Annotated in this window: 33 protein-coding genes and 1 pseudogene (1 of these 34 cut by a window edge); 17 read left to right on the top strand and 17 right to left on the bottom strand. The window is 67.7% G+C overall.

The genetic code is table 11. The annotated features are described in order from the left end of the window. Positions 1–5,777: PE family protein (locus tag AWC08_RS36900; RefSeq protein WP_159460041.1), on the top strand; the 5,777-nt coding region annotated here is incomplete at its 5' end. 21 nt (positions 5,778–5,798) lie between these two features. Further along, positions 5,799–7,082 (top strand): competence/damage-inducible protein A, encoded by a 1,284-nt coding sequence (locus AWC08_RS31335; RefSeq protein ID WP_065132548.1) that lies wholly within the window; start codon positions 5,799–5,801, stop codon positions 7,080–7,082. Here the strand turns inward: AWC08_RS31335 and AWC08_RS31330 are convergent. After that, positions 7,072–8,331 (bottom strand): sialate:H+ symport family MFS transporter, encoded by a 1,260-nt coding sequence (locus AWC08_RS31330; RefSeq protein WP_167545008.1) that lies wholly within the window; start codon positions 8,329–8,331, stop codon positions 7,072–7,074. The genes AWC08_RS31335 and AWC08_RS31330 overlap by 11 nt on opposite strands. Before the next feature lie 67 nt (positions 8,332–8,398). On the opposite strand from AWC08_RS31330, the gene AWC08_RS31325 reads away from it, so the two are divergent. From AWC08_RS31325 to AWC08_RS31315, 3 genes are all read left to right on the top strand, one after another. Continuing rightward, a complete protein-coding gene (locus AWC08_RS31325) occupies positions 8,399–9,466 on the top strand; it encodes an amidohydrolase family protein (protein WP_065132549.1) in 1,068 nt (355 codons plus the stop codon). 36 nt (positions 9,467–9,502) lie between these two features. After that, positions 9,503–9,901: a phage holin family protein gene (locus AWC08_RS31320; RefSeq protein WP_065132550.1), complete on the top strand. Its 399-nt coding sequence runs from the start codon at positions 9,503–9,505 to the stop codon at positions 9,899–9,901. A gap of 181 nt (positions 9,902–10,082) precedes the next feature. Beyond that, on the top strand, positions 10,083–10,505 hold the full coding sequence (locus AWC08_RS31315; protein ID WP_065132551.1) for an anti-sigma factor antagonist: 423 nt from the start codon (positions 10,083–10,085) through the stop codon (positions 10,503–10,505). Position 10,506: 1 nt separating this feature from the next. On the opposite strand, the gene AWC08_RS31310 is transcribed toward AWC08_RS31315, so the two are convergent. The 3 genes and pseudogenes from AWC08_RS31310 to AWC08_RS31300 all read right to left on the bottom strand — a co-directional run bounded on the left by AWC08_RS31310 (position 10,507) and on the right by AWC08_RS31300 (position 11,811). Then, a complete protein-coding gene (locus AWC08_RS31310) occupies positions 10,507–10,989 on the bottom strand; it encodes a hypothetical protein (protein ID WP_065132552.1) in 483 nt (160 codons plus the stop codon). Between the two features lie 46 nt (positions 10,990–11,035). Next, a pseudogene (locus AWC08_RS31305) lies at positions 11,036–11,182 on the bottom strand (SRPBCC family protein); the annotation flags it as partial. After that, on the bottom strand, positions 11,182–11,811 hold the full coding sequence (locus AWC08_RS31300) for a nitroreductase family protein (protein ID WP_065132553.1): 630 nt from the start codon (positions 11,809–11,811) through the stop codon (positions 11,182–11,184). The pseudogene AWC08_RS31305 and the gene AWC08_RS31300, both read right to left, overlap by 1 nt. A gap of 207 nt (positions 11,812–12,018) precedes the next feature. Between AWC08_RS31300 and AWC08_RS31295 the strand changes: the two genes are divergently transcribed. Together AWC08_RS31295 and AWC08_RS31290 are read left to right on the top strand one after the other, a co-directional pair. Continuing rightward, on the top strand, positions 12,019–12,708 hold the full coding sequence (locus AWC08_RS31295) for a hypothetical protein (protein WP_232007978.1): 690 nt from the start codon (positions 12,019–12,021) through the stop codon (positions 12,706–12,708). 6 nt (positions 12,709–12,714) lie between these two features. Continuing rightward, positions 12,715–14,154: a class I adenylate-forming enzyme family protein gene (locus AWC08_RS31290; protein WP_065132554.1), complete on the top strand. Its 1,440-nt coding sequence runs from the start codon at positions 12,715–12,717 to the stop codon at positions 14,152–14,154. Here the strand turns inward: AWC08_RS31290 and AWC08_RS31285 are convergent. Next, positions 14,151–15,119 (bottom strand): NAD(P)H-dependent flavin oxidoreductase, encoded by a 969-nt coding sequence (locus tag AWC08_RS31285; protein WP_065132555.1) that lies wholly within the window; start codon positions 15,117–15,119, stop codon positions 14,151–14,153. The two genes, AWC08_RS31290 and AWC08_RS31285, sit on opposite strands and share 4 nt — an antisense overlap. Positions 15,120–15,290: 171 nt before the next feature. Continuing rightward, positions 15,291–15,890, bottom strand: coding sequence for a TetR/AcrR family transcriptional regulator (locus AWC08_RS31280; protein ID WP_069434353.1), 600 nt, complete (start codon positions 15,888–15,890; stop codon positions 15,291–15,293). Positions 15,891–15,994: 104 nt separating this feature from the next. Here AWC08_RS31280 and AWC08_RS31275 point away from each other — a divergent pair, with 104 nt between their 5' ends. Then, a complete protein-coding gene (locus AWC08_RS31275) occupies positions 15,995–17,557 on the top strand; it encodes a phytoene desaturase family protein (RefSeq protein WP_069434352.1) in 1,563 nt (520 codons plus the stop codon). On the opposite strand, the gene AWC08_RS31270 is transcribed toward AWC08_RS31275, so the two are convergent. The 3 genes from AWC08_RS31270 to AWC08_RS31260 are packed head-to-tail and all read right to left on the bottom strand — an operon-like array spanning position 17,554 to position 19,404. Beyond that, positions 17,554–17,997, bottom strand: a complete 444-nt coding sequence (locus AWC08_RS31270; RefSeq protein WP_069434351.1) for an SRPBCC family protein — start codon at positions 17,995–17,997, stop codon at positions 17,554–17,556. The genes AWC08_RS31275 and AWC08_RS31270 overlap by 4 nt on opposite strands. Before the next feature lie 42 nt (positions 17,998–18,039). Next, positions 18,040–19,044, bottom strand: coding sequence for a zinc-binding dehydrogenase (locus AWC08_RS31265; RefSeq protein WP_069434350.1), 1,005 nt, complete (start codon positions 19,042–19,044; stop codon positions 18,040–18,042). A gap of 36 nt (positions 19,045–19,080) precedes the next feature. After that, a complete protein-coding gene (locus tag AWC08_RS31260; protein WP_232007976.1) occupies positions 19,081–19,404 on the bottom strand; it encodes an ArsR/SmtB family transcription factor in 324 nt (107 codons plus the stop codon). Between the two features lie 89 nt (positions 19,405–19,493). On the opposite strand from AWC08_RS31260, the gene AWC08_RS31255 reads away from it, so the two are divergent. Next, a complete protein-coding gene (locus AWC08_RS31255) occupies positions 19,494–20,765 on the top strand; it encodes an RsbRD N-terminal domain-containing protein (protein WP_069434349.1) in 1,272 nt (423 codons plus the stop codon). Next, the gene (locus AWC08_RS31250) at positions 20,765–21,469 is read left to right on the top strand and encodes an MBL fold metallo-hydrolase (RefSeq protein WP_069434354.1); all 705 of its coding nucleotides are present in this window, start codon (positions 20,765–20,767) and stop codon (positions 21,467–21,469) included. The genes AWC08_RS31255 and AWC08_RS31250 overlap by 1 nt, the downstream gene beginning before the upstream one ends. A 10-nt stretch (positions 21,470–21,479) precedes the next feature. Here AWC08_RS31250 and AWC08_RS31245 read toward each other — a convergent pair whose 3' ends face one another. After that, complete coding sequence (locus tag AWC08_RS31245; protein WP_065132566.1) at positions 21,480–21,854, bottom strand: hypothetical protein; 375 nt, start codon at positions 21,852–21,854, stop codon at positions 21,480–21,482. Between the two features lie 191 nt (positions 21,855–22,045). Here AWC08_RS31245 and aceA point away from each other — a divergent pair, with 191 nt between their 5' ends. After that, positions 22,046–24,334 carry an isocitrate lyase ICL2 gene (aceA, locus tag AWC08_RS31240; protein ID WP_065132560.1) on the top strand — a complete coding sequence of 763 codons (2,289 nt, stop codon included), beginning with the start codon at positions 22,046–22,048 and terminating at the stop codon, positions 24,332–24,334. 75 nt (positions 24,335–24,409) lie between these two features. Here the strand turns inward: aceA and AWC08_RS31235 are convergent, their stop codons facing one another. After that, positions 24,410–28,354 (bottom strand): PPE family protein, encoded by a 3,945-nt coding sequence (locus AWC08_RS31235; RefSeq protein ID WP_085088680.1) that lies wholly within the window; start codon positions 28,352–28,354, stop codon positions 24,410–24,412. A gap of 862 nt (positions 28,355–29,216) precedes the next feature. Between AWC08_RS31235 and AWC08_RS31230 the strand changes: the two genes are divergently transcribed. Further along, positions 29,217–35,771 (top strand): PE family protein, encoded by a 6,555-nt coding sequence (locus AWC08_RS31230; protein WP_085088677.1) that lies wholly within the window; start codon positions 29,217–29,219, stop codon positions 35,769–35,771. A gap of 332 nt (positions 35,772–36,103) precedes the next feature. Here the strand turns inward: AWC08_RS31230 and AWC08_RS31225 are convergent, their stop codons facing one another. Further along, positions 36,104–40,942: a PPE family protein gene (locus AWC08_RS31225; protein ID WP_069433210.1), complete on the bottom strand. Its 4,839-nt coding sequence runs from the start codon at positions 40,940–40,942 to the stop codon at positions 36,104–36,106. An 897-nt stretch (positions 40,943–41,839) separates the two neighbouring features. On the opposite strand from AWC08_RS31225, the gene AWC08_RS36895 reads away from it, so the two are divergent. Then, on the top strand, positions 41,840–42,268 hold the full coding sequence (locus tag AWC08_RS36895; protein ID WP_065131817.1) for a hypothetical protein: 429 nt from the start codon (positions 41,840–41,842) through the stop codon (positions 42,266–42,268). A 158-nt stretch (positions 42,269–42,426) separates the two neighbouring features. Then, entirely contained in the window at positions 42,427–43,590 is a 1,164-nt protein-coding gene (locus AWC08_RS31215) for an LLM class flavin-dependent oxidoreductase (RefSeq protein ID WP_065131818.1), read from the top strand. Positions 43,591–43,615: 25 nt separating this feature from the next. Here AWC08_RS31215 and AWC08_RS31210 read toward each other — a convergent pair whose 3' ends face one another. Beyond that, a complete protein-coding gene (locus tag AWC08_RS31210; protein WP_055578578.1) occupies positions 43,616–44,083 on the bottom strand; it encodes an SRPBCC family protein in 468 nt (155 codons plus the stop codon). Positions 44,084–44,249: 166 nt separating this feature from the next. On the opposite strand from AWC08_RS31210, the gene AWC08_RS31205 reads away from it, so the two are divergent. The 3 genes from AWC08_RS31205 to lipD all read left to right on the top strand — a co-directional run bounded on the left by AWC08_RS31205 (position 44,250) and on the right by lipD (position 47,465). Next, the gene (locus AWC08_RS31205; RefSeq protein ID WP_232007800.1) at positions 44,250–45,005 is read left to right on the top strand and encodes a lysophospholipid acyltransferase family protein; all 756 of its coding nucleotides are present in this window, start codon (positions 44,250–44,252) and stop codon (positions 45,003–45,005) included. Positions 45,006–45,016: 11 nt separating this feature from the next. Further along, on the top strand, positions 45,017–46,120 hold the full coding sequence (locus AWC08_RS31200; RefSeq protein WP_232007798.1) for a serine hydrolase domain-containing protein: 1,104 nt from the start codon (positions 45,017–45,019) through the stop codon (positions 46,118–46,120). A 67-nt stretch (positions 46,121–46,187) separates the two neighbouring features. Next, on the top strand, positions 46,188–47,465 hold the full coding sequence (gene lipD, locus AWC08_RS31195) for a lipase LipD (RefSeq protein WP_065131842.1): 1,278 nt from the start codon (positions 46,188–46,190) through the stop codon (positions 47,463–47,465). Positions 47,466–47,563: 98 nt separating this feature from the next. Here lipD and AWC08_RS31190 read toward each other — a convergent pair whose 3' ends face one another. From AWC08_RS31190 to scnC, 4 genes are all read right to left on the bottom strand, one after another. After that, positions 47,564–48,973 (bottom strand): TIGR00366 family protein, encoded by a 1,410-nt coding sequence (locus AWC08_RS31190; RefSeq protein WP_069433208.1) that lies wholly within the window; start codon positions 48,971–48,973, stop codon positions 47,564–47,566. Between the two features lie 10 nt (positions 48,974–48,983). Beyond that, positions 48,984–49,358 carry a hypothetical protein gene (locus tag AWC08_RS31185; protein WP_065131821.1) on the bottom strand — a complete coding sequence of 125 codons (375 nt, stop codon included), beginning with the start codon at positions 49,356–49,358 and terminating at the stop codon, positions 48,984–48,986. Between the two features lie 105 nt (positions 49,359–49,463). Then, a complete protein-coding gene (locus AWC08_RS31180) occupies positions 49,464–49,853 on the bottom strand; it encodes a thiocyanate hydrolase (protein WP_065131822.1) in 390 nt (129 codons plus the stop codon). A 4-nt stretch (positions 49,854–49,857) separates the two neighbouring features. Beyond that, positions 49,858–50,070, bottom strand: partial view of a thiocyanate hydrolase subunit gamma gene (gene scnC / locus AWC08_RS31175; protein ID WP_065131823.1) — the 3' portion only. It continues 489 nt past the right edge of the window; the window shows 213 of its 702 coding nt (coding positions 490–702); its start codon lies off the right edge, out of view; the stop codon is at positions 49,858–49,860.

Genomic DNA, 50,070 nt, shown 5'->3' with positions numbered 1-50,070 from the left:
GCGGCGGACGCGGCTCGTTACTCTTCGGCGCTGCGGGAGCGAACGGCAATGGCGGGACCGGTGGAGTCGGCGGCAACGCCGGAGCGCCCGGGGACGGCGGTGTCGGCGGCGCGGGCAATTCCGTTCTGACCACAGGCGGCTCCGGCGGCAACGGCGGTGACCCTGGCGCCGTAGGCGTCGGCGGCATCGGAGGTGGGGCCGGTGGACCGGGTGCCAGTCCCGGCGCCAGCGGCTTGACGGGAAGCATCATCGCGGGTAACGGCGGCACCGGCGGTACAGGCGGCCAAGGCTACGACGCCGCCGCCGACGGAGCTCCCGCCGGGACCTCCGGCGGCAAAGGCGGACAGGGCGGCTTGGGCGGCAGCTATGGGCGCGGGGGAGTCGGCGGGGCCGGCGGCAACGCCACGTCCGGCGGGAATGGCGGCGACGGCGGAGGGGGCGGAAACAGCGGTGCGTCCGGTGGCGTCGGCGGCGCGGGCGGAGCGGGCGGTGACGGCGCCGGCACCGGCAACGGCGGCAGCGGTGGACTGGGCGGCGACGGTTTCAACAGCGGCAGCGGACAAGCAGTCGGCGGGGTGGGCGGTGCCGGAGGTGACGCCGTAATCGGTCGAGGCGGGAACGGCGGCACCGGCGGTGTCGGATTGAGCAACGGCGCCGCCGACGCGATCGGTGGCGCCGGCGGGGCCGGAGGCACCGGCGCTGCGGGTGGGGGAGACGGCGGCGCCGGCGGCGCTGCCGCCAGCAACGGAACCGGAAACGCCGTCGGCGGCGCCGGGGCCAACGGCGTCAGCGGGGGTTTGACGGGCGAGGGCGGCAGCGGCGGGGACGGCGGAAGCGCCTTTGTCGTCAATGCACTGTCGACGGCAAAAGCCACCGGAGGCGCCGCGGGTATCGGCGGGGACGGCATCAATGGCGGAGACGGCGGTGCCGGTGGGTCAGCGACGACCTTTGGAACGGGACAGGTCAATCCCGGTACCGGAGGTAGGGGCGGCAATGGCCTTGTCGGCGCCGGCGGAACCGGCGGCGCCGGAGGAAACGCGACGGTCAACAACGCGAACTCGACCGTCAGCCCGGTCGGCGGCAAAGGCGGTGCCGGCGGCACCGGAGTCGACAACCAGTTGTCCGCGGGCGGCACCGGGGGCAACGCGCAAACCAACAGCACCAACGCCAGCACGACATCCACCGGCGGCGCCGGCGGCGCGGGCGGCAACGCCACCGATAACGTCGGCGGAAGCGGGGGGACCGGCGGAGTCGGCATCCACAACGGGGCCGGCACCGCCATCGGCGGGGTGGGCGGAGTGGGTGGCACCGGTCCTGCCGGAGGTGGAGCCGGCGGAGCTGGCGGGTTCGCCACCAACGGCGGAACGGGTAACGCCGTCGGCGGAGCAGGTGCTGATGGCACCAGCGGGGAGAATACCGGCTTCGGCGGGGCAGGCGGATCCGGCGGCGGCGCCCTGGTCAACAGCAACCTCTCCACCGCTACGGCCACCGGCGGCAAAGGCGGTGCGGGTGCCGACGGCACCTCCGGTGGGAACGGCGGTAAAGGCGGGGCGGCCACGAATGACGGGACCGGAGGCGTGGCCGGCGGCTCGGGCGGCAACGGGGGCACCGGCACCACCGGCGGCGGCGGCAATGGTGGCGGCGGCGGCGATGTCACCATCACCAATCCGAATTCGATAGTCAACGCGATCGGCGGCGCCGGCGGTGCCGGCGGCGATGGTGTCGACAATCTCTCCGCAGGGCTCGGAGGCACCGGCGGCTCCGCACAAACCAACAGCAGCAGCGTTACGAGCACAGCCACCGGCGGCACCGGCGGCGTCGGCGGCAACGCCACCGCGGGCACCGGCGGTGCCGGCGGCTCCGGAGGTGCCGGGATCCACGACGGAGCCGGCACCGCCGTCGGCGGTGTCGCCGCCTCGGGCGGCACGGGTGTCATCGGAGGTGGGGCCGGCGGGAACGGTGGGTCGGCGACCAACAGCGGAACCGGTAACGCAATCGGCGGCGCCGGCGCCGACGGCACGAGCGGCGGCGCAGGCGGCACCGGCGGCGCCGGCGGCGCAGGCGGTCAAGCGGAGGTCAGTAACCCCGGATCCGGCGCCACGGCAATCGGTGGCAACGGCGGCGCCGGTGCGACCGGAACCTCCGGCGGTCAGGGCGGGTCCGGTGGCGACGCCGTCAGCAAGGGAACCGGCAGCGTTACCGCCGGCACCGGTGGGCAGGGTGGCGATGGCACCACCGCTGCCGCGGGCGCCGGTGGCGTCGGCGGTACCGCACGCATCCTCAGCACCACCTCCAATCAGACCGCGACAGGTGGCACCGGCGGGGCCGGCGGCAATGCCCTGAACGGCTCCGCCGGGAGCGGAGGCGCCGGCGGTGGGGCCGAACACGCCGGAACCGGTGACGCGTTCGGCGGCGACGGCGGGACCGGCGGTCAGGGATCCGTAGTGGGTGGTGCCGGTGGCGGCGGGGGCTATGCGATCCAGACTGGAACCGGCAACGCCACCGGTGGGGACGGTGCGACCGGCACCACCGGGGGAACCGGAGGAGCGGGCGGCAGCGGCGGAAGCGCGCAGATCAACAACTCTGGGTCGTTGGCCACCGCCAAAGGCGGCGCTGGCGGAGCGGGCGCCGATGGTTCCGTCGGCGGAGCCGGCGGCTCGGGCGGTAGCGCTTCTACCAATGGCAAGGGCGGAGTCATCTCCGGCGCCGGCGGGGCCGGAGGCCAGGGAACCGACGACGTGGGCGGGGCTGGCGGTAGCGGCGGCTCGGCCAACATCTTCAACACCACCTCTTCGGCGACTGCAGTCGGCGGCATAGGCGGGGCTGGGGGCGTCGGTTTCACCAATGGCGGTGACGGCGGCGACGGTGGCTCGGCATCCACCACCGGAACAGGAAATGTCACTCCCGGAACCGGCGGCAAGGGTGGAGACAGCAACGGCGGCGGTGGAGGTGGGGCCGGTGGTCGAGGCGGTGACGCGACCATCAACAACACCTTGTCCTCGGCTACCGCCACCGGCGGCACCGGCGGCGCCGGCGGAACGGGCCTGGACAACAGCAGCGGGTTAGGGCGCGGTGGCGACGGCGGTAACGGTCAGTCAAACAGCGCCAGCGGCACGGCCGCAGCGGTGGGCGGCAAGGGCGGGGCCGGCGGCATCGCGACCAACGGCATCGGCGGTGGTGGTGGCACCGGCGGTAAGGGGATCCATACCGGAGCAGGCACCGCGGCGGGCGGCAACGGCGGAGCGGGCGGTACGGGTGATTTCGGTGGCGGAGCCGGCGGTGACGGTGGCGCTGCCAGCAACAGCGGAACCGGCAACGCGGTAGGTGGCGCCGGTTCGAACGGCACCGCCACGCTAGGGGGTGTCGGCGGCGCCGGCGGAAACGGCGGTGACGCGGAAGTCAGCAACATCGGCTCGAACGCCACCGCTACCGGCGGCAAGGGTGGCGCGGGCGCCAGTGGCTCGGCAGGCGGCGCCGGCGGGCTCGGAGGCGGGGCCTCGAACGCCGGGACGGGCACCGCGAAAGCCGGAGCCGGCGGCTCGGGCGGCAACGGCACCGGCGGTACCGGCGGAACCGGTGGCGGCGGCGGAACTGCCAGCATCTCCAACGCGAGCTCCACGTCTGCTGCGATCGCAGGCGACGGTGGAACCGGCGGCAACGGTGCGAGCGGTGGCAAGGGCGGGTTCGGCGGTTCGGCGACCACGAGCGGAACCGGGAATGTCAACCCGGGCAACGGCGGCGCGGGCGGCATTGGGACCGCGGGTCCCGGTGGGAGCGGCGGTCGGGGCGGCGACGCGGACATCACCAACATCACGTCGGCCGCTACCGCCACGGGCGGGACAGGAGGTGCCGGCGGGGACGGCGTCAACGGCGGCCGCGGTGGCGACGGGGGCTCCGGAAACAATGTGACCGCCGCCGCCGCCAACGGCGGTGCCGGCGGCGCCGGCGGCGCGGCCACGGGTGCCGCCGGCACCGGCGGCGCCGGCGGTACGGGCGGCGCGGCGAATCAAACCGGTGCAGGCACCGCCACTGGCGGCACGGGCGGTAAGGGCGGCGGCGCCGCCGCTGCCGGTGCCAAAGGCGGGGCTGGCGGTCAGGGCGGGTCCGCGCTCAACACCGGCGGAACCGGCCCTGCCACCGGAGGCGCCGGCGGGGACGGCGGAACCAGTGGCGGGACGGGCGGTGCCGGTGGCGTCGGCGGTTCCGCGCAAGTCAGCCCTGCCGCCTCGACCGGTAGCACCACCGGAGGCAAGGGCGGCACGGGAGGCACGGGCAACATCGGCGGAGCTGGCGGTAAAGGCGGCGCCGCGACCAACTTCGGCCTGGGAATCGCCACGTCCGGCAATGGCGGCGCGGGTGGAAACGGCACCGCACTGGGCGGGTTGGGCGGCAACGGCGGCACCGCGGCCGTGAACAACACCGGCTCCAATGCCGTGTCGACGGGTGGCACCGGCGGGATCGGTGGCACCGGGAACACCGGCGGGAATGGTGGCTCCGGAGGGGGAGCATCGACCACCGGTACGGGAAGCGCCAACGGCGGAACCGGCGGCAACGGCGGTCAGAGCAACGGTGCCACCGCTGGCGGGGGAGCCGGCGGCAAGGGTGGCGACGCTGTCATCTCGAACCTCAACTCGACGGCCACGGCCAAGGGCGGCACCGGCGGCGCCGGCGGCAGCGGCGCCAGCAACAGTGGCGTCCAGGGACGCGGCGGTGACGGCGGCAACGCCCAAAGCAACAGCAATCAGGGCGCGAGCGCGGCCGTCGGCGGCACCGGCGGAGCCGGTGGCACCGCCACAGCCGGTGTTGGTGGCACCGGCGGCGACGGTGGAGGGGCGATTCACACCGGCGCCGGCACCGCCACGGGAGGTCTCGGCGGCAACGGCGCAACCGGTACGACCGTCGGCGGGGCAGGCGGAAACGGTGGGCAAGCGATCAGCGACGGAACGGGTAATGCGTTCGGCGGCAAAGGCGGCAACGGCAGCATAGGTTCGACCACTGGAAGTAGCGGCGGCGCCGGCGGAAATGGCGGCAGCGCAATAATCATCGACACGAGTTCAAACGGCATCGCGACCGGCGGCAACGGTGGCGCTGGGGCCGCCGGCGGCGCAACCGGCGGTAATGGCGGCCAGGGCGGCGCGGGAGGCGCCGCGACGAACGCCGGACTGGGAGCCGCAGTCGGCGGGGTCGGCGCCGCCGGCGGTGCCGCCAGCAATTCCGGCACTGGAGGCACCGGCGGGGCAGGCGGAAACGCGAACGTCACCAACCCCGGCAGCGTGGCGACTGCAACGGGTGGGAAAGGAGGCGTCGGCGGAATCGGCGGTAATGGCGGCACCGGCGGCAAGGGAGGCGCCGCGACGAACGCCGGACTGGGAGCCGCAACCGCCGGAGGCGGCGGTAACGGCGGTGCCCCAATCAGTTCCGGCACCGGAGGCACCGGCGGGGCAGGCGGAGAGGCAAACGTCACTAACACCTTCAGCGTGGCCACAGCGACGGGCGGGCTTGGCGGAAGCGGCGGAGACAGCGCTGCCAGCGGGATCGGCGGCACTGGCGGAGCCGGAGGGCTGGGCTCCACTTTGGGCACCGGAAAAGGCGCCGGTGGAAACGGTGGCGATGGCGGCGACAGCACACTACTCGGCGCGAAAGGTGGCAACGGCGGTAATGGCGGGGACGCCCACGCTGGTATCGGCGGCACCGCATCGGTCGGCACCGGCGGCAGCGGCGGCACCGGCCCGGCCGGCTTCGGCGCGAGCGGCACCAACGGAAGCATCATCATCTGACGGTTGCGTAGGCTCGGCACGGTGAGCGCACGCGCAGGCATCGTGGTCACCGGCACCGAGGTTCTGACCGGACGGGTACAGGACCGCAACGGCCCCTGGCTGGCCGACCGGCTGCTCGAACTGGGCGTCGAACTGGCGCATATCACCATCTGCGGGGACCGCCCCGCCGACATCGAGGCGCAGCTGCGGTTCCTGGCCGACCAGGGTGTGGACCTGATCATCACCAGCGGCGGCCTGGGCCCGACGGCCGACGACATGACCGTTGAGGTGGTAGCCCGGTTCTGCGGCCGCGAACTGAAGCTGGACGAAGCCCTGGAAAACCGGATCGCCGACATTCTCAAGGCCCTGATGGCGCGCAACCCCGCGTTCGCCTCCCTGATGGAACCGGGGAAGTTCGAGTCGGTAAGGGCGGCCAACCGCAAGCAGGCCATGGTTCCGGTCGGCGCGCAGATCCTCGACCCGGTAGGCACCGCGCCGGGTGTGGTGGTGCCGGGCAAGCCCGCCGTGCTGGTGCTGCCCGGGCCGCCGCGCGAGCTGCAGCCCATGTGGCACAAGGCAATTGAGACATCCGGCGTACGGGACGCGATCGCCGGCCGCACCGTCTACCGCCAGGAGATGGTGCGGATGTTCGGCCTTCCGGAGTCGGGATTGGCCGAGACGCTGCGCGACGCCGAAACTGCCATCCTCGGCTTCGCCTCGCTGGAGATCACCACGTGCCTGCGCCGCGGCGAGCTGGAGATCGTGACACGCTACGAACCCGACGCGGCCGACACCTACGCGCAACTCACGCAACTGCTACGCGAGCGCCACGGCGAGCAGGTGTTCTCCGAAGACGGTTCGCAGGTCGACGATCTGGTCGCGCGGCTACTGACGGGCCGCCGGATCGCGACGGCGGAATCCTGCACCGCCGGCCTACTCGCGGCACGGCTGACCGACCGCCCCGGGTCCTCGGATTACGTGACGGGCGGCGTGGTTTCGTACTCCAACGAGGCGAAGGTGGACCTGCTCGGCGTCGACGCCGCACTCATAGAACAGCACGGCGCGGTTTCCGAGCCGGTGGCCGAGGCGATGGCCGCGGGCGCGCTCACAAAGTTCGACGCCGATACCGCGGTAGCCATCACCGGAATCGCCGGCCCCGGCGGCGGAACTGACGAAAAGCCGGTCGGCACAGTGTGTTTCACCGTCGCGCGCAGTGACGGCCCGTCCGTCACCCGCACGTTGAGGCTGCCGGGCAACCGATCCGACGTCCGGGAACGCTCGACCACGGTGGCCATGCACCTGTTGCTGCGGGCACTCAGCTCGTAGCCGGCAGAAACGCACTCTCAGACGAACCGAACCGAATTCCGGTGGCGTCCTTGCCGATCAGCGTCAACGACGCCACCATCACCAGCACCGGCACGATCGTCGCCGCCAGCGCGAAGGGATAGCCGTGCGTCTCGGCCAGGTGTTCCTGGATCGGCAGGTTGAATGCCGCCAGCAGATTGCCGAGCTGATATGTCACACCCGGATACAGGCCGCGGATGGCGTCCGGCGACATCTCGGTGAGATGCGCGGGGATGCAGCCCCACGCGCCCTGCACGAAGAACTGCATCAGAAACGAACCCAGGCACAGCATCGCCGCGGTGCGGGAATAGGCGAAGATCGGCACGACCGGCAATGCCAGCACGGCACAGAACACGATGGTGTAGCGGCGCCCGAAGCGCTGGGACAACGTACCGAAGGCCAGGCCGCCGATGATGGCGCCGACGTTGTAGACGATCACGATCCACCGGGCGGTTGCGCTGGACAGCCCCGCGCCATGGTCGACGGTCGCCTTCAGGAAGGTGGGGTAGACGTCCTGGGTGCCGTGACTCATCCAGTTGAAGGCGGTCATCAGCAAGACCAGGTAGAAGAACCGGCGGATGACCTTGGCGTCGCGCAGGACGTCGCGCACCCGGGTCTTGGTCAGCCGCATGCGGTCCTGGGCAGCCTCCCATACCTCGGATTCCTCGACCCGGTAGCGGATTAGCAGGCTGATCATCGCCGGGATGATGCTCAGTGCGAACAACCAGCGCCAGGACAGGCCGAACCCGTTCATGACGACCAGTGAGGCCAGGCTGGCCAGCAGATAACCGAACGAGTAGCCCTCCTGCAGCAGGCCGGAGAAGAAGCCGCGCCGCTCGGTGGGGACCTTCTCCATGGCCAGAGCCGCGCCCAGGCCCCACTCGCCACCCATGCCGATGCCGTAGAGCAGTCGCAGGATCACCAGCACCGTGAAGTTCGGCGCGAACGCGCACAGGAACCCGACCACCGAATAGAACAGCACGTCGACCAGCAACGGGAGTCGCCGGCCGACCCGGTCGGCCCACAACCCGAACAGCAACGCGCCGACTGGTCGCATCACGAGGGTTGCCGTCGTGACGAACGCGACCTCGGTCTTGCTGCGGTGAAACGTCTCGGCGATGTCGGCATAGACCAGCACGACGATGAAGAAGTCGAAGGCGTCCATCGTCCAGCCCAGGAAAGCCGCCAGGAAGGAGTTGCGCTGGTCGCTGGTCAACCGCTGTCTGGTCACGAGAGCATCGTGGCCTACGTGTCGCCATACCGCGAGTCCGGCGCGCGAGCGAGTATGTTCCGGATACATGCGGATCATCGATGCCGATGGACACGTCGCCGAGAACTCGACGCTCGCCTTCGAGGCCTTGAAGCGCTGGCCGGATCGCGTGCAGCTGAGCAATGATCGGCGGCCCCGGCTGACGATCGAAGGCCGCAACTATCCCGAGGACACCGGCCCGGGCGCCGGGTGTCCGCCGGAGCACGGCATCACCAAGGTGCCCGACATCAACTGCTCAACGGCACAGGGAGTGCTCGCCGACGCCGACCGCGATCAACTCGACACGATGGTGCTGTATCCCAGCCTCGGACTCTGCGTGCCGAGCCTCGAGGACCCGGTGTTCGCCGCCGGTTTCGCGCGTCTTTACAACCAATGGATCGCCGATTTCTGCGAGCCGACGCATGGCCGGCTGCGCGGTGTGGCCGTGACGCCGATCGAACATGGAGACGTGGCCATCGACATCCTGGCCGAAGCGAAACAGCTGGGACTCGTCGCGACGCTGGTACCTCCGGCCCTGAAGACCCGCAATCTCGACCACCCCGACCTCGACAGCTTCTATGCCGCCGCCGTGCAGCTCAACATGCCGCTGGGCATCCACGGCGCGCCCGGCATTCACCTGCCGAAGATCGGCGTCGACCGCTTCACCAACTACATCCAGGTGCATTGCATCAGCTTCCCGTTCGACCAGATGACCGCGATGACGGCCCTGGTGTCCGGCGGCGTGTTCGAACGCCACCCAGACCTGCGCGTCGCGTTCCTGGAGGCAGGGGCCGGGTGGGTGCCGTTCTTCATCGATCGCCTGCACGAGCACTACGAGAAGCGCGGCGACTGGATCGAGGGCGGCTGGCGCCGTGATCCGCACGAGTACCTGCGGGCCGGCAATATCTGGGTGACGTGCGAGCCGGAGGAGCCGATCCTGCCCGGGGTGATCGACGTGCTGGGGGACGACTTCATCATGTTCGCCAGCGACTACCCACATTGGGACGGGGAGTGGCCCGAAAGCACGAAACATTTGCGGCAACGGCGGGATATCAGCAAGCAATCCCGGGAAAAGATCGGCGCACTCAATGCCCAGCGTTTCTACGGGCTGAATTAGACGTTCCGGCGCGGCCTTCAGTGGCAGGATCTGCCCATGGCCGCTTTCCTGGTACGCGCGGTATTGACTGGACTCGCGCTGTGGGTCGTCACGCTTTTGGTTCCCGGCCTGACCTTCGTCGGCGGCAACACCACGCCGCAGCGGATCGGCATCATCTTCGTGGTCGCGGTGCTGTTCGGATTGGTCAACGCCATCGTCAAACCCATCGTGCAGATTCTGTCAATTCCGATGTACATCCTGACCCTCGGTCTCTTCCACATCGTCGTCAACGCGTTCATGTTGTGGATCACCGCGCAGATCACCAAGGACACCACCCACTGGGGCCTGCAGATCGACCACTTCTGGTGGACCGCGATCTGGGCGGCAATCCTCTTGTCGATCGTTAGCTGGGTGCTGTCGCTGCTGACCCGCCGGGCAACCCGGCGCCGTCAATAAATGCACCGGATAACCGGGAAATTTCGCGTGGACACCCTATGTTGTCAGGCCTTGTTGCACATATGCTGAGTACCACCGTGCTTACGAAGACACCCCGCTGACATTGCCCACCATTTACGCTGTCTGTCGGCACGAACTCCATACGAGCTCCACACGGAATCCATAGACGGGATACTGCCGAATGAACACTGTCGCGATCGGATCATCGCCAGGTCCTTCGACTACGCGGCTGAGTTCTCAACTGGGTGATCCGAACAGCGGTTTGCGGGCGGTCACCGAATGCACCGGTTCAGCAGTGGTGGTTCATGTCGGCGGCGACATCGACGCCAGCAACGAAGTGATCTGGCAGCGCCTGATCAACAGGAGCGCCGCCATATCAATTGCGCCGGGCCCCTTCGTGATCGACATCCGCGAACTCGATTTCCTGGGATCCTGCGCCTACGCGGTGCTTGCCCAGGAATCGGTGCGTTGCCGTCGTCGCGGCGTCAACCTGCGCCTGGTCAGTAATCAGCCGATCGTCGCCCGCACCATTGCCGCGTGCGGACTGCGCCGGTTGCTGCCGATGTACACCACCGTCGAGACGGCGCTGGCGCCACCCGCCTAGGTCAGGGACCGTGCGGGGCGAGTAGTCCGTTCAGGATTCCCAGGCCGGCCTGCACCTGCGGCCCCGGAGCGCTCGGCGGCGGGGCGTCGCTGGTGGGCTGCCACGGCTGGCAGCCACTGGTCTTGAAGGTCTTGTCGGTCGGCTCGATCTGAACCACCTGAGGCTTTTTCGTCATCGCGTTGTCGATGAGCGCGCCGTCGGGGTTGCCCGTCCGCTTCCAGTAGCAGGTGCCGGTACCGACCGGGCCGGCGGTGCTGTAGGTGCCCGGCGCGATGTCCGTGCCGACGGTGTAGATGCCGTCGTGGTCGATGGTGGTCTTGAGCGCTCCGGCCGGGGCCGGTGTACCGGACGGGGCAGGGGCGGCAGACGGAGCCGGCGCAGGCGTCACTTCGGGATCGGCGGTGGCGACACCCATCGATCCGAACCAGCCGGCGACGGTCAGCGCTGCGGCCGCGACCCGAGCCGCCGTTTGCTTAGAACCCATAAGTAAGTAGCTTACCGGTCCGACGAGCTCATTTCGAACGGTTGCCGGAGGCCTCGTTGAGGATTTCCATGCTGCCCGTCGGCCAGCTCAGCACCCGCAGCCTCGGCGCATCCGGCGGCACCGGAGGGTGCAACACCCCCCAGATCTTTGCCGGCGGCGCCTCAACATGAAAACGCACGGTGTAGGACTGCATCAGTCGTCGCCCCACTTGTCGAAGAATGTGATCGATTCCGCGGGCGGCCGTGCCGCAGGCCGGAATTCGGTTCCGATCGTGTAGGCCACCGGGAACAGGGCGGCCTGTGTGACGCCGGCGGGGATACCGAGCAATTCGGCGACCTCGCGTTCCTTGGCCAGATGCATCGTCGTCCACACCGAACCCAGGCCGCGCGACCGCAACGCCAGCTGGAAGCTCCAGCCGGCCGGGATGATCGAGGCCCAGGCCGACGCCGCGACGAGTCGATTGGTCTCGTCGATGGACTGCAGCAGGCACGGGATGACATGCACCGGGACCTTGGCCAGCGTGTCGGTCAGGCTCAGCGCGCTGCGGTACACCCGCTGGGTCTGCGGATCGGTGGCGTTGGCTTCGGCACGAACCAGATACTCGGCACCGACGCTGCGATAGATCTCTGCGATCGCGGCGCGCTTGCCCGGATCGGTGACAACGACCCAGCGCCAGTCCTGCGCGTTCTGGGAGGTGGGTGCCTGCATGGCCAGGCGAATGCATTCCATGATGACCTCACGACTCACCGGCCGGGTGAGGTCGAGACGTTTGCGTACCGCTCGGGTGGTGGTCAGCAGTTCGTCGACCGAAGCGATATCCATCCCGTCCCTTTCACCATCCCGTCCGGGTTCGAAAGTACCGCGACACATGCGCAGGACCGCAACACCGCAGCGGTGCCGGCAATAAATTGACGCCTGCGTAGGCCCACGTGGACAGGACGATTCGCTGCTATTAACGTCCTGCCGGTAGACGAGCGAGCGGGCGTTCATAAAGCAGCGCGCGCGTGGGAGGTCTTGGCGTTGCTTTTCATGCACGAAGTCCACACGGTGCGGGGCCGCGCCGAGGACGAGTTCGAAGCCGCATTCCGCGACGGCTGGATGCCGATGCTGGCCGCCGGCGACGAGGCGCGACTGCTCTGGTACACCAACCAGGCGCAAGGCAGTGGGCCGGCCTACACCGTCATCACCATGACGGCCGTGCGCGACGGAGCGGCCTGGGAACGGCTGACCAAACGGGTTCAGCAGGGTGATATGCGGGAGTGGATGCATCACACCGACGAACTGCGCCACGGCGTCGACGCGAAACTGCTGGTCCCGCTGCCCTGGTCGCCGATGCAGGAGGTGGCCTTCGACGAGGTGCCCGTCGACGGCCGCGAGCACGACATGAGCCTGTACATGGAAGACACCATGTGGCCCTATGAGGACAAGTTCGAGGAGTACATCGTCCGGTGCGGGGAGGTGTACGCCCGCAGCCTCGAGCAGCCGTCGTCGATGCTGAAGATGGACGCCTCGTTCCAGCCGGCCCTCGGCAGCCATCTGCGCCGGGAAGTCATCCTGATGCAGCGGATCAGTAGGCCCGAGGCGCTGCTCGACCTGCTCCGCACGCACATCCCCGCGGAGTACCGCACGCCGGGCACCTGGCTGCACGACGCACTGGACCTGCGCGACCAGTGGACCAGCCGCCTGCTGCGCACCTCCACCTGGTCGCCCCTGTACTAAGGATCCATGAATCTCGGCACGATCATCGACGCCGCCGCGGTCGCCGATCCGCAGCGGACCGCGTTGATCATCGACGGCCGGCGCATCAGCTACGGCACGCTTCACGACGCCGTGTGCCGGTGCGCGGGCGGGCTGGCCGCCGCCGGTGTCACGCCCGGGGACCGGGTCGCGGTCGTCGACGCCGCGAGCCTGCTGTCCATCGCGTCACTGCTCGGCGCGGCGCGCATGGGCGCCACCCCGGCATTGATGAACCCCGCTCTGACGCCGGCGGAGCTGCGCGCCCTGCTCGACAACGCCGGTTGCTGCCCGGTGGTGGTGGCCGGGGAGGCGTTCGTGGACCGGCTGCCGGCCGAGGCGACGGCGCTGACCGCCGCCGACCTCATCGGGACCGAGGCGCGGATACCGGCCGAGACCGCCGCGACCGAAGCGGATCGCGCGGCCATGGTCCTGTTCACCAGCGGCACCACCGGCTTGCCCAAAACGGTCGAGATAGGCAGCCTGCAACTGGCCACGCGCCTGAACCGGACATCGCAGCCCTTCGCACCGGACACCCCGCCCACACCGGTGATGATGTGCGTGCCCTACTTCCACGTCGGCGGTTCCCTGGGACTGCTCGCCAGCCTGTACTCGGGCAACACTCTGGTGGTGCAGCGGCGGTTCGACGCCGGCGAATGGTTGCGGCTGGTCGCAGAGCATCGGGTCACCGGCATGTTCCTGGTACCGACGATGCTGCACCGGATTCTGGACCACCCTGACTTCCCCGTGACCGATCTGTCGTCGCTGGCCGCCGTCACCTACGGGGCCGCCGCCGCACCCAGCGCACTGATGCGCCGGGCGTTAGCCGAGCTGCCACATGTGGCCTTTACCAACGTCTTCGGTCAAACCGAGACACTGGGTACCTACGCCAATCTGACACCGCAGGATCACCAGGACCCGGCGCGGGCGGGGTCGGTCGGCCGGCCGTTGCCGGGTGTCCAGGTGCGGGTGGTGGATCCGGCTAGCGGCGCCGACGTGCAGCCGGGTGCGGTCGGGGAGTTGTGGGTGAACTCGCCGGTCAACACGGTCGAGGGATGGTTACGCACCGGCGATCTGGGCCGGATGGACGCCGACGGCTATATCTTCCCCACCGGCAGGCTGCGCGACACCATCAACCGCGGCGGCGAGAAGTTCGGGCCCATCGAGGTCGAGGAGGCGCTGCGCTCCCATCCGGCGATCAGCGACGTCGCGGTCGCCGGGGTGTCCGATGACGAACTCGGCCAGCGGGTGGGCGCTGCGGTCGTGACGCGGGCACCGGTGACACTCGAGGAGTTGCGGGCGCACTGCCGGGACACGATCGCCTACTTCAAGCTGCCGGAACGGCTTGCGGTCGTCGACGACATCCCCTACAACGCGACGGGTAAGGTCGACCGCCGCCGACTCGCCGAGCTGATCACCGAGCGTTCCTAATCGTTGTCCCTGTTCAGGATTCGCGCCGCGTCGCCGACCATCGCTGTCACGATCTGCCCGGCGGGCACTACCTCGTGGATGAGCCCGACGGCTTCGCCGACCAGCACGGTGTCGACCTCGAAGTCCTCGGCGGCGGCTCCCGCTTGATAGGCACTGACGGCATGGGGCAGCTGTGCGAGCAGTTCATCCGGGTTGGCATGCCAATGCCGGATCAGCGCATTGCTCACCAGCCGCAGATCGTAGCCCTGCGGCCAATCACGTTGCCGCACAAGGTCGAAGACCCTCGTTCGGATTGTGTCGTCGCCGCCGGCCGCGAGGGCCCGCCGGTGCGCCGCGGCCGACACCAACGCTTCGTCGGACGCCCAGAACCTGGTCCCGACCACCACCCCGTCGGCGCCGAGCGCAAGCGCCGCGGCCAGGCCACGGCCGTCGGCGATCCCACCGGCGGCCACCACCAGCGTTCCGGCCCCGCGCTCGGCGACCAGGTCGACAACCTCCGGCACCAAAGTGAAGGTCGACCGGACGCTCATCCCGTGCCCGCCCGCCTCGCCGCCCTGGGCGACGATGACGTCCGCGCCGGCATCCACTGCCCGACGGGCCTGCGCCAGGTTCTGCACCTGGGCGGTCAGCGGGACTCCCGCCCGATGGATGCGATCGGCGAACGGCTCGAGGTCGCCGAACGAGAGCATGACCGTCGGCGGCTGCTGCGTCAGCACGGTGTCGAGCAACTGCGGGTTATGCGCCAGGCTCCAGGTGATGAAGCCGTATCCGACGCGGGCACCGTTGGCGTTGCCCATTTCCGCCCGCAGCCATGCCTCGTCGCCGTAGCCGCCGCCGACGAGCCCCAGGCCCCCCGCGCCGGTGACCGCCGCGGCCAGCCGGCCACCGGAGACCATGGCCATCGGCGCAAGCAGTATCGGATGCTGGATGCCAAGCAATTCGGTGAGGCGGGTTCTGAGAGTCATCGTCGTGCCTCAGTGGCGGCGACCGCGTCGTGGACTGTGTGGCCTTCGTTGAGGTCGATGTACAGCAGCGGCATGTTGTCCTCCGTTCTATCCACCAGGGTCAACGTCACGCCGGTTCGGAGCAATCCGCCCGCGACAGTCAGAAGCAGCTGAGCGATGAGCCCGGCCCACTCACCCGAGCGGCGCCAGACCGGAGCGAATGAGATCCAGGCTCTTGGCCACCAACTCGCCGAGATCGCCGGTACAGCCGTTACGGCCCCAATGTTCTACCGCCACAACCAGAGTCGCCGCCAGCGTCGAACCGGCCACGTCGGCCACCAGTTTGATGTCGGGCACCCCGGGATGCCGGGCCCGGACGAATTCGGTCAGGACGGCGGCGAATGAGGCTTGCACCACCCGTAGATGCCCGGCAATGCGCTCGGCGCTGATCAACTCGGCCCGGGCGGTCGCGGCCTGACGGACCACCTCGAGGTCGTGCGGGAAGGTGCCGACGCTGGCCAGCACCGCCTCGAACAGCGACTCCGAAGCGGGCCGCCCCGCCAGTGCCTGCGCCAGCCATTCCAGCTGCGTCTCGTAATCCTGGAAGAGCACCGCTTCTTTGGTCGGGAAATGCCGGAAGAAGGTGCGCTCGGTGACGCCCGCCTCGCGCGCCAGCTCCGTCACGGTGACGTTGGCAAATCCCTTGCTGGCGAAGCTTTTCAGCGCCGCCAGCCGAAGCGCCTCGTGCGTCGACCGGCGCCGCGCCTGGTGACGGTTGGTCGGCGCGCTCATGTCAACACCGGATGGTATCCGACCCGAACTTGTCAATGCTGACACCTTCCTATCATGTCAGTACTGACATATTCTTGCCAGACGAGTCTCGGCGAGGAGGTCAGATGACGGATTACGACGCGATCGTGGTGGGAGCCGGGCACAACGGGCTGACCGCCGCCGCGATTCTGCAGCGGGCGGGCCTGCGCACGGTGTGCCTGGAAGCCAACACCTACGCCGGGGGCATGGCGGCAACAGTCGAGTTGATCGACGGCTTCCGGTATGAGATCGCGGGCTCCGTGCAGTTCCCGACGGCCAGCCAGATCACCAAAGACCTCGGGCTGGACACGCTGCCCACCGTCGAACCCGAGGTGATGTCCACCAACATCGGCGAGAACGGCGAAGAGCCGATGGTCTTCTACCGCGACCCGATGCAGTTGATGACACACCTGGGGGAGAAACACGGCTTCGAGGCGGTCACCGGTATGGCAGAGCTCATCGGTTGGAGCCAGGGACCGGCAAAAGCGCTGGGCCGCTTCGATGTGTGCAAACCGCCCAAGACGCTCGACGAGATGTACGCCTGCGCGGCCAACCAGGCGGAGCGGCGGGCGATCCACGAGATGCTGTTCGGATCCGCGATGGACGTCATCGACCGCTACCTGCCCGATAAGGAGAAGCACGCGGTGATGCGGGGCATGCTGGCCTTCCTGGCCGTCAACTCCACCTACCGCGGGCCCTACACCCCGGGCAGCGCAACCTGCCTGGCATTCGCCCTGGCGGTGCCGGACAACAACACCTCGATGATGACCAAGCTCAAAGGTGGCATCGGCGCACTCACCGAACATTTGCACGAACTCTTCCTCTCCCACGGCGGCGAGATCCGGTTCCGCGCCAAGGTCGAGCAGATACTCGTCGAGCACGGCAAGGTGACCGGCGTCCGATTGCGGGACGGCTCGACAATCACCGCGCCGATCGTGGTGTCGAATCTCGCGCCCGATCTCACCCTCACCGAACTGATCGACCCCGAACATGTACCGGCCGAACTTGTTTCGCGTGTCTCCGACCGGGACCACCGCGCCTCGTTCATCCAGATGCACTTCGCCCTCGACGGGCTGCCCGAGTTCGCGGCGCCCTATGAGTTCCTGAACGAAGAGGGCATGCAGATGTCAATCGGCATCTTCGGCTCGCCGGAAGAGCAACAGCGGCACTGGGAGAACTGTCGACGCGGCATCGTCCCGGACAACCCGTCGATGGGCATGCAGATCCCGTCGGTGCACGACCCGGGCCTCGCCCCGCCCGGCAAGCACGCCGCCAGCGCCTATGCGTACGCCTTCCCGGTGGAGGTCGCCCGCGACCAGCATGGGCATCTCAAAAATGAGATGGCGCAACGGGTTATCGACAAGATCACCAGGTTCGCCCCCAACTTCAAGGACATCGTGATCCGCCACATCACGTTCGCGCCCTATCACATGAACACTATGTTCGCGGCCCCGGCCGGTGACTTCTGCCACGGACTGCTGCACCCGGACCTGATGGGGCCGAATCGTCCCGGGCCGAAAGGATTTCTGGATTTTCCCATCCCTATTTCCGGGCTTTACCTGGGCGGCGCCGGATGCCACGGCGGACCCGGCATCACCTTCACGCCGGGGTACAACGCGGCGCATCAAGCCCTCCAGGACGCGAGTTAAGCGCCCTTCTTCACCTGAAGGACGCGCTTGCGGAGTCCCTTGGTTGCCGTGTCCATCAGCGCTTTGGCACCCTGCCTGACGAAGAAACCGGGCACCGGCGCACTCAGTTCGACTGTCAGGTCGAAGCGCACGCGGGTGGAGTCGCCCTTGGGAGTCAGGGTGTAGCGACCGTCCTGAGCCTTTTGCTGTTTGGCCTCCACCAAGGTCCAGCTCACTCCGTCGTCGTGCACGGTGTAGGCCAGTACCTGCTCCTCGGTGAACCCGACGAGTTTGACGACCTGCCGCGACTTGAGCGGATGACCCTCGTCGTCGCGTTCCAGGACTTCGACCGTCTTGTGCACCGACGACCACTCCGGCAGCGTTTCGATGTCGAACAACACATCCATGATCTCGTCGGGCGTCGCCTCGATGACGACCTCGCGGGACTCGGTGACAGCCATGCCGCAAACATAGCCGCGCCGGCACCGGGCGAAACCATCTGGTTAAGGAACCAGCACCACCTTGCCGATGTTCTCCCGGGCCGCCAGGATCCGGTGCGCCTCCGGCGCCTCTGCGAACGGGACCGCCGCATGCACGACGGGCGACACCGTCCCGTCGCGCAGCGCCTCGCTCAGCGGTGTGATCCACGGCCCGAGCGAACCCCGGTCGTCCCATAACTTGAGCATGTTGAGCCCGATGACGGTCTTCGATTCCGAGAGCTGATCGAGGAGGTTGAACCCACGCAGCATCGCCAGAGCGTGCGGCGCGGCCTTGCGCAGCGAACGCTTCTCGCCCTCCTGCATATTCGAAATCCCGTAGCCGACAAGCCGTCCGCCGGGTCGCAGCAGATGATAGGACCGGCGCAGCGACGTGCCGCCCAGGGCGTCCAGCACGATGTCATAGGGCGGCAGGCCCTTCCACCAGCCGTCCTGGCGGTAGTCGATCGCTCGGTCCACGCCGAGTTCGGCGAGTTTGCGGTGCTTGCCCGGCGATGCGGTGCCGTGGATTTCGGCGCCGGCGGCCTTTGCGAACTGGATGGCCGCTATGCCCACCCCACCCGCGGCAGCGTGAATGAGCACTCGCTCGCCGGCCCGCAGCGACCCGTAGCCGTGCAGGCCGGCCCACGCGGTCGCATAGTTCACCGGAACCGCCGCACCCTGCTCGAAACTGACCGCGTCGGGCAGTGCCACCGAGTCGGCCGCGGCGACGTTGACGACTTCGGCGTAGCCGCCGAAACGCGTTCCCGCCAAAACTCTTTCGCCGATCCGGCCCGGATCAACGCCGTCGCCGACTGCGGTCACCGTGCCCGCGACTTCATACCCGACGACCGCCGGCAGCTTGGGTGCGTCGGGATACAGGCCCACCCGGGCGAGATGGTCGGCGAAGTTGACCCCGGCGGCCCGAACGTCAATCCGCAGCTGGCCCGGACCCGGCGGCGGCGGGTCCGGCCGCTGCTGGACCTGCAGTACCGATGGGTCTCCGTGCCTGGTGATCACAACTGCGCGCATGAGGCTCCTTTCGTGGTGCGGTCTGCGACCCGCGGGCTACTCGCTGTCCGTCTTGTCGGCCAACGCGGCAAGCCTTGCCCGCCAAAGCTTTTCGAACGGATGCAACCAGTCACCGAGTTCGGCCAATGGTTCGGCGGTCAGCCGGTAGATGCGGCGGCGGCCCTGCGCCTCATCGGCGACCAGCCCGGCGTCGCGCAACACCTTCAGATGTTCGGCGACGGCCGGCCGGCTGAGTTCGAACCGTTCGCTCAGCTCCCCGGCGGACAACGACTGACAGCTCAAAATTTCAAGAAGCCTGCGGCGCACCGGATTTGCCAACGCGGTGAAGATGCGATCACAAAGCCGTTCGGGATTGGCCACCCACGCAATATATGTCGGACATTCCCGACATGTCAACTCGTTCCGACGCATGTGGCTCTCCACGCGCCAGCCATCTAAGGTGTCCACACGTGACCGGCAACGCGGCAGTTGACCACGTACACCGCTGCGTCGTCGCGGTCGCATCCAGCCTGCAGCAGCAAGTCAGCCAGATCAGTCTCGCGATCTGCCGGGCACTCGTTGCCGAAATTCCTGATCTGTGCGGCACCGACCGCACGTTCGAGATGCTCGACGCCGGCGTCGCGACCAACCTCGAAACGATCTTTCAGGCGCTGATGCACGATATTCCGCTCGACGAAAGCACTGTTCCCCCGGTCGCCGTGGAATATTCCCGCCGCCTCGCCCGGGATGGTGTTCCGGTCAACACACTGGTACGCGCCTACCGACTGGGGCAGCGTCACATGACCGAAACTGTGTTCACCGAACTACGCACTCTGCAGATGGAGCCGACGACACGGTTGGCGGTGATCGAGGCGATCACCGGCTTCGTCTTCGAGTACGTCGACTGGGTTTCCGGGCACTTGGTCGGGGCATACGAACGCGAACATGTGCAGTGGCTGGAGAATCAGCACACCATCCGGGCGATGCGGGTCCGCGACCTGCTCGGCGACGACGCTGACGTCGCCGTCGACACCGCTTCTGCGGCAATCGATTATCCGCTGCACGCGCAGCACCTGGCGCTCATCGTCTGGCACGAAGCCGACGACGCTCTGGATCAGCTGCAACGGTTCGTCCACGGGTTGGCCGCCGCCGTGAACACCTCAGGGCAACCGCTTTTCGCCGCCGCAGACCGCACCACCGCCTGGGTCTGGTTGCCGTTTTCAGTCCCGCCCGGTGAAATCGCCACCCGGGTCCGCGAATACAGCGCCACCAGTCCGGAAACCCTGAACATCGCCATGGGCGCGGCCGGTTTCGGTGTCCAAGGTTTCCGGCGATCCCATCGTCAGGCGCGGCGGGCGCAAGCCGCGGCACTGGCTCGGGATCAGAGGCCGGGGGCGCCCAGCCGGGTGCTGGTCGCGGCGACCGATCGGACCGTCATGGCTACGGCGTTGCTGGGCGCAGGTATCGACGAGGTCCGCGGCTGGGTGGCCGATGTCCTCGGGGACCTGGCCTGCGACACCGAAGACGACGCTGTGCTACGCGAGACACTGCGGGTGTTTTTACAGCGCGGCTCGACGCGCGAGGCTGCGGCACGGGAACTCAACGTCGGCTTCAACGGTCTTCGTTGCCGGGTCGAACGCGCGGTCGCCCGCCGCGGCCGGCCGATCGACGATCGGACCGACGTCGAACTCGCGTTGTTCGTTTGCCAGTGGCGGCGCTCGGCTGTGCTGCGGCCGGTCTGATGCACCACCACTGGGAAAGACTGAGCGACAGCGCATATCGGTGCCGGCTGGACTTCTGCGACGTCACGGTCGGCCTGGTTTGCGGACCCGCCGCAACCCTACTCGTCGACACCGGCACCACTCTCGAGGAGGGACGGGCCGTGCAGGCTGATGTAGACCGGCTTGCCACCCGCCCAGTGACTCATGTCGTGTTGACGCACAAACACTTTGACCACGTGCTTGGTTCCTCGGTGTTCACCGGAGCCCGAATCTATTGCTCGCCCGAAGTGGTCGGCTATCTGTCGTCGGCCTCTGATCAGCTGCGCGCCGACGCGCTGGCCTACGGGGCCGATGCCGGGGCGATCGACGCTGCAATTACGGCACTGCGGGTGCCTGCGAAGGGCATCTTGGAGGCGACGGTCGATCTCGGTGACCGCACCGTCACGATCGCTCACCTCGGCGCCGGCCACACCCGCTCCGATCTGGTCATCGTGGTTCCCGCACGCCATTCGGGCGAGCCGACCATAGTGTTCACCGGCGACCTGGTCGAGGAGTCCGCGGACCCGGCGATCGACACCGATTCGGATCTGGCCGCCTGGCCGGACACCCTGGACCGATTGCTGGCGATCGGCGGAGAAGAAGCCGCGTACGTACCCGGGCACGGACGCGTGGTCAACGCTGAGTTCGTCCGACGTCAACGGGATTGGTTGCGGACGAGGCACTGAGGAGCGGCGGCTATCGAGCCGCCGCGGTGCAGGCCGCGATGAGCGCGTCGGGGTCGGTGACGCTGAGCAACAACACTTTCAAGGTGATCGCCTTGTACCAGACTTTGGCCGGTACCGGGGGATCGAGCGTCAGCTGCACCAGCCCCTTGCGCGACCCGTTGACCAGCCAGCGCGAGCCCATGACGTGGACCCCGGCCGTGAAAACCCGCTCGTTGCTCGGCTCGGCGGTTTTGATCGACGTCACGGGAATGTCGGCCGTGAACGCCCATCCCATCTTGACGTGCAAGGTGCCGCCCTCGACCCACAACTCGGTGCTCTTGGGTCCGAGTCCGACAGCCGCCGCCAACGGGAGATACCACCGGTCAAAGCGCAATTCCGTAGCCACCGATGTGACGCTACGCCGCTCCGGCCGTCCCGGCGAGGGTGCCGGCCTGGTGATGTCAGGCGAGTCAGTCATGCCGGTCAGGCCCGGACCCGGTCGAATTGTCCAGGCCCTCGGCCGGTGATTTAGCTCACGCCCACTGGGCATACACTCACTGCGTCAGGGGAACCGGGGCTTAGGAGGAGCGGAAGGCCATGGCCATCGCCGAAACGGACAATGCGGTCCAATCACCGTTCGAGCAGGAAGTCGCTGCCACCCAGCGGTACTTCGAGAGTTCGCGGTTCAAGGGCATCACCCGCCTGTATACCGCCCGGCAAGTCGTCGAACAACGCGGCACGATCCCGACCGACTACACCGTGGCGCGCGAAGCGGCCGCCGCGTTCTTCGAGCGCCTGCGCGAGCTGTACGCCGAGCAGAAGAGCATCACCACCTTCGGCCCGTACTCGCCCGGCCAGGCCGTGAGCATGAAGCGGATGGGCATCGAAGGGATCTACCTGGGCGGATGGGCGACCTCCGCCAAAGGCTCCACCACCGAGGACCCGGGGCCAGACCTGGCGAGTTACCCACTCAGCCAGGTACCCGACGATGCCGCGGTGCTGGTGCGTGCGCTGCTCACCGCTGACCGCAATCAGGAATACCAGCGCCTCAACATGACTGAGCGGCAGCGGGCGTCGGCCACCCGATACGACTTCCGGCCATTCATCATCGCCGACGCCGACACGGGCCACGGTGGTGATCCTCACGTGCGCAACCTGATTCGCCGTTTCGTCGAGGTCGGCGTGCCGGGATACCACATCGAAGACCAGCGCCCGGGAACCAAGAAGTGCGGTCACCAGGGCGGCAAGGTTCTGGTGCCGTCCGACGAGCAGATCAAGCGACTCAACGCCGCGCGCTTCCAGCTCGACGTCATGCGGGTGCCGGGCATCATCGTGGCGCGCACCGACGCAGAGGCCGCCAACCTCATCGACAGCCGCGGCGACGAGCGTGACCAGCCCTTCCTGCTGGGCGCCACCAACCTGAGCATCCCCTCCTACAAGAGCTGCTTCCTGGCCATGATGCGCCGCTTCTATGACCAGGGCGTCGAGGAGATCAACGGCCACCTGCTGTATGCGCTCGGCGACGGCGAATACGCGGCGGCCGATGCGTGGCTGGAGCGGCAGGGAATTTTCGACCTCGTCACCGAGGCGATCAACAAGTGGCGCGACAGCGGGGAACTGACCATCGACGACGTGTACGACGAGGTGGAATCGCGGTTCGTCGCGGCCTGGGAAGACGCCGCCGGCGTCATGACCTACGGCGAGGCCGTGGCCGAGAAACTCGAATTCGGCGAGAGCGAAGGCGAGCCGTCCGGGATGAGCCCCGCGGAGTGGCGCGAGTTCGCCGCCACCGCGTCGCTGTATGCGGCGCACGCCAAGGCCAAGGAGCTGGGCGCCGAGGCGAGCTGGGACTGCGAGCTGGCCAAGACGCCGGAGGGCTACTACCAGATCCGCGGCGGCATCCCGTATGCGATCGCCAAGTCATTGGCCGCCGCGCCGTTTGCCGACATCCTCTGGATGGAGACCAAAACCGCCGACCTTGCCGACGCGCGCCAATTCGCCGAGGCGATCCACGCCGTGTTCCCCGACCAGATGCTCGCCTACAACCTCTCGCCGTCGTTCAACTGGGACACCACCGGGATGACCGACGACGAGATGCGGCAGTTCCCGGTCGAACTCGGCAAGATGGGTTTTGTCTTCAACTTCATCACCTACGGCGGGCACCAGATCGACGGTGTGGCGGCCGAGGAGTTCGCGACCAACCTCAGGCAGGACGGCATGCTGGCGCTGGCTCGGTTGCAGCGCAAGATGCGTCTGGTCGAATCGCCCTACCGCACGCCGCAGACCCTGGTCGGCGGGCCACGCAGCGACGCCGCGTTGGCCGCTTCGTCCGGTCGCACGGCGACCACCAAGTCCATGGGCAAGGGCTCCACGCAGCATCAGCATCTGGTGCAGACCGAGGTGCCCAAGAAGCTGCTAGAAGAGTGGCTGGCGCTGTGGAGTGAGCACTACCAGCTGGGCGAGAAGCTGCGGGTGACGCTGCGCCCCCGTCGCGCCGGCTCGGACGTGCTGGAGCTCGGCATCTACGGCGAGGGCGATGAGCAGCTGGCCAACGTCGTCGTCGACCCGATCAAGGACCGGCACGGCCGCAGCATCCTGCAGGTCCGCGACCAGAACACCTTCGCCGAGAAGTTGCGGCAGAAGCGGCTGATGACCCTGATTCATCTGTGGCTGGTGCACCGCTTCAAGGCCGACGCGGTTTACTACGTGACGCCGACCGAGGACAACCAGTACCAGACCGAGAAGATGAAGTCGCACGGCATCTTCAGCGAGGTCTACCAGGAGGTCGGGGAGATCATCGTCGCCGACGTCAACAAGCCGCGCATCGAGGAGCTGCTGAACCCCGACCGGGTGGCGCTGCGGAAGCTGGTTCTCAAGGAGGACTGACCCGCCGAATCTCGGCCCCAACAACGCAATTCGCGCCTGTCCAGCGGACGGGCGCGAATTGCGTCGGGTGCGGGGCTAGGTCGTCCCGCGGAAGAACAATCCCGACAGGTTGTTGCCGACGTTCGCAAAACCTGAGACGAAGCTGCGCACGGCAAGGTCCAGGACGCCGGTGTTCGCGAAGCCCGAGACGCCACTGCCCAGGTTGCTCAAGGCCGAAACCAGGCCGCCGTAGTTCTGGAAGCCCGAGCCACCGGTCAGGCCCGGACCGTTCGAGTTGTACCAACCGGACAGGCCGGCACCGTTGTTGCCGAAGCCGGAGTTGCCACCGGCGCCGGAGTTGAAGAAGCCCGACGACGGCCCGATGCTCGAGTTGAAGTATCCCGGCGCCGGGGGAATGTCGAACTCGGTGATCAGTGTGCTCGGCAGATGAATGCTCGGGATGACAAGCGGGGGAGTGTTGAATGCCGACAGTCCGATCGGCGGGACGGTGATGGGCGGCGTCGAGAACTGCACCGTGGTGAGGTCCGGCAGGGTGAAGGAACCCAGGCCGATGCGGCCGATGTTCAGCGGCGGCGTCGTAAACGCCGGCGTCGTGATATCCGGCAACGTGAACGCGCCCAACCCGATCCGACCGATCTCCAACGGCGGCGTCGAGAACGCCGGTGTCGTGATATCCGGCAACGTGAATCCGCCCAACCCAATCCGACCGATCTCCAACGGCGGCGTCGAGAACGCCGGCGTCGTGATATCCGGCAACGTGAACGCGCCCAACCCAATCCGACCGATCTCCAACGGCGGAGTGGTGAACGTCGGCGTCGTGATGTCGGGCAACGTGAAGCCACCGAGTCCGATACGGCCGATGTTCAACGGCGGCGTCGAGAATGCCGGCGTCGTGATATCCGGCAACGTGAACCCACCGAGTCCGATACGGCCGATCTCCAACGGCGGCGTGGAGAACGCCGGCGTCGTGATATCCGGCAACGTGAACCCACCCAACCCAATCCGGCCGATCTCCAACGGCGGCGTCGAGAACGCCGGCGTCGTGATATCCGGCAAACTGAACGCGCCCAACCCAATCCGGCCGATCTCCAACGGCGGAGTGGTGAACGTCGGGGTGGTGATGTCGGGCAACGCGAAGCCACTCAAGCCGATCCGCCCGATGTTCAGCGGTGGTGTGGTGAACGCCGGGGTGGTGAGGTCCGGCAACGAGAAATCGCTCACAGCAATTGGATTGATCGTCAAAGGCGGAGTAGTGAACGCCGGCGTCGTGATGTTCGGCAGGCTGAAAGCCCCTGCACCGATCGGGCCGATGTTCAGGGTCGGAGTGCTGAAGGCTGGGGTGGTGATGTTCGGTAGCGAAAATCCGTTGACATGGATCGGGTCTATGGTGATGCCGGGGACCCTCAATTCGGGCAGGGTGAAGCCGTCCACCGCCAACCGCGGAAGCGAAAATCCGAAGCCTCGAATCTCACCGCCGCCGATACGGATCTCACCGGTACTGAGATAGGCGGGGGTGCTGTCGTAAATCGGAGGTATGGGCGGTAGCCAGGCGATGATGCGGGTGCCCCCGATCTGCGGATACACCCCACCGATGCCGGTTTGCAGCGCGGCGAAGTTGTTGGGCAGGAACAAGACTAAGTTGTCAACCCGCAGACCGCCCAGACTGAAACTAGGCAAGGTGATGACACCGGTGTCGGAGACCGTAGAAATGCCAGGCGTGTAGAACGTACCGGTATTTATGCCGCCGATCGTGAGGGGCGGAGTCTCAATTCTCGGCAGGTCAAATCCACCGATCTGGGTGCCCGCCGGTATCGCGATGGACGGGATCGCGAGCGACGGGATTGTCAGGGCGGGCAGCGAGAAGGCACCCAACGCCGTCCCGGCAGGGATCGAGAAGGACGGCACGGTAACCGACGGAATGCTCAGGCTGGGCAGGTTGAATGCACCCAGCGCGGTGCCTGCGGGGATCGAGAGCGACGGCACCGTCAACGACGGAACACTGAGCGCCGGCAGGTCGAATGCACCCAGCGCGGTCCCCGCCGGAATCGAGAAAGACGGGACGGTCACCGACGGAATGCTCAAGCTAGGCAAGTTGAACGCACCCAGCGCCGTGCCCGCCGGAATCGAGAACGACGGCACATTCAACGACGGAACACTCAACGTCGGCAGATCAAAGGCGCCCAACGCCGTCCCCGCGGGAATCGAGAACGACGGCACATTCAACGACGGAACACTCAACGTCGGCAGATCAAAGGCGCCCAACGCCGTCCCCGCGGGAATCGAGAACGACGGGACGGTGACGGACGGGATGCTCAGGCGGGGCAGGTTGAAAGCACCCAACGCGGTCCCAGCCGGAATGGAGAACGAAGGAACGTCGATTCCCGGGACACTCAGCGTCGGCAGGTTGAACGCCCCCAGCGCCGTGCCCGCCGGAATCGAGAACGACGGCACCGTGACCGACGGAATGCTCAGCGTCCCTAGGTTGAACGCCCCCAACGCCGTCCCCGCCGGAATCGAGAACGACGGCACATTCAGGGACGGAATACTCAGCGTCGGCAGATCAAACGCCCCCAACGCCGTCCCCGCCGGAATCGAGAAGGAGGGGATGGTCACGCCTGGAAGGTTCGCCGTGGGCAGATTGAAGGCGGGAATCGAGATGCCGGGGATTTCCAAGGGCGGCAGCGTCAGATCGGGTGTGGTGATCGCAATGTGCAGACTGCCTTGGCCGACCCCGCGGTAGAACACGCCGTTGTTCGCCTGGCCTGTATTGAACAGGCCGTTGTTCATGTCACCGAAGTTCAGGATGCCGGTGTTGATGTTGCCCGGGTTGAGGAATCCGGTGTTGGCGAATCCGGTGTTGAACGAGCCGGTGTTGGAGGCGCCCGGGTTGAAGCCGCCCATGTTGAAGCTGCCGATGTTGACATTGCCGGTGTTCGCATCGCCGACGTTGAAGATTCCGCTGTTGAACGAACCGGCGTTGAGGAAGCCGGTGTTGGCTGAGCCTGGGCTCCATAGACCGGTGTTGAAGTTACCGGCGTTGCCGATGCCGAAGTTGCCGTTGCCCGAGTTGAAGAAGCCGATGTTGCCGTTGCCCGAATTGAACAGGCCGATGTTGCCGGTACCAGAATTGAGGCCGCCTACACCGATTTGGCCGGTGCCGGTCAAGCCGATGCCGATGTTGCCGGTGCCGCTGTTGCCGAACCCAAAGTTGCCGATGCCGAGATTGCCGAAGCCGATATTGCTGTTGCCGAGATTGCCCAGGCCGAAGTTGCCGTTGCCGAGGTTCGCGAAGCCGAGGTTCGAGCCGCCGGCGTTGCCCCAGCCGAAATTGAAGTTTCCGAGGTTGCCACCGCCGACATTGTTCTGGCCGGAATTCCCGTTGCCGAGGTTTGCGGTGCCGATGTTGGCAAGTCCCAGGTTTGCGGTGAGGAAGCTGTCCAGCGTGACACCCGGGCTCGCGGCAGCGGCGGGGACACCGCTTGCGAGCACACCGGCCAGGCTCTGCAATGGCTGGGCGAATGGCTGTAGCGCGGCTGCCACCGCCGAGGCGCCGGCGTGATATGCCGACATCGCCGACACATCCAGCGCCCACATTTCCTCGTAGAGCGCTTCGGCACTGGCGATTGCCGGGGCGTTCTGCCCGAAAATGTTTGACAACACAAGCGACACGAAATTGCTGCGGTTGGCGGCCACCAACTCGGGATGCACCATGGCCACCCGAACGGCTTCGAACTCAGCCGCCATGTTGCTGGCGTGTGCCGCTGACTGTCCGGCCTGCGACGCCGCCGCACTCAGCCATCCCGCGTACGGCGCGGCCGCGGCCGCCATCGCACTCGCCGCCGCACCCTGCCACGAGCCGTTGACCAAGCCGGACGTGACTGTCTCGAAAGATGCTGCGGCTGATGCTAATTCATCAGCCAAGCCCTCCCAGGCGGCCGCAGCCGCCAGCATCGGCTCCGATCCCGCGCCGGAGAATATCAACGCGGAGTTGATCTCTGGTGGCAGCACAAAAAAACTCATGGTCCGACCTCTCAGGTGGCATCGCTGTTGTTGGCATCACGCCAATGACGGGCGACACAACCGACCAGGGCCCGAACCCGCGGTTGCCGCTAAACGCATCTCGTAGCCGACAAGCTAGCCCCCGGCGACCCGGACCTGCCGAGCGATTTATCTATTCGAGGCCAAAACGTTATCTTTTCGTTATTATGCCGCCATGCCCATGTAAATTTGCTTTACAACAGCGAGTTGAGCGGCCGGCCGGCAGCGCAAAGTCAATCAGGACAGCGCCAGAACCACAGGGCACCAACGGAACTCATCGAGATCAGACAACCCCGACTTCGGCCCCAAGAATGGCACCGCGGCGTACCGGAAAAGCACATCGATACGACGGGTGAGTCGTCAATATGGCTTTTACCCGGTACCTGCCACTCGAGAATCGGCGACCAGCGCGACAGCGAGCGCTACCGCGACCACCTCCCCCGAACCCGGAGCCTACAGCGATCTAGCCGCGGTGATGGCCAAAAACCGGAAACCTCGTCCGCCATCTCGCGGTCGAGGGTGACAGCGGCCGCCGGCGGGCCCTAAGGGCAGCACGCACGAAGCGAGTGAGGCGTACCAGGGGCGCACCCGGCCGCACCCCGGATCTCCGAACGGCCGGTGCCGGAACGACATCCGACGTCGGCGCACCGGGTTGCACACCCGCTGCCCAAGAGGCGAACAAATCGCGAGAATTTGTGCGTTCAATGTATTCATGTAAAGACCATCGACATTGCCGATGAACTCAATAACGTTTAGATAACGAACTGCCGAATTTGGATCAATCGCGCACGCGCGTAATAAGATCCGCGCATCGGGCTACTTGCGGGAAGTGGGATCTGGCGCCATGTCGTATGTGATTGCAGCAACAAACACACTTTCAACAGCGGCATCGGACATCGGGAGCATCGGATCCGCAATCACGGCAGCGAATCTCGCTGCAGCGCTGCCCACCACCGAGCTGCTGTCGGCCGCCGCGGACGAGGTCTCGACGCGCATTGCGGCATTGTTCGGCGAGCATGCCGCCAACTACCAGAATCTGGCCGCCGAAGCCGCGACTTTTCATGAGCAAATTGTGCGTTCTTTACAGTCCAGCGCGGTTTCGTATTCCAGCGCCGAAGCGGTGGGCACAGCGTTAGTGCAACAAACGCTCAACGTCGTCAACGCGCCTACCCTCGCGCTGCTGGGGCGCCCGCTGATCGGAAACGGCGCCGACGGGGCGCCGGGCACTGGCGCCAACGGCGGCGCAGGGGGCTTTTTGATCGGCAACGGGGGCGCGGGTGGATCCGGTGCCGCCGGGCAGAGCGGTGGGAACGGCGGGGTTGCCGGGCTGCTCGGCCTCGGCGGGGCCGGCGGCGCCGGCGGTGCCGCCGCCACAGGTACCGCCGGAGCTGGCGGCGCCGGTGGCGCCGGTGGGCTGTTCGCGCCGGGTGGCGCGGGCGGTGCGGGCGGAGCGTCGGTGTCCGGTGTCGGTGGCGCGGGTGGGGCAGGTGGCGTAGCCGGACTGTTCGGAACCGGCGGGGCCGGCGGAGCGGGCGGCCTGTCGACGAGCGGCACGGGGGGCGCCGGTGGTGCCGGCGGCAGCGGTGGTCTGCTGTTCGGCAACGGCGGCGCCGGCGGGGCCGGAGGTGTCGGTGGCGTCCAGAGCGGAGCCGGCGGCGCCGGTGGCGACGCCGGTTGGATCACCGGAGGCGGCGGCGCCGGTGGATTGGGAGGCAGCGGACTTCACGGAACCAACGGCAACGACGGGATCGGAGGGGGACAGGACGGCACCAGCGGGACCGCGGGAGGCGCGGCCGGCAACGGTGGAGCCGGCGGCCGGGGCGGACTGCTGTTCGGCACCGGTGGTGACGGCGGAGCCGGTGGCGTCGGCGGCGCCGGCGGGACGGGTGGCCATGGTGCCCTCGGAGATCCGGGTCTGACCGGTGGGGCGGGCGGCAACGGCGGGGCCGGTGGGGCCGGCGGAAGCGGCGGCGCGCCCGGCGCCGGCGGCGCCCTGTTCAGCCCGGCGGGCCAGGGCGGTGCCGGCGGGACCGGCGGCGACGGCGGGGTAGCCGGATCCGGCGGAGTCGGAGGCAAGGGCGCCGTAGTCGGCGGCGTCGCCGGCCAGGGCGGTGCCGGCGGCAAGGGTGGCACGCCGGGTACCGGCGGTGCCGGCGGTCTGGGTGGTGGCGCCGGCGCCAACGCCGGTTCCAACGGCGCGTCCGGCATCACGCCCGGCGGCGGCAATGGCGGCGCCGGTGGCGGCGGAGCGAATGCCACCACGCCCAACGGCAACGGCGGCGACGGAGGGCGGGGCGGTGACGCCGGGGCGGCCGGCGGTGCCGGCGGTGCCGGCGGTCGCGGCGGTGACGCCGGGGCGTACGGCAACGGAGGCAAAGGCGGCGACGGCGGCAATGGCATGGCCGGCGCCACAGCCAGTTCTCCGGGCGCGAATGGCAACGCGGGCGGCGCAGGTGGTGCGGGCGGAGACGGCGGTAACGGCGGGACGACATCCGGCAACGGCGGGGCCGGCGGAAGCGGCGGCGCAGGTGCCGGTGGCAGCGCCGGCGCGGCGGCGGCACCGGGCTTGGCCGGCGGCACCGGCGGTAGCGGCGGCAAGGGCGGGGCCGGCGGGGCCGGCGGCGCCGCGCTCGGCACGGGCGCTGGTGGGGCGGGCGGCAATGGTGGCGCCGGGGGCGTGGCCGGCGACGGCGGAGCCGGCGGCCAGGGCGTGGTCGTCGCCGGTGTTGCCGGCGCTGGCGGTGACGGCGGCAACGGCGGAGACGCGGGTGCCGGTGGGACCGCAGGAACCGGCGGTAGCGGCACAACTTCAGGCGCCAACGGCAAGGCCGGTGCCACTCCCAACATCGGCGGCAACGGTGGCGCGGGAGGCGCCGGTGCCAACGCGACCACCGCCGGCGGCGCCGGCGGCAACGGCGGCAAGGGCGGTGCTGGCGGATCGGTCGGCAATGGCGGCAGCGGCGGCGCTGGAGGTAACGGCCTGGCCGGCGCGCAGGTGGTCAACCCTGGCGACACGGGCAATGCCGGTGGCGACGGTGGCGCCGGCGGAGCCGGCGGTGCCGGCGGCTCGATCTCGGGCAACGGCGGTGTCGGAGGTGCGGGCGGAAACGGTGCCGCTGGGAGCGCCGGTGTGGCCGGTAAGGCCGGCGGCGCCGGCCTGACCGGGGGTGACGGCGGCAGCGGCGGTGCCGGGGGCAAGGGTGGTGCCGGCGGTATCGGTGGCACTGCGCTCGGCAAGGGTGCCAGCGGGATTGGCGGAGCGGGCGGCAACGGCGGACAGGGCGGAACGCCGGGCGACGGCGGTGCCGGCGGAAACGGTGTGGTGGTCGGTGGTGTGGCCGGTGCCGGCGGTGACGGCGGTAACGGCGGCAACCCCGGGGCCGGTGGACTCGCCGGCGTGGGCGGGGCCGGCGGTACCGGCGCCCTGCCGGGCGCCAACGGAACCGCGGGCAGCACCCCTGCCGGTGGTGGCAACGGTGGCATCGGCGGTACCGGCGCCTCGGCGACCACCGCCGGCGGTGCCGGCGGCGCCGGCGGCAAAGGCGGGAACGGCGGGTCGGTCGGTAACGGTGGCCAGGGCGGCGCCGGTGGCAACGGCTTTGTCGGTGCTCAGGGCAACAACGCCAGCAACCCCGGCCAAGATGGCACCGCAGGCGGCAGCGGCGGGATCGGTGGAGCAGGCGGGGCCGGCGGTAACGGTGGGAACATCGCCGGTTTCGGCGGCAGCGGTGGTGCGGGCGGTAAAGGCGGCCTGGGTGGGTTCGGAGGTAACGGCGCCAACGGTGAAGACGGAGGCTTAGGACTCAACGGTGGAGCCGGCGGCAACGGCGGGGCCGGCGGGACGGGTGGCGCCGGCGGCGCTGGCGGGACCGCCGGAATCGGCGCTTCCGGTAGCGGTACTGACGGCGCTGGCGGAGCCGGCGGCAACGGGGGCTTCGGCGGATCAGCCGGGACCGGCGGCACGGGAGGCACCGGCACCTTCACCGGCGGCGGCACCGGCACCGGTGGCGACGGTGGTCACGGGGGCACGGTGGGTGCCGGCGGCGGAGGTGGTCAGGGCGGCAAGGACGGCGGAACCGGCGGCGGTTTCGGCAAGAATGGCCTAGTCGGCGCGCAGGGCACTGGGGGCAACGGCGGAATGGGTGGCACCGGTGCGGCGGCGAACACGGTCGGCGGCGCAGGCGGGGCCGGAGGCAACGGCGGTGACGCCGGCCCAGTGGGCAATGGCGGTACGGGCGGTACCGGCGGTGCTGGCGCGGTCGGCACCAAAGGCGCCGATGCGACGACCACCGCCGACAACGGCGGCACAGGTGGTGTCGGCGGCAAGGGTGGTATCGGCGGAAAGGGTGGTGCCGGCGGGACGATCTCCGGCACCGGGGGTAACGGTGGAGCCGGCGGAGTCGGGGGCATTGGCGGAGCTGGCGGAGCCGGCGCCAACGGCGCCGACGGTGCTCTCGGCAAAGCCGGGGGCGCCGGCAGCAACGGCGGTCAGGGCGGTATCGGTGGTGACGGTGGCACCGGTGGCGCACCGGGCGTCGGCGCCACCGGCACAGGTAACGGTGGCGCCGGCGGAGCCGCTGGTAACGGTGGATTCGGCGGGTCTGCAGGCAACGGCGGCACCGGCGGCACCGGCACCTTCGACAGCGGCGGCTCTGGCACCGGCGGCACCGGCGGACAAGGCGGCACGCCCGGCGCCGGCGGCGCCGGCGGCACCGGGGGGACAGGCAGCACACCCGGCGCCAACGGCAAGTCGGGCGGCATAGGCGTAGGCGGCAACGGCGGCAGCGGCGGCACCGGCGCAGCCGCAACCACGGCCGGCGGCACCGGGGGTACCGGCGGCGACGGAGGTGACGCCGGACCTGTCGGCAACGGTGGCGCTGGCGGCACCGGCGGCGCGGGCGCGTTCGGCGCCAAAGGCCTCGACGCGACGATCGCCGGCAATGACGGCGGCATAGGCGGCGGCGGCGGCAACGGCGGGGCCGGCGGGAAAGGCGGCGCCGGAGGGGCCATCTCTGGCATTGGCGGTAATGGTGGGCTCGGCGGTTCGGGTGGAATCGGCGGGGTCGGTGGGGCAGGCGCCAACGGCGCCGACGGTGGCCTGGGCATCGCTGGCGGTGCCGGCGGCAACGGTGGTCAAGGCGGTTCCGGCGGTAACGGCGGCGCCGGCGGTGCACCCGGCGCCGGCGCCACCGGTACCGGTACCGGTGGCGCGGGCGGAGCCGCCGGCAACGGTGGTTTCGGCGGGTCTGCCGGCACCGGCGGGGCCGGCGGAATCGGCACTTTCGACAACGGCGGCTCAGGCACCGGCGGCAAAGGTGGACAAGGCGGCACACCAGGCACCGGCGGCACCGGAGGTACGGGCGGCACCGGCACCACTCCCGGCGCGAACGGCAAATCAGGTGGCATGGGCGTAGGCGGCAACGGCGGCAACGGCGGTGCCGGCGCAGCCGCGACCACGGCCGGCGGTAACGGCGGCACCGGCGGTGACGGCGGCGACGCCGGACCGGTTGGCAGCGGCGGAAACGGTGGCACCGGCGGCGCGGGCGCCGCTGGCAGTAAGGGCGGCGACGCGACCCTCCCCGGCCAGAACGGCGGCCAGGGTGGCGACGCTGGTAACGGCGGGACTGGCGGAAAAGGTGGTTCAGGCGGGGCAATATCCGGGAGCGGCGGCAAGGGCGGCAACGGCGGTGTCGGCGGAACCGGCGGAGCCGGTGGAACCAGCGGCGCCAGTGCCATCGGCGGAGGCGGTGGCACCGGCGGCACCGGTGGCCAAGCCGGGGCGGCGGGCATCGCGCTGGCCCCCGGTGGCAAATCGGGCGCCGTGGGCATCACCGGAAACGGCGGAAACGGCGGAAACGGTGGCGCCGGCGGAACGGGAGTAGCCGGCTCCCTCAATGGCGGTACCGGCGGCACCGGCGGCACCGGCGGTAAGGCCGGCGCGCCCGCTATTCTCGGGAACCCGGTCGGCGTCAGCGGAAACGGAGGCCTCGGGGGTAACGGCGGCCTCGGCGGCGCGGGCGCTTCTGGCAGCACCGCCGGTGCCGCGGGGGCCCCCGGCGGCAGAGGCGGCGACGGTGGCGTCGGCGGCGCCGGCGGCGCCCCCGCCGTCGTAGGCGGCACCGGCGGCGGTAACGGCGGAAACGGCGGAAACGCGGGCACCGGCGGCAGCGGCGGCAGCGGCGCTTCGGGCGCTGCGAACGCTGGAACGGGCGGCAAGGGAGGCGCCGGTGGATCCGGCGGAAACGGTGGTGGGGGCGGCGCCGCCGGTGGCGTTGGGGCTTCCGCCGGCAGCCAAGGCAACGCCGGCGGCGGCGGAAACGGCGGCGCGGGTGGCGCAGGTGGTCTTGGGGCAGCCGGTGTCAACCCCGGTCCCGCGAACCCACAGAGCGGAACAGCGGCCAGCGGCACGCAGCCTGGAGATGTCCTCAACGGCCAAGGCAATGTTGGGTTGTCTGGCACAAACGGAGCCAACGCAAGCAACTCCGGGGAGACCGGTGGAACCGGCGGGAAGGGCGGCGGCAATGTACTCACCGCCGGCTTCGGAAACGCCACCGGCGGCACCGGCGGCAATGGCGGCAACGGCGGTCCGAATGGTGGCAACGGCGGCACCGGCGGCATGGGCGGTACCGGCTCCCAGGTCTCGATTGGCAACTACGCCGCCGGCGGTACCGGCGGCACCGGCGGCACGGGCGGGTTCGGCGGGAACGGCGGGAACGGAGGAACGGGCGGAGATGCGCTCGGCGGAGTCGTCATTCCGGTCAGCAACACGTATCCCGGAAACGGCGGTACCGGCGGCATGGGCGGGTTCGGCGGCGGCAAGGGCGGCAATGGCGGCATGGCCGGGCTCTCCTTCTTTGGTGCAAATACGGGCACTGCCAGCTACGGCGCTACCGGCGGCAACGGCGGCACCGGCGGCCAAGGGGTCGGTGGTGGCACCGGAGGCCTGGGTGGCGCCGGCGGTGCCGGCGGCAACGCCGGGTTCGGCGCCGGCAATGCGGTCGGCGGTGCTGGCGGCATGGGCGGCGGTGGCGGTGCCGGCGGCACCGGCGCAGTCGGCGGCGGTGGCGGGGACGGCGGCACTGGCAACACCATTGCCGTCGGCGGTAACGGCGGAAACGGCGGAAACGGCGGCACCGGCGGCACCGGCGGTACCGGCGGCGGTGGCGGCGCTGGCGGTGCCGGCGGCTTAGGGGCCAACGGCAGCGCGGTCCTCAGCGGTGCCGGCGGTGATGGTGGAGCTGGCGGTGCCGGCGGATTCGGCGGTGGCGGCGGTATCGCCGGCAAGGGCGGTCAGGCTTACAACAGCCTCGCCTGGCCTTTCGGCACCAACGGTATCGACGGTAACGCCGGGGCCAACGGAGCTACCGGCGCAGCCGGCGCCGCCGGCTCCAAGGGTTAGCCGGACGACACCGGTTCCAGGCCGTTACCGCCAGCACCGGCCAATGGCTCGTGCGGGGAAATCGGAAACTGCGATACCACGGGACCGCCAAGAACGACTCCTGGGCTTTATCCCGCCCCCACACGCCCTTATTCAGGAGACTCCTAGGCGTTGGCCCGCCTTGCAGCGACAACTCAGCGTGTCGCTGCAAGGCACGCCAACAGACAAGTGTTCGCGCCTCAACTCGGCCAACGCCACTTGGAGATGAGCGAGACTGAAGTCGTTGGGGGACGCGCCGTAAAGACACGTGAACATGCCGACGCCCTCCGTCGAGCCGGCGATGGTCAACCCGATTACGGACCGGTCCCGGTAGTGAAGAATCCGGAGAGCTTCTGACCGATGTTCCTGACGCCCGAATCGAAGGCGGCCGTCATCAGGCCCAGTGAGCTGGTATTGGCGTAGCCCGAAATGGCGTTGCCCCAGTTCGACATGCCGGATACAAACTGGCCGACGTTGAATGAGCCGGAAACCGCGCCCGACAACGTTTCTGGTACCTGATTCCAGAAGCCCGACACCGCAGTTCCGACGTTGCCGAAGCCCGATACGCTGCCTTGCCCACTGTTGAAGAAGCCGGAGGACGGCGCTGAGGTCGTGTTTCCAACGCCTGGTCCGCCGAAGTTGATCGGAATATTGATGGGCCCGAGGCCACCGTTCAACTCGACATGCAGGGGAGCGAGGCCAATGCTGAAGCCAGGGATGGTGACCGCGCTGGTGCTGCCGCTCAACGGGATGTTGAGTCCAATTTGCGGGATGTTGATCCCACCGATGGTGAACGGGCTGGTGGATCCGTTCAGCGGAATGCTCAGCCCGATCTCCGGAATGCTGACACCACCGATGGTGAACGGGTTCGTAGTCCCGCTCAGCGGAATATCGAGTCCGATTCGCGGAAGGGTGAAACCGCTGATGGTGAATGGGTCTGTCGTGCCGCTCAGCGGGAGACTCAGCCCGAATTCCGGAAGGCTGAAACCACCGATGGTGAACGGAGCAGTCGCGCCTCTCAGTGGCAAATCGATACCGAATCTGTCGATGCTGAACCCATTTACGGTGATCGCCCCGGTTTGGCCCGTCAACACTGGCCCAACTGTGAAGGTGCTCAAAGGGATCGGGCCGATGTAACCCGTGATGACGCCGCCGACATTCAACGGAATCTGACCGATCAGTATGCTGATAGGAATGGCTACACCGACTGTCACGGGGATACCCGGGATGACAATTGTCGGAACGGTGACGTTACCGATCCCGCCGGAAGCGTTCAATCCAATCGGGATCGAGGGAATCGTAATGTCTGGCACCGTAACGGGACCGATACCGCCACCCGCCGCAAGATTCAGGGGTATGCCTGGAATGCTGATGTTGGGCACAGTAATCGGACCGATGCCACCGCCGGCCGCAAGATTCACCGGTATGCCCGGAATGGTGATGTCCGGCACCGTGATGGGGCCAATGCCGCCGCCGGCCAACAGATTCAGGGGAATACCCGGGATATCGATGTTCGGGACGCTGATAGGCCCGAGGCCACCAGAGGCCAGCAAGTTCAACGGAATCGCGGGAATCGTGATGTCGGGCACGGTGATCGGTCCGACGGCGCCGTCGACGGTGACGCTCAACGGAATGGCGGGCAGGGTAATGGTCCCGGACACTCCGGCCAGCCCCTGGTAGTCACCGCGCCAGAACATGCCGTTGCTGAAATTGCCCGAGATCAGCGCACCTGTGTTGACGTCACCGGTGTTGGCCAGGCCGGTGTTGATGTTGCCGGGATTCAAGAGGCCGGTGTTGGTGTCGCCGGGGTTGAAGTCGCCCGTGTTGACGCTGCCGGCGTTGAAGTTGCCGGTGTTGTGGCTGCCCACATTGGCGATACCCGAGTTGACGCTGCCGACGTTGAAGAATCCGGTGTTGGCATTACCTGCGTTGCCGAGGCCGGTGTTGTAGTTGCCGGAATTTCCGATGCCGAAGTTACCGGTGCCTGAGTTGAAGAAGCCGACATTGCCGTTGCCCGAGTTGAACAAGCCGATGTTGCCGACGCCCGAGTTGAGGCCACCGATCCCGATCTGGTTGTTTCCGGTCAACCCGATCCCGATGTTTGCATTGCCGGTATTGCCGAAGCCGATGTTGCCGTTACCGATGTTGCCGAATCCGATGTTCTGTATTCCGGCGGTCAGCCCCGGACCAGTGTTGCCAAAGCCGACGTTGCCGTTGCCGAGGTTGCCGAGGCCGAAGTTGTTATCGCCCAGGTTGCCGAAGCCGAAACTTCCAGCCCCGACGTTGCCGCCACCGAAGTTGACATTGCCGACGTTCCCGAGACCGAAGTTGGAGAGACCGACATTCGCGGCGCCCGTGTTCAGGTTGCCGTCGTTGGCAAAGCCGAGGTTAAACGTCGTCCCGCCGGCGGCGTTACGCAAAAATCCCGCGAGGTGGTCGCCGGTGTTGGCGACACCGGAGTTGAAGGCCGCGGTCGCCAGGTCCAGCGTGCTGGTGTTGAACAACCCCGAGACGGTGTTGCCGACGTTGTACATACCCGATGTCAACGGACCCACGTTGAAAGAACCTGAATTGCCCAGACCGTGAGCGACATTCCAGAAGCCCGAGCTGCCCGACCCGAAGTTGCCGATACCTGAGGTCCCGCCCGCACCGCTGTTGAAAAATCCCGAAGACGGTGTCGCGGTGGTGTTTCCGAGGCCCGGGCCCCCGATGTTGATCGGGATCTCGATCGGCCCCACGGTGCCCACCGTTTGAAGGCCCAGCGGGATGGGCGGAAGACTGAAACCGTTCGGGAACAAAGTGACGGGGCCTAAGCCACCACCTACGTTGATACCGAGCGGAATTGCGGGGAGGGTATAGCCGTTCGGGAAGACGGTCAACGGACCCAGACCGCCACCTACGTTGATGCCCAGAGGAATCGGTGGAAGGTTGTAACCGTTCGGAAACAGCGTGACCGGACCCAGACCGCCGCTGACGTTGATGCCCAACGGGATTGCGGGAATGGTGTATTGGTTCGGGAAGATGGTGACAGGGCCCAATCCGCCACCCACATTGACGCTCAACGGAATTCCGGGAAGCGAGATGGTCGGCGTGCTGACCGGGCCTATTTCGCCCCCCACGTTGATGGACAACGGGATGCCCGGAAGGGTGATAGTGGGGCTGCTGAAACCGCCGATGCCGCCGCTTACCGTGATAGCGCCTACGTTCAACGTCACGGTGCCCGGGCCGACGGTCCCTACGGTGGGATTGACGCCGAACAGGCCGAGCGCCAGCGGTGACGCTGGGAAATTGATCGGGATGTTCACCAGGGGGGCGCTGGACAGCGAGAGCCCGATCTGGTTGATGGTGACCGGCGGAACAACGATGGGGCCGACCAGGGCGCCTTGACTGTTGATGCCCAACCCGATCGTGGGAATTGTGATGGGCGGGACGGTGATCGGGCCGACCAACGCGCCGTTGCTGTTGATACCCAACCCGATTGTGGGCACGTTGATCGGCGGAACAGTGATCGGGCCGACCAACGCGTTGGAACTGTTGATGCCCAATCCAATGGTGGGAATCGTGATGGGGGGGATGGAGATGGACCCGACCAACGCGCCGTTGCTGTTGATGCCCAATGCGATTTCGGGAACCGTGATGGGCGGCAATGTGATCGGCCCTACCAGCGCGCCGTTGCTGTTGATGCCCAAGCCGATTTGAGGAACTGCGATGGGCGGCAGAGTGATTGGGCCGAGATCACCCAGACCGTCAAGATTCAAGCCGATGGCCGGGATGGTCAGCGTGCCGGAGTAGCCGGCCAAGCCCTGGAAATCACCCCTCCAGAAGAAGCCGTTGCTGTAGCTACCCGTGTTGAACGCCCCGGTGTTGACGTTGCCGGTGTTCCCCCAGCCGGTGTTCAGGTTCCCGGGGTTGAACCCGCCGGTGTTGGAGCTGCCGATATTCCAGTTGCCCGTGTTCAGGTTGCCCAGATTGAAGTGGCCCGTGTTGTAGTTGCCGATGTTGGCGATGCCGGTGTTGGCGATGCCGGTGTTGAAGAGTCCGGTGTTCGCCTCACCGGCGTTGCCGATGCCGGTGTTGTAGCTGTTGCCGGAGTTGAACAAGCCGAAGTTTCCGGTGCCGCTGTTGCCGATGCCGATGTTGCCGGTGCCCGAGTTGAACAAGCCAATGTTGCCGGTGCCCGAGTTCAGGCCGCCGATTCCCTGCAGATTGTTGCCGTTCAGCCCGAAGCCGATGTTCCCGTTGCCGGTGTTGCCGAAGCCGATGTTTCCGCTACCGGTGTTCCCGAAGCCGAAGTTGTTGCTGCCGGTGTTGCCGAAGCCGACGTTGCCGACCGCGGCCGTCAGGCCGGCGCCGATGTTCCCGAAGCCGAGGTTGTTGCTGCCGAAGTTGCCGAAACCGAAGTTGTTGCTGCCGAAGTTTCCGGTGCCGATGTTATAGCTGCCGAGATTTCCCCCACCGAGGTTGTAGCTGCCAAGATTTCCGCTGCCCAGGCTGAAGTTGCCGAGATTGCCGTTGCCGATGTTTCCCTGGCCGCTGTTGGCCAGACCGAGGTTGATGTTGCTCGTCACGGTCGGGGCGGCCGCGGCTATCGCGCTCGGCACCGCGGCCAGTTGGGCAGGCAGGCTCGCCAAGGCTTGCAGCGGTGCGAGGAACGGCGTCAGTCCTGCGGCAACCGCCGAAGCCCCGGCATGGTAGGCAGCCATCGCCGACACATCCAGGGCCCACATCTCCTCGTAGATGCCCTCCATGGCGGCGATAGCGGGCGCGTTCTGGCCGAAGAGGTTCGAAATCACCAGAGCGACAAATTGATTGCGATTGGCCGACACCAATTCGGGCAGCACCATTGCCGAGCGCACCGCTTCGAATTCACCAACCAACGCTCCGGCCTGGGCGGAGGCCTGAGCCGCCTGCTCAGCGGCCGTAGTGAGCCATCCCGCGTAAGGAAGTGCCGCGGCCGCCATCGCCATTGACGCCGAACCCTGCCAGGCCCCGCCGACGAGGCCGGAAGTAACGGCTTGAAACGAAGCGGCGGCGGTGGCCAGTTCGCCTGCCAGCCCGTCCCACGCCGCCGCCGCCGCCAGCATCGGCTGCGACCCCGCGCCGGCCTGTATCAAGGCCGAATTGATCTCGGGGGGCAGCACAAAGAAGCTCATCGCCGTACCTCTCTTAGGGCATCGCGCCATAAAAAGCTGTAGCCAGCCCGCGAAAACCGGTTGTCCCCCCGACCCGCACGGTCGTCGACAATCTGGTGTTTGTAGCGGTCAAGGTACGCGGTAACACCCGGGTCAAACCGAGCGATTTATCGAAACGCGATGCAACCGTTATCAAACTGTGATAATCGCACGACGTATATGAAAAATTACTTTACAAAGCGTCCACGGAGCAGCTGTTCCGCTGGCTTTGTCAATCCTGAACACAACACCTTGCTACGGACCACTCACTGCCACAACGGAATTCGCTTGCAGCCGGAGGCCGGGCCACCAATCTCGAGGGTGGCGTTGAAACGGTCAACCCCGGTGGCATAGCGGATTTACCACGCCGTACAAAGAAATTTACGGCAGCAAAAACGGTGTAATTCCTGGCCGCGGGGGTCGCTGGTTCTGGCCATAGTGCCGAAATGGGCCGGCCGGCCCGGACTCCTGCCGTCACCGAGCGCCGTAATCCCCGGCCGTAGCTGATTATGCCCGCCGCGGAGAGTCTGTCGGTGCCGTGTTCGCGACCGTCGGCCGGAATGCCCGCCGAAGCGAATCCGCAGAGACCGGAAAGGGGACCGCGGCATTCGGTGTCCGGAACCGTCGATGCTCGAATCATCAAGCGCGGCAGCCTAATCGGGCGTGCGAAGGACAGACCGCTACGCCCGCCGGCCCATGCTCTTACGTCTTGCGGTCAGTTGGATCATCTATCGCCGGTGGCGCCGGCGGCAGCCGCACGCGCAGTCCGGCGGTGCGCCGGCGTTTCGGATCCCGATCAGTTTCCCCCCGCAAATTAGGGGGTATGCGCCCCAGGCATCCCTGCAAGACGCAAGACGAGAGTGGAGATTGGTAAGGCTGATGAGAACTGGAGCTAGAACTGCCCTCGCGACCTTCGGCGGTGGGGCCATGCTCGTCATGGCCGTCGCCTGTGGCGGCGGAGACAACAAGGGACCGAGCAGCAGCACCACCCCGTCGTCGTCGACGACACCGACGACAACGATGTCCAGCACCGTTCCGTCCAGCGGTGCGGCGCCCTCGGAAACCCAACCCGGCGGAGCACCGGGACCCAGTGGCACCGGCGGACCCGGCGGCGGAGGCGGCAGCGTTCCCGGTGGTCCTACGGGTGGCGGCGGACCCGGCGGCGGTGGCGGCAGCGTTCCGGGCGGACCGACCGGTGGCGGCGGACCCGGCGGCGGAGGCGGCACCATTCCCGGTGTCGGCGGTGGCGGGGGCGGACCGGGCGGCGGCGGTGGTTGCGTCGGCAACATCTGCGGCAGCATTCCGTGATCGCACGCCACAGCTGACGATTTCCAGACGAGGACCGGGGCCAACCCGGTCCTCGTTTGTTGTTCGGCGGCCCCCGACCCGGCTCTCAGACCGTGCCATTCCGTGGGGCCTCCCCATCGGGCTAGTGTTCGAACAGCGCCGATCGCAAGGGAGCCCCAATGACGAAGCTCAGGTTCGGATACTTCATCGCCCCTTTCCACCGCGCCGGTACCAACCCGACGCTCGCCCTGCAGCGTGACCTGGAGTTCGTCGAGCATCTCGACGCCCTCGGTTTCGACGAGGCGTGGATCGGCGAGCATCACTCCGCCGGCAGCGAGATCATCAGTTCGCCAGAGGTGTTCATCGGCGCTGCGGCCCAGCGCGCCAAGCGGATCCGGTTCGGCACGGGCGTGATCTCGCTGTCCTACCACAACCCCCTGTGGGTTGCCGACCGGTTGATGCTGCTCGATCACCTCACCCACGGTCGAATCATCGGCGGGGTCGGGCCCGGTTCGTTGCCCACCGATTCGTCGATGATCGGGCTCACTCCCACCGACACCCGCGAGTTGCTCGAAACAAACCTGGACATCGTCGTGCGCTTGCTGGCGGGGGAGACCGTCTCGGCCAAGACCGCCACCCACCAGCTCTACGACGCGAGATTGCAGCTTGCGCCGTACTCGGACGGCGGGATTCCGCTGGCGGTGGCAGCGGTCGCCTCGCCCACCGGTGCCCGGCTGGCCGGCAAACACGGCATCGGCCTGCTGTCGATCGGCGCGACGCTGACCATCGAAGGCTTCGACGCATTGGCCTATCACTGGGGCATCGTCGAAGAGCGGGCCAAGGCGTTCGGCACCCGGGTCGACCGCAGCAATTGGAGCCTGGTCGGGCCGATGCACATCGCCGAGACCGACGAACAGGCCCGCGCCGACGTCAAATTCGGCATCGAACCCTGGTTCCGTTACTTCCAGAAGGTCGCCGCTTTCCCGCAGATGACGATGCCCGGGGACCGGCTCGACGAGATGATCGACATGATCAACGAAAACGGCGCCGGCGTCATCGGGACGCCGGAACGCGCCCGCGAACAGGTGCAGCGGTTGTGGGATCAGTCAGGCGGATTCGGCTGCATGCTGCAGATGGGTCACGAGTGGGCCAATCCGGCGGCCACCAGACGGTCCGCCGAACTGTTCGCCGCCGAAGTGATGCCGCACTTCCAGGGTCAGGCGCAGCCCACCCTGGATGCCGCGACTAGGGCCGGCCAGATGCGCGACGACCTCGCCGCGACACAGCTGCAGGCGATCGAGCACATGACCAAGAAGTACCAGGACGAGCTGAACGCGAAGTAGCGACGAAACCTGTTTTGCCAGAGGGCTATCGGGCAGTTCCGGCTTCGCGTTCGGCGGCTTGGACCAGCTTGCCGGCGAAGAATTTGACCGCACCGCCCATGGCGGCCCGGACCGCCGGCCCGGTGCCGCGCGCCTTCTCGGTGAACGACCCGCTCCAGCGGATATCGGTCCCACCCGACGGGGTCGGGGTGAGCACCACCTCGCCCTGATAATCCTTCGCGGGTTGCGGCGAGCCCACCAGCTTGTAGACGTGGCGACGATCCTGCTCGTATTCGACGGTCTCTTCCTGCACGAAGACCGGGAACATGCCGAGCTTGCGGATGGCGCCCACGCCGCCGGGCGCCGGGTTCCCCTGGCGTACCCAGCTCGAGGACACCACGATCGGCTTCGCCCAGGACGACCAATTGCCTCCGTCAGCCACCAACCGGAACACCGTCGCCGGCGGTGCGCTGGTGGTCTTGTTGACCTCGAACGTGAACTTACGACCCGACATGGCGGATACCCTACCGGGCCGGAGCACATCGGCCTTGCCGGGGATCTGACCGGCGAAAATCATTCCGTGTGACGGCGGACGGGGGCATACTCTCGATGTGCCAAATGCCGACACCACATCCGTTCCACCCACGCCCACCAAGGCTGACGTCACCGCGGCGCTGAACATGATGAAGCCGCTGCGCAGGGTGATCAAGCCCAAGGTCTACGGCATCGAGAACGTCCCCACCGAGCGCGCGTTGCTGGTGGGCAACCACAACACGCTGGGCCTGGTCGACGCGCCGCTGCTGGCTGCCGAGCTGTGGGAGCGGGGGAGAATGGTCCGGTCCCTGGGCGATCACGCGCATTTCAAGATTCCCGGCTGGGGTGAGGCGCTCACCCGCATGGGCGTCGTGGACGGCACCCGCGAGAACGCCTCCGAACTGATGCGACGCGGGGACCTGGTGATGGTGTTCCCCGGTGGCGGCCGGGAAGTGGCCAAGCGCAAAAACGAACAGTACAAGTTGGTGTGGAAGAACCGACTCGGCTTCGCGCGCTTGGCAATTCAGTACGGCTACCCCATCATCCCGTTCGCTTCAGTTGGCGCCGAACACGGCATCGACATCATCTTGGACAACGACTCCCCGCTGCTGGCACCGACGAAGTTCCTCGCCGAGAAGCTGCTCGGCACTCCCGACGGCCCGATGCTCGTTCGCGGCGTGGGATTGACTCCGGTGCCCCGGCCCGAGCGCCAGTACTACTGGTTCGGTGAAGCGATCGACACCACCGAGTTCAGCGGGCAGGAAGCCAACGACAACGCCGCACGCAAGGTCCGCGAACGCACCGCCGCAGCGATCGAGCACGGCATCGAGCTGATGCTCGCCGAGCGCGAAGCCGACCCGAACCGGTCACTGGTCGGACGGCTGCTGCGCTCCGACAGCTGACCCACCACTCCGTGCCATCGCATTTATGGTCGGTCGCGCTGCCGCTGCTGTCGACACTGCTGCTCGGGGCGTGCGCCGATCCGCACCCCGCCCCGGCACCCAAAAGCGGCGCCGCTACCCCCGCAACGTCCCCCGCGAGGGCGGCCAGCAGCCAGAACGTGCTGGATAACGCAGTCAAAGCCGACGGCCCGGGTTGCTCGGCGGCGGTCGGCGTCGAGGGAAAGGTCGCCTGGACCGGCGTGGCCGGGCTGGCGAACGTCGCCAACGGAGGAAAGATCACCGCCGAGACGGTGTTCGACATCGCTTCGGTCTCAAAGCAATTCACGGCTACCGCCGTCCTGCTGCTGGCTGCCGCCGGAAAGTTGACGACCGACGATGCACTCGCCCAGTTTCTGCCGGAGATGCCGCCGTGGGCCACCAATGTCACTGTCTCCCAGCTGATGCACCACACCAGCGGGATCCCAGACTACGTCGGCCTGTTGCAGGAACAAGGTTTCAGCTACGCCGACCGCACCACCGAGGCGCAGGCGCTGCAGGCCCTGGCGGGCGCACCGGAGCTGATGTTCAAACCCGGCTCTCATTACCAGTACTCCAACTCCAACTACCTGCTGCTCGGTGAGATCGTGCACCGGGTGTCGGGCGAGGCACTACCGGACTATCTGAACGCGGAAATCTTCACGCCATTGAGCCTGACCATGGTGGTCGACCCCGTCGCCAGCATCCCGAACAAAGCGCTGTCCTACACCAGCGAGGGCGGCGACTACCGAGTCGCCGACTCCAAGTGGGAGCAGGTCGGCGACGGCGGCATCCAGACCACCCCGAGCCAGCTGGTCCGCTGGGCCGACAACTACCGCACCGGCAAGGTGGGCGGCCCCAACCTGCTCGATGCCCAGCTGTCCGGATCGGTGCAGACCGAGCCGGGTGGCGGCGACCGCTACGGCGCGGGCATCTTCTCCCTCGCCAACGGCATGCTCGACCACGACGGTGCGTGGGCCGGATTCGTCAGCGCGTTCCGCGTCAGCAGCGACCGGCGCACCTCGGTGGCGGTCAGCTGCAACGTCGACAAACAAGATCCCGAGGCCTTGGCCGACGCGCTGGGCCGCATCTGGATGTAGCGGCGCGCAAACAGAAAATTGTCAATCCTGTGGGCCGGGCGGGCCTCAGGCTGCAATCATGCACGGTATGCCGAAACCGACCGTCCTCACCACCGACAATGGCCTCCCGTCCGGCGTGCAGGGAGCGTGCGACTCACACTTCCTGAATGTGATTCGCGCGTTCGCCGGACTCTATCCGGGCAAGATGTTCGGCGGCGGCGGTCTCTCGGTGTACATCGACGGTAAACCGGTCGTGGACGTGTGGACCGGCTACTCCGACCGCAAGGGCAAGGTGCCCTGGACCGAAGACACCGGCGCCATGGTGTTCTCCGCGACAAAAGGCCTGGCCGCCACCATCATTCACATGCTCGTCGACCGCGGACTGCTGGCCTACGACGTGCCGGTAGCCGAGTACTGGCCGGAGTTCGGCGCCAACGGCAAATCCGAGATCACCGTCAGCGACGTGTTGCGGCACCGCGCCGGCCTGTCCCACCTCAAGGGCGTCGACAAGCACACCATCATGGACCACCTTCAGATGGAGGAGCGGTTGGCAGCCGCCCCGGTCGACCACGCCCACGGCAAGACGGCCTATCACGCGATCACCTACGGGTGGCTGCTGTCGGGGCTGGCGCGCGCCGTCACGGGTAAAGGCATGCGCGAGTTGTTCCGCGAAGAACTCGCCCGCCCGCTGAACACCGATGGATTGCACCTTGGCCGGCCGCCCGCCGATTCGCCGACCAAGGCGGCGCAGACGCTGCTGCCGCAGTCGAAGATCCCGACACCGCTGCTGGACTTCATCGCACCGAAGGTGGCCGGACTGTCGTTCTCCGGGCTGCTCGGCTCCATCTACTTCCCCGGCATCATGGGAATGCTGCAGGACGATATGCCGTTCCTGGACGGCGAATTGCCGGCGGTCAACGGCGTGGTGACGGCGCGCGCACTGGCCAAGGCTTATGCGGTGCTGGCGAACGACGGTGTCATCGACGACACCCGGTTGCTGTCGTCGGAGGCGGTGGCCGGCATGAAGGGCAAGGCCGAACTGTGGCCGGATCTGAACCTGGGGCTGCCCTTCACCTACCACCAGGGCTACCAGTCGTCGCCGGTACCAGGGTTTTTGGAGGGTTACGGTCACATCGGGCTGGGCGGCACGGTCGGTTGGGCGGATCCTGAATCCGGTAGCTCGTTCGGCTATGTGCACAACCGCCTGTTGACGCTGCTGCTGTTCGACGTCGGCTCGTTCGCGGGGCTGGCGCCGCTGCTGACCAGCGCGGTCAGCGCCGCGAAAAAGGACGGTCCGCTGGAGGTGCCGCATTTTGGCGCCGCATACCAGGATTCGGGCGACTACGAACCCGCCGCCGGCGAGTAGCTCACCACCCTGCGAGGGTGCGCTCCGGTACGTCGACACGCCGTCGACACCGGCATTTCGTGCACCCTCGCGCCGCCGTTAGAAAGCCGCCCCGACTTTCAGAGCACGTGTGGGGCGACGAGGACGGCGGCGCCGGACACGAGGAGCCCGATCAGGAATGCGATCACCGTGAATCCCATTACTTGGCGGACATTGAGCCGAGCGATGGCCAGCAGGGGCAGCAGCCAGAAGGGCTGGATCATGTTCGCGACGGCTTCACCGACCGCGACGGCCATGGAGATCAGCCCGAGGTACGCGGGGGAACGCTGCCCGAGCGCGAGCGCCGAGTCCACCGCAACTGGCCCCTGCACCGCCCAGTGTCCACCGCCCGACGGCACGAACAGCGAGATGACGACCGAACCCAGAAATGTCAGAAACGGCAGCGTGTACTGATTGGTGCCGGTCACCAACGCCTGCGCCAGCACCGTCTCCAGCGCCTTGCCCGATTGCGTTGGCAGATAAGCCAATAACCCGACTATCCCGCCGTACAGCGGATACTGCAGCAGCAGCGGCCCCGACACCTTCGCGGCTCCGGAGAACGCGCGGATGAACCGTATCGGCGTGCGATGCAGCAGCGCGCCGGTGACGGTGAACAACATCACCATGGAGGAGATGTTGAGCGCGAATCCGCTCAGCCAGAAGTAGGCCAGTCCCGCGGCGAACACCAGGACGTTGAGAATCCACAAATCTTCGAGCCACTCGGCGAAGGTGCGCCGTGCGGCGACGGCGGTCCCGACGGGCTCGTCCTCGGCGAAGATCGCCGGATCCGGCGCCAGCGAGTGTGACGGTTCCATCCGCCGGATCGCCGTGGCGAGCAACACGAGTATCACAACGACGGCCACCCAGCTGTAGGGCTGGAATATCGTCAGCGAAAGCCCGACGTCGTGCCCGGTCATCTTGTGGATCACGTTGATCGGGCTGCCCGGATCGGTGTTCGCCAGCGCGATCGACGACGATAAGCCCTGTGTCCAGACGATGAACCCCATGAATGCGGCCGCGATGAGGTAGCCGAAATGCGTTGTGGGCATTCGCCTTGCGACCTGACGGGCCACCAGGGCGCCGGCCACCAGACCCAGTCCCCAGTTCAGCAACGACAACGCCGCGCTGACGCCGAAGCACAGCAGCGCACCCTGCACCTGGTTCTTGGGCCTGCCGGCGATGGACACGATGGCCCGCTTGATCACGGGCGCCTCGGCCAGGGTGTAGCCGGTGACCAGGATCAGCACCATCTGGAACGCGAACGTGAAGATGTTCTGTGATCCCCAGACTCCGCCGTACCAGGCTTTGACCATGCCGCCAGGGGTCGCGCCGCGGACAAGTAACGCGACCAACGCGGCCACGACGATGGTGAGGATGACCGCGAACAGGTAGGGGTCCGGCATGAAGCGTTCGACGTAGCGCACGCACACAGCGGTCAGTCGCTGCAGGAACCCGCGCGACCTGACCTCGGGGGCCTCTTCGGTGGTCATCTCCGCCTACTCACAACTCCTCGATCAGCAACCACACCAGGGCCGCCGCGGCCAGCAGCAGGGCGGCCATGATCGTCCACCGAGCAAGTCGCGACCGGCCGTGAAACCAATGGAGCAATTGCGAGAAGCGCCAATCGGTCCACGCGTATCCGTTTGCTGCCCAGTGGAATTCGACCGCCATCAGACGCAGGGCGACAAGCAGTGCGGGGATGCCCGCCTCGGGAAGCAACACAACCAGTGGGATCGACACGATGAACAGCACGCCTCCGAGAACGGCGAGCGCCGCGCGCACCGCAGTGGGTCGGGCGCGGCAGCGTTCCCGGTAGGCGTACACCCGATCGAGTGCGGCCTGGCGGCTGATGACAGGGTGGTCGCCTGCGTCCACGCGTACTCCTGCGGTCGATGCCGGACATGGATGTAGACGAGCGTCCGCTCACTCGAAGGCCGTCGCTTGGCCGCCGCCGAATCTAGCGTGTCGGCGGCGGGTTTCCTAGTTTCGGGGCCGGCCGGATCCGGCCTCGAGGCGGGACCGGACGGTCTTCAGCCGATGGCGCAATTCGTCTTCGCTGATGATGCCCCGGGCGAGCAGCGAGTGGGCCAGGGCGACCAATTGATTTTCCGGGAACGGCAATCCGGCGTAGCGGTTGGCCGAAAGCTCGTCTTCTTCGTCACGGCGTTCTTGGAACGTCAACGCGGACCGTCCATCGGCACTGCATGCCCGGTCCAGCACGTCACACAAGCCGTCCAGGCTGGTCTTCCATGGCGGCAATGGGTTTTCGACACCGTACTTGGCTGCCACGATCGGCCAGGTCTGTCGGTGCTCCGCGATCTCGTTGAGAACGGCGAAGTCGCTTGATGGCTGTGAGATTGCGTCTGTCATGGGGTCACCCGATCGGTCGGACGGCCCGGCGCACCAACGGCGTGACGTTGTTGGTCACCCCCGGTTGGGGCAGCGCAACGCCGATCAGGCAGTCGCGGGTGATGATTTCGGCGAGTTGGTCCTCGGTCCAGCCGTCGGTGCCCTCCGGACGCAACGGCATCACCATGAAGCGGTGCTTCTGATTCGAGTCCTCCACGCGGACCTCGACGTCATCAGG

Origin of the sequence: Mycobacterium gordonae, assembly GCF_002101675.1 — a bacterium.
GTDB lineage: Bacteria > Actinomycetota > Actinomycetes > Mycobacteriales > Mycobacteriaceae > Mycobacterium > Mycobacterium gordonae.
The sequence above is the reverse complement of the archived record's forward strand: the minus strand, read 5'-3'. Positions and strand labels throughout refer to the sequence as shown.

Bases quoted from the DNA above. Each gene is read 5' to 3' on its own strand.
- AWC08_RS31325 (WP_065132549.1), top strand. From the start codon at position 8,399: ATGCGGATCATCGATGCCGATGGACACGTCGCCGAGAACTCGACGCTC.
- AWC08_RS31320 (WP_065132550.1), top strand. From the start codon at position 9,503: ATGGCCGCTTTCCTGGTACGCGCGGTATTGACTGGACTCGCGCTGTGG.
- AWC08_RS31315 (WP_065132551.1), top strand. From the start codon at position 10,083: ATGAACACTGTCGCGATCGGATCATCGCCAGGTCCTTCGACTACGCGG.
- AWC08_RS31310 (WP_065132552.1), bottom strand. From the start codon at position 10,989: ATGGGTTCTAAGCAAACGGCGGCTCGGGTCGCGGCCGCAGCGCTGACC.
- AWC08_RS31300 (WP_065132553.1), bottom strand. From the start codon at position 11,811: ATGGATATCGCTTCGGTCGACGAACTGCTGACCACCACCCGAGCGGTA.
- AWC08_RS31295 (WP_232007978.1), top strand. From the start codon at position 12,019: ATGCACGAAGTCCACACGGTGCGGGGCCGCGCCGAGGACGAGTTCGAA.
- AWC08_RS31290 (WP_065132554.1), top strand. From the start codon at position 12,715: ATGAATCTCGGCACGATCATCGACGCCGCCGCGGTCGCCGATCCGCAG.
- AWC08_RS31285 (WP_065132555.1), bottom strand. From the start codon at position 15,119: ATGACTCTCAGAACCCGCCTCACCGAATTGCTTGGCATCCAGCATCCG.
- AWC08_RS31280 (WP_069434353.1), bottom strand. From the start codon at position 15,890: ATGAGCGCGCCGACCAACCGTCACCAGGCGCGGCGCCGGTCGACGCAC.
- AWC08_RS31275 (WP_069434352.1), top strand. From the start codon at position 15,995: ATGACGGATTACGACGCGATCGTGGTGGGAGCCGGGCACAACGGGCTG.
- AWC08_RS31270 (WP_069434351.1), bottom strand. From the start codon at position 17,997: ATGGCTGTCACCGAGTCCCGCGAGGTCGTCATCGAGGCGACGCCCGAC.
- AWC08_RS31265 (WP_069434350.1), bottom strand. From the start codon at position 19,044: ATGCGCGCAGTTGTGATCACCAGGCACGGAGACCCATCGGTACTGCAG.
- AWC08_RS31250 (WP_069434354.1), top strand. From the start codon at position 20,765: ATGCACCACCACTGGGAAAGACTGAGCGACAGCGCATATCGGTGCCGG.
- aceA (WP_065132560.1), top strand. From the start codon at position 22,046: ATGGCCATCGCCGAAACGGACAATGCGGTCCAATCACCGTTCGAGCAG.
- AWC08_RS31235 (WP_085088680.1), bottom strand. From the start codon at position 28,354: ATGAGTTTTTTTGTGCTGCCACCAGAGATCAACTCCGCGTTGATATTC.
- AWC08_RS31230 (WP_085088677.1), top strand. From the start codon at position 29,217: ATGTCGTATGTGATTGCAGCAACAAACACACTTTCAACAGCGGCATCG.
- AWC08_RS31225 (WP_069433210.1), bottom strand. From the start codon at position 40,942: ATGAGCTTCTTTGTGCTGCCCCCCGAGATCAATTCGGCCTTGATACAG.
- AWC08_RS36895 (WP_065131817.1), top strand. From the start codon at position 41,840: ATGAGAACTGGAGCTAGAACTGCCCTCGCGACCTTCGGCGGTGGGGCC.
- AWC08_RS31215 (WP_065131818.1), top strand. From the start codon at position 42,427: ATGACGAAGCTCAGGTTCGGATACTTCATCGCCCCTTTCCACCGCGCC.
- AWC08_RS31210 (WP_055578578.1), bottom strand. From the start codon at position 44,083: ATGTCGGGTCGTAAGTTCACGTTCGAGGTCAACAAGACCACCAGCGCA.
- AWC08_RS31205 (WP_232007800.1), top strand. From the start codon at position 44,250: ATGATGAAGCCGCTGCGCAGGGTGATCAAGCCCAAGGTCTACGGCATC.
- lipD (WP_065131842.1), top strand. From the start codon at position 46,188: ATGCCGAAACCGACCGTCCTCACCACCGACAATGGCCTCCCGTCCGGC.
- AWC08_RS31190 (WP_069433208.1), bottom strand. From the start codon at position 48,973: ATGACCACCGAAGAGGCCCCCGAGGTCAGGTCGCGCGGGTTCCTGCAG.
- AWC08_RS31180 (WP_065131822.1), bottom strand. From the start codon at position 49,853: ATGACAGACGCAATCTCACAGCCATCAAGCGACTTCGCCGTTCTCAAC.